Consider the following 57671-nt stretch of genomic DNA (forward strand, 5'->3'; position numbering starts at 1 on the left):
TGCTCCTCTATGCTTTCTCGGTATCGAGAGCCTTCTCCACTTTTTTGCTTTAGCAAAATTAGTGGGTCTTACACTTGAGCTTATGCTCAGGTGTTTGCTTGGTTTATTAATTTAACGACCCTCACTTACGTAAATCCTTTTAAAACCTTACAAGCTTCTCAAAGCCTCCTTTATCAACACCTCATTATTTAGAATACCTGTTAAACATGGTATGATAAGTGCAAAAGATATTTAGGAGTGAAATTTAATGGCATTGAAAAAAACATTAACGATTGCCGGTTCAGATACTAGTGCTGGAGCAGGCATGCAAGCTGATTTAAAAACCTTCCAGGAATTAAACACATACGGCATTGTAGCCCTAACTTCAATCGTAACAATGGATGAAAAAACATGGTCACATGATGTAACACCAATTCCATTTGATGTATTTGAAAAACAATTAGAAACAGCAATTTCAATTGGTCCAGATGCAGTGAAAACAGGAATGCTAGGTACACAAGAAATTATCAAACGTGCCGGCGAAGCATTCGTTGAATCTGGTGCAGACTATTTTGTTGTAGATCCAGTAATGGTATGTAAAGGAGAAAACGAGGTACTGAATCCAGGTAACACAGACGCAATGGTAGAATATTTATTACCAAAAGCTACTGTTGTAACACCAAACTTATTTGAAGCTGGTCAACTTGCCAATTTAGGTACTTTAAAATCAATAGATGATATGAAAAAAGCCGCCGAAATTATTCACCAACAAGGTGCAGCACACGTTATTATTAAAGGTGGTAAAGCATTAGACCAAGACAAATCATACGACCTTTACTTTGATGACAAACAGTTCTATCAATTAACAACAGATATGTTCCAACAAAGTTATAACCACGGTGCTGGCTGCACATTCGCAGCAGCTACTACTGCATACTTAGCAAATGGTAAATCACCTAAAGACGCTGTTATCGCTGCAAAAGCATTTGTTGCTTCAGCAATTAAAAATGGTTGGAAAATGAATGACTTCGTTGGTCCAGTTGATCACGGTGCATTTAACCGCGTTGAACACATTGATGTAGAAGTTACAGAAGTTTAAATAAATGAGAGACAGAAACACACCTCAAAAGCATGCTTACAATGAGGTGTGTTTTCTTTATATATTATGGAAAGTTTTGAAAAAATGGGTTATGAACAACTATATAATACAAACTTCAAACAACCTATAAAACTACTTTAAACACGCGCTATTATTTAAATATTCAAATAATATACGACATTAGTCTGATAAAAAGTTGATACTGTAGACTCATGTATTTACTTTGTTTTTCTATTAATATATTAAGTGTAGAGAGATAAAGGAGGGAATCACAACATGATTATTTACAAACAAGCTTTTGAAAATGGTAACCCAATATATGAAATTATCACCAAGACTTTCAAAACAATTTCTGTTAAATTCGATGAAAATTTCAACATGAATGAATTATATAAGTTACTCTCTCTACTTGAAAATGATGTTGATAACATGAAGTTAAGTTATTAAGTACATTTTCTATACATCGAAGACTTTGCAGAAAATGCAATATGAAGAATTCAGAATTTAAGATATACAATTAACTCCCCTTTAAGAAATATGAAGTTAAAAAAGCAAAGCATGTATAAGTTGTCCCCTTATACACACTTTGAACACACACAACCCTATAAACACTCACCCTAAGTGGTACATAGTTAGGCAAAGATTGTCCCCTTTGTTTGCTTGGAGAGCAACCTCGAAGCAGTTCTAACTTATGTACCACTATTTTTATACATATAGCAATTTAAATTCTTCACATACTACGACCATTGATTCATTAAACTCCAATCCTAAAGACTCATAATACGGCTTAAAGAAATCTACATGTGCTTTACGCCAGTATGCTAGCGACTTGTCACCTTCGCCTTCTAAGTACGCATGATGTTCAGTTACTTCATTAAAAGTAGTTTGATAAACGCGTGTTGTTTGAATTACACATTGAGGATGACCTTTTTCATTTAAGATGACACTAACCTCTCCTACTTTAGGGAGTGGTTCCTCTTCAACTTTATAAGATTCATAACCGCTTGTCGTTGCAGTTTTCTCACCTTGTTTTACTAATTTAGCTAATTCATCTTCATCAACACCAAAAGACCATGCTTCAAATTTCACACCTTTATATTCTGGAAATGCTTCAATAAATTTTTTCCAATACTGTTCTACTGTAACAGCCATATTCATCCTCCTAAGTTTTCTCAATTAACCTTAAGATAACATAAAAAAACAGTCCTGGACATTGAATGTCTGGAACTGTTTAATCATATAGACAGTAAATGCCTGACATGAACGTAAGTATTTTTAGCCCTTGCAATCCGTTTATTGAATTAATGATGCTTGCACATAAGAATTAACTCGAGTGTTTCTCTCATCAAAAACTATTTCATTCCTCGTCATAGTTCATAGAAAGGACAGAAATTATTTTGTAAAAAATTGATTTCTGTCCCTCTTTTAAATATATTTGAAATTTTTAATTACACGCGCTTATCTTTCGTCCACCACAATGCTTTATCAGGGTTATCCTTATAATATTCATATTCTTCGTCACTTTCGACATTAGGGTAAGAACCTTTAAGTGATTTCCCTGCTGTACTCACATGTAATAACGAAATAACGATAATACCCACAATACTCACGGCTGTTAAATAATAAGCCGGTGATAATGGATCCCCTGTTTTCGCTACAAGTGAAGACGCGATTAATGGTGTCGTCCCACCAAATAAAGATACTGATACATTAAACGTGACAGCTAAAGTTCTGTATCTAATATGTGTATAGAACATAGTTGGTAACGAACCTGGCATAGTTCCTTCATATGTTGATAAGAAGAAACCTAGGATAAAGATACCAACGATAATGAAAATAATTGACGTTGTTTGGAAAAGTGAAAAAGCAGCAATACTAAACACTGCAGTACCAATCAATCCAATTAAAAATACATTTTTCTCACCAATTCTATCAGCAAGTCGACCAAACATTAATGCTAATGGAATCATCACTGCCATAACCACTGTAATTAAAACAGATACTGTTGTACTATCTAATTTAATAATTTGTTGTAAATATGATGGCATATATGAAGTTACCATATAATTGGTACAGTTAAAGAACGCAACTGCAACAAAACATACAATAATATCTTTATAATAATATCTAATAATGGTCAAGAAACCAATGTTATCTCTTTTCGGTTTATCTGCAAGTTCATTTTCGTATACTGGAGATTCTTCTAGTTTTCTTCTTAAATAAAAACCAAAGATACCTAAGAATAAGCCTAAGATAAATGGAATTCTCCAACCCCACGAAGCCATTTGATCATCATTTAAAAAGAAGAAGAGTAATCCACTTAATACTGATGCAGCAATATAACCTGATAATGTACCAATTTCAAGTCCAGAACCAAGCGTATTTCGTTTTCTATCTGGCGAAGATTCTGCTATATATACCATTGCGCCTGCATATTCTCCACCCGTTGAAAATCCTTGTAACACTCTACCTAATAAGAGTAGTATTGGAGCCCAAACACCAATTTGATCATATGTAGGTAATATACCTATGAGTAGCGTCGAGAACGCCATCATAATAATAGTTGTTGTTAATACTACTTTCCTACCGTATTTATCTCCAATCATGCCGAAGATAATACCACCGACTGGTCTAAGTAAGAACGCGATTGCAAATGTTGCAAAGGTAAATATTGTTTTGAGTTGATCATTTTCTACCGAACTGAAGAAGTTTTGTCCGAGTATCACCGCTAAATAAGAATATAAACCAAAGTCAAACCATTCCATTGCGTTTCCGATACCTGTGGCAAACACAGTTTTTTTAGCAGTTTTGGGATCAACCTTATTTATACTACTTTTATCAAAATCCTTTTCATAATCCATGAATATGTCCACTCCCTTTAACATGTTATACAATTATACGTAGTTAATGAATATTGTCAAACTGACCTCAACCTTTTAATCACTTTTTTCTTTATTTTTATGCAAAAAATGTATACTACGCTATTTATTTTTTGCACCTATAAAACTTATAACAAAATAAAAAATGAGTTCCATTAAGTAAAGATGGAAACTCATTTTTTCGTTATGTGTATTTTTATTTCGTCATTTTTATTTAAAATAATTAATTTATTAGGTTTTTCAATTTTAACTTTAATAACTTCTGATATTTCAATAGATTCAACATACTTCACTTTGTAAGATGACCAATTCACTTTTGCTTTTGTAAGCGCTATTTGAACTACCATTTGACCAGGAACAATTTGCTTATGTACTGGATTATGATCATTAATTAATGTTAAATATTCTCTTACTTGTTCTAAATTTAGCTCAAACATTTTAAATACACTCCAAAAAAGTTTGCGTAATAGATATACATTTATATTTATTTTTATTAATTTCTAATTTGACTATATACTTCGTATATTGACGAACTTTCTTACATCCAACGATATACATATGTGCTAAATAATATTCATTTACACTGAGAGGTTGTATTTGAGTAACCTCGGTTTCTTTAAGTAAAATTTCTTTTTCTGTAAATTTTTGAAACAAAGTGAACTCTGGCCAAAGTTTTGCGCATAAAAGGGGCGGGACTGTATGAGTTAGCGCTTCTCCAAATAGTTGCTTATAAATATTCACTTCTTTATCACTAAATATAACTTCTCTAACTTCATGACCATCGTTCAAATAATGCAGCATTTCCCATGCCACCTCCAATCCCCATAGTTGCAATCGTTCTATAGTAATCTTTCATATAAAACAAACGTGTAACCAATGCTGCGCCGCTTGCACCATATGGATGCCCTGCAGCAATTGCCCCACCATATCTATTCAACTTATCTAGTGATATACCTAACTCTCTTTGACTTGCTAATACTTGAGATGCAAATGCTTCGTTTAATTCTATAGCGTCTAGTTCACCTATGGTATGTTTATTTCTCTTAAGTAATGTGTTAACCGCAGGTACTGGACCAATTCCAAGTAAAGTAGGATCAACTCCCACTGTAATACCATCTTTAAAAGTTAAACCCTCTTGTAAACCATAAGCTTCAGCCGTTGTTTTATTCATAACTAATAATACTACTGCGCCGTCGTTCTTCATACAACAATTTCCTGCAGTGATAGTTCCATCAGCTAATAATGGTTTCAAACGATTTAACGTGCGTTCATCCATTCTTTCTTTAATGCTTTCGTCTCTGTCAAAAATTTCACCTTTCACTTCTAACGATACAATTTCTTGATTAATTTGCTTTTGTTTATATGCCATAATTGTCTTTTTATGACTTTCACACGCAAATGCATCCTGATCATTTCTTGATATATGATATGTTTGCGCTACATTTTCAGCAGCTTCAATCATCGATGGATCTTGGCTATCTGGTGCAAAAGACGCACGTTCAAAAAATTCTGGTAACTGCGTGTCATAGACGGATTGCGGCCTTTTAATCTTCCATGGTGCTCGGCTTGTACTTTCTACACCACCAGCAATATATATGGATCCCGCACCTACTTGAACCATTCGACATGCATGTATCACTGCTTCTAATCCAGAACCACATTGCCTATCTAATGTAAGACCAGGAATATTTTGATTCAATCCAGCTTCAAGTAAAGCTTTTCTAGCAATATTGCCACCATTTCCGACCACATTACCCAAAATAACATCATCAATTTCTGTCATTATATCTGCATATTGTGCATTAAAATGCTCAAATAATGGTTTTAATAATACTTCTGGTTCTAAATGCTTTAATTTCCCACCATATTTACCAAATGGCGTTCGTTTCGCTGCGACTATAACCGCTTCATTCATTATTTTAACTCACCCTTTAAATAAAGATTTCTCATATATTTACGTGCAATTTTAGCACTTTGTGTATAATGCATTTCACTTACTTTCACTAACTTTGATGGCACCTGATAACGAGCCAAATATTGAGTTAAAAAACATTTAAACTCACGATACTTCACTTGACGCTCACCCGTATAAAGCAATACAGCGATTTCGCCAAATTTTGAATGAGGCTCACTAATGACTAATACTTCATTGAATTCTTTAAAATTTTGAGCAAAATGTTCTATTTCACTTGGGTAAACATTTCGACCTCCAATAATCATTCGATCATGTTGACGTCCATGTAAATATAAGTAACCTTCTGAATTTAATGATGCAAAATCACCAATTTCTATCCAGTAATCACTTGGAAGTGGTTCCCCAATATACCCACTAAAGACCATATTACTCTTAACTTTTAATTTACCAATACCACGTTCATCAACTTGGTCGAGATTGATTGCAACATTAGGAAACAGTTTGCCTACAGAATGGCTAGGTGCATCATTATTATAGTTATAACTAATAAAACTTGCCTCCGAAGTTCCAAAGAACTCTATTAATGTAGCGTTAGGAAAATGTATTGCTACACTATCTCTTAAACGATGTTGCAACTTATCTCCAGTCGTAAATATATATATCATTTGTTGCACAGAACTCTTCCAGGTAACACAAGTATCTAACATTGTAGGAACTACAAATAAAGCGCAATGCTGTATTGTTTTGTCTGTTTGCATTCTATTCATTAATATTTTTGCATTAAATTGTTGCTGCCCAATAAATTTGCGACCACTATACAAAGCAAAGATGCACACAAATAAAGATAAAGAATGTGATAGCGGCCCTGGTGCAATCATAGTATCTATTTCATCTTCCATTAATTTTTCAGTTTCTTCATATGAATATAGCCATGACAACTCATTTCTATAATATGCTTTAGGCAGACCTGTCGTTCCAGAAGTAAAACCAATATGTAATATATCATCTATCTCTGTAGTATTTTTTTCTACTTGTTTAAATAATATGACCTTTAAATCATTATTTATAAGATATGCAATATCGTATTTTTCTATGAGCTTGTTTACTTGCTCTTGAGTCCATCGAAAATCCATAACACAAGGTATGCACCCTTTTTTGATTAAAGCCAAATAATACAATACTGTAGACATCGGATTGTTCATCGTAAGTGCAACACATTGATTTTCAGGAATATCATGTAATTGTTCTACAATCGCTACTATGCGTGCTTGCAACGCCTTATAACTTATAAGTTCTGCATCAAATTGAAGTGCACAATCGTATGGTTGATATTGCGCGTACCTTTCAATATTTTTTAATATTTGCATTTTCATCACCTTATTGTTAACTATAATACCTTTAATGTTAACATTTATTATGTAGATTTCATATTGTTCGGTGTAGCTATATATTGTTTCTTTTGCAAATGCTTTTCTATTTTATTATTATGATTTCTATAACAATTAGCCCATTTTAAATAAAAAAGTCGACATGATTTCAGGACAGAAACACTATCCTCGACTCATATCGACCTCATTTATTATACGATTTAGAATGCTCTCAACAGCATTTATAAGAAATAGAATTTTTAATATCGGTAACTTTGATAGGTTTAAAAATCAGTTACAGTTATTGACTCTATCAATCATCCACTTCATTTAAATCAATTTATTTATAGACTGTTTCCAAAGCTGATTTTTCCACTGCATTGGCTACCGTTGTTACCACTTCTGAATTTAATGCATGTGGAATTACATAGTCTTTACTTAATTCACTTTCAGAAATAACATTTGCAATACCCTGTGCAGCAGCTACTTTCATTTCAGTCGTAATATGCTGCTTACGCGCATTTAAAATGCCTCTAAAGATACCAGGGAACGCTAGTAAATTATTGATTTGATTTGGATAATCAGAACGTCCAGTTCCTACAACAGCAGCGCCCGCAGCAATAGCTTCCTCTGGAAAAATTTCAGGTATTGGATTGGCTAATGCAAAGATAATTGGCTGATCGCTCATTTCTTTAACGTGATTTTCATTTAAAACATTAGGTGCTGAAACACCTATGAACACATCTGCCTCTTGGATCACATCCTCTAAACCACCGCGTTTTTGCGTTAAATTAGTCACTTCAGCAATGGCTTTTTGTGCATCATTCATCCATGTCTCGCCTTGACAAACTACGCCTTCAATACTTAATAATACGATATCTTTATATCCAGCACTTAATAATAATTGTGCAATGGCAATACCTGCTGACCCTGCTCCATTAATCACTATTTGTACTTCATAATCTTCTTTCTCAACTACTTTTAAGGCATTAATTAATGCAGCAAGTACAACAATAGCTGTTCCATGTTGATCGTCATGAAAAACAGGGATATCTAGTGATTCTTTTAATCTTTTTTCAATTTCAAAACAGCGAGGTGCTGCAATATCTTCTAAATTTATTCCTGCAAAATTAGGTTGCAGTGCTTTTATAATATTAACAATTTCTTCAGTATCTTTAGTATCTAAACAAATAGGAAATGCATCTAAATCTGCAAACTTTTTGAATAATATACTCTTTCCTTCCATGACCGGTATCGCAGCTTTAGGTCCAATATCACCTAACCCCAAAACTGCTGTCCCATCTGAAACAATACCAATCATATTACCTCTAGACGTCAATGTATTTACCTTTTCTTCATCTTCAGCAATTACATTACATACTTCAGAAACACCAGGTGTGTATACTGTGCTTAAATCTTCTTGCGTATTCACATCTACTTTACTATTAATTTCCAATTTCCCTGCATGTTTTTTATGAAGCTCTATAGATTCAGCTTTATAGTTTTTTATAGTCATGTATTTCTACTCCCTTAATTAATTGTTATTTCGTCTTTTATTTACAAATAGTAGTGAGTGCATTATTACTAGCTTAATAATTTCATTAAGAATGTTGCTGCTATTACTGTTGATACACCACCTAATCTTGTTGCTACTTGTGCAAACGGCATTAATGACATACGTTTTGATGCTGATAAAATTGCAACATCACCTGTGCCACCCAAGCCACTATGACATCCTGTAACAATCGCAGCATCAACTGGATACATTTTCATCAATTTACCGACAAAAAATCCTGAGCCAATCATCGTTATAACCACTGATGCACAAATCACAATATATGCAGGTGAAACAATCTTAACAACTTCCTCTAATGGTATATACAACATGCCTAGGCCAACCATAAGTGGCCAAGTCAAACTTGTCGATATAAATTTGTATAGCTGGTGTGCACCTTGTTCCATTTTAGTTGGCATTAATTGTAAACATTTAATCAATGTAGCCAATAGAATCATAATAACGGGTCCTGGAATACCAATAAACTTGTGCGCAAGATCACCAAAAATAAAGAATGTACAGGCTATTAATAATCCTGCTCCCATAAGTGAAAAATCTACTTTCTTATTATCGTCGTTTGCATCAGCTGCCATCTCTTTATCATCAGATGCCTTTACCAATGTCCCGTTTCCAGATAATGACTTTTTCTTTTCACCTAGTCTCATCATTAATCCAGCTGTCACTACTGCTATAATATTACCGATAACGGCTGCTGGTATCATTTGTGCAACAAAGGATTCAGCAGATTCCCCTAAAATTGATGAATATGCTATTGATAAAGGTAAAATGCCTTCTCCAATTCCTCCCCCAATAATAGGTACAATAATATAAAATAATGTATGTTTAATTTCATAACCAAATAACATACCTACAAGTAATCCAACAATAACTGCTGTTAAAGTACCTACAATTAACGGAATAAACATACGGGCAAATCCCTGTATTAAAACTTTACTCTTCATTCCTAAAATACTACCGACAACGAGACATGAAATATAAAAATATAAGAAGTTTGATGTTTTCATTAACGTTGTAACGGCGTTCATCGAAGCTGTATTAAACACACCTAAAAATACTAAAGTAGATGGAAGTAATAAAGCTAAAATTGCAGGACCCCCTATATCTTTTAAAATAGGAATTTTCATTCCTAAATCACCAAACAGTACCCCTAAAATCATAATGATCGCAAAACCACCGATCATATCAGCCGGTAACGCATTGTAAACAGAGGCAATAAATATGATTACTGCTAATGTTATATAGAGAGGTAAAGGTATAACCCCTACCTTCATATGTGTTAATTTCGACCAGATTCGGCCATCTTTTTCTACCTCATCTATAGTAAGCGCTTTCATTTCACTTTTAGATATCATTGACATCCCCCTTAAATAATGAATATTTTCATAATATTGCTTAACGAGGAGGAATGATAGATTATGTAAATTTTTAAATCTTTTTGTAATTAAAAAAAACAAAAATATGTAACATTATTAAATAATAACGGGTAGACAGAATAATATTTTGGGTTAAACATGATTATAAGTAGAGTTATTTTAATAATCATTTTTTACCTAGGTTATAAACTTTGATAAATTAGATGTAACATCAAATGAGTTTATCAACAACATTAAGTATGAGTTTGTTACATATAGGAGTGATTCAATGACAAAATCTATACAAGTCTATCACTATGACGCTTTTAGCACTAAAGCAAATAGAGGTAATCCAGCGGGTGTCGTATTATGTGGTGATGACTTAAAAGTTGAAGAAATGCAGGCAATTGCCTTAAAAGTTGGATTCAATGAAACTGCTTTTCCACTTAAATCTAATAAAGCTGATTTAAGCATACGATTTTTTACGCCAGGTCATGAAATGAACCTGTGTGGTCATGCAACTATTGCAACGCTTTACGCATTAAAAACTAGAGGTTTATTACAGAATAAAACAGACTTTACAATCGAAACAAACGCTGGTGTATTACCAATAAAAATTGATAATTCAAGTGATGATGTATATATTACTATGCAACAAGCCTCACCTCAGTTTAAAACATTCTCTGGTTCTAAGGTTGATTTAGCTAATGCTTTGGGTATAGAAACAAGCGATTTCGACGATAAATTACCTATTGTTTATGGAAGCACAGGTGTTTGGACACTTATTACCCCGGTTAAAAACCTTAAAGTTTGTGAAAAATTGAATCCAGATAATGAACTATTTCCTTCATTATTGAAAGAAATGCCACACATTTCGATTCATCCATTCTGTATGGAAACGCATCATTTCAACACTGATATGCATGCAAGACATTTTTCCTCACCCTTTTCAGGTACTAAAGAAGACCCAGTCACAGGTACCGCATCCGGTGTAATGGGCGCATATTACATTAAATATATAAAACAGAGGCAGAGGGTATCTAACCCATTAACGCTACTCATCGAACAAGGTCAAGAAATAGAAAGGGATGGTAAAGTGAAGGTTGAAGTGACAACTCATACTGATGATTATGATATAAAAATTTCTGGAAATGCTGTGTATGTCAAAACCTTTAGCATTACTTTAGATGACATTTAAAACAATAAAAGCATGTGGATCATATATTTATGCCACATGCTTTATTTTAAATTGTTTTTGAAAATATAAAATGTGTCTTAGTATGACCATACTTTTGTATACTATCGACAAAACTTTCTACACCTATCATGCTTTTAAATCTTACTTTAAAAATAAAACAACTTTCCCCGGAAATCCTATAACAAAATGCCACATTATCTTGTTCTGCTATATACAGCTTAAAATCTTTATATAAATTATTTTTAATCACTATCTCTATTATGACTTCAATGTCATATCCTAACGTTTTATAATCAATTTCAATTGTATATTTGTTTATAACACCTACATCTTTCAATTTATTTATTCTTTCTCGCACCGAAGGCGTTGAAAGGTTAACTTCATTACTAATATAATTTAGAGAAACTTTACTATCTTCTTTTAAAGTTTTTAAGATTTTTCTATCTGTTAAGTCCATTTATATAATCCCCTTCAATTTAGTAATAATATTTACATTATACCTAATTTTTAATATGCAATTAAATTTATAAGTATCATAAAATTAACTAAGTTAAAGGAGGAATATCTATGTCTATAATTGAATTGTCTGCTTGCGGTGAAACACCTTTCCAAAAATTATTAGGTTATAACAAGGAAATTATGTATAACTGGAATAACCTTAGTAAATCATTAGAAAAGGAAGGTTTATTATCTCAAGCCTTAAAAGAAGAATTACGCAGAATGCTAGCTCAAAAGAATGGTTGCAAATACTGTAAAGCCAAAGGAAAACCAAACCATGAATTAACTGATGAAAAATCAGCCATTTGTATTGGTTTTGTAGAAGTATATCTCACTTTAGGAAATGCAATCCCTGATTATGCTATTAAAATATTGAAAGATCATCTAACTCCTTCAGAAATAAGTGAATTGATAGCATTTGTATCTTTTACTACTTGCCAACAACACTTTGGAGCAATTATGCAGTTAGAACCATAACCAAATCAGATATTAATTTCAATAATTTAATCTAAAAATAAACATTAGTAGTACGAAAGGGAACGATTTGCACTAAAATATATTTATAGAACTGACCTAACTTCAGTAAAGACACTCAGAAAATTAAAAAACTTGATATAAAATATTCAGCTTAACTGAAATGCATAATAACTATTCATTTCCATTTCGGTCATCTACTAGCTTTGTAAATAAAATAGAAACCTATATTTATATATAAAAGTTCTAGAATAACAAACTAGAATTTAAATCTTTTACAAAATTGAAGTATTAACAAGAAAGTCTCTTAACTGTTAATACTTCAAAATTAAATTTCACATGTATTCATTCGATTGATTAGTAGTTATAGTGACACCTATTAATGTAATAACGCCACCTATGATAGCTACAATATTAGGAACCTCTCCAAGTATAAAAAACGCCAAAATAAGAGAAACTGCTGGAGTTAAGTAAAGAGCCATTGTAGCATCGGAAACCCCCACTTTATTTATGGTATATGCTAAAGCAATGTATGGGATAACTGTTGGAAATGCACCTAGATAGAAAACAGATAAGATTGATACCACACTCGCATTTTGCAATTCAGTAAATGCATCAGGTAAAAATATCACAGTGAACAATGTACCAGCGATAATAGTGTAAATAGTAAATGGTATAAATCCATATCTTTCTAAATAACTAGATTGAAAAGTAAAATATATACTTTCTCCTATGGAAGCTACTAATACTAAAATAATACCTACAATCATAGCATGTAATGTCACATCATTCCCCAACGATATAAATGCTACTCCAACGAATGCAATAATTGAACCTAACCATGCTATTTTAGAAAATTTTTCTCTTAAGAAATAAGTAGCTAAAAGTGTCGCAAATATTGGTGTAGTCGAGACAATTAGACTCGCAACACCAGCACTTACGTAATATTCTCCATAACTTAATGCTGTATGATATACAGTAAACCCACAAAAGCCTAAAACCAATATGATAGGAATATCTTTAAATACTGGTAATGAGACTTTTTTAATTATTGCTATAACTAGAAGGATTATACTCGCAAGCATTAGTCTTAATGCAGATAAATTTTCTGCTTTAAAATCATATAATGCTACTTTTATCATAGGAAATGCTGAAGCCCACAAAAATATAGTAATCATGAAAGCAAAAAAGACTTTTATTCTTGTTTTTTTGTTATTCATAAATTACCCACACTTAATATAAAAGTAATATATACTTTATCTCTTTTCATCTCTGAACGCCTACCTTCAATTTAATATGTGTTCAGAATACAAAATAAACGTTACACTAAGTACAACCAATTCGACGAAAATTAACCCAACCAATTTTAAAAGGAAGGTATTTATGAAATATAAAGATATTGCTTCATATATAAGAGAGAAAATCATTAATGGGGACTGGTTTTATGGAATGCGTATTCCATCACAAAGAAAATTAGCAGACCAATTTAATGTAAACAGAGTTACAATCATCAAAAGTATCGAGTTATTGGAATCTGAAGGATTTATATACACTTCAAGAGGAAGCGGTACTTATGTTAATGATTATTTAAACAAAACATATATTATAAATAAATGGGAAGAAATGATGGAATGGAGCTCAAGTACCCGTAGCCAATACACTGTACAACTTATTAATAAATTAGAAACAAATCAATCATATATACATGTAAGCAAAGGCGAATTAGGAGACGAAATTCTACCACATGAAGACTTAAAAAAAGCTATGCATCGTGTTTCAAACTACATAGGCGATCTGTCATTTGGCTATAATAATGGCTATGGTTATATTAAATTGAGGGAACTTATTGCCAAAAGACTACAAAGACACAATATTTCCGTATCAAGTAAAAATATATTAATAACTTCTGGTGCGCTGCACGCTATTCAATTACTTTCAATAGGTTTTTTGAGCCAAAATACAATTATATTTCGAAACACACCTTCTTATGTCGACTCTACAAATGTCTTCGATCTATTAAATATGCGTAGTATCAATATAAATTACAATCAACCTAAAGAATCAAAGGCACTATTAAACAGTCACCCAAATGTTTACATTAAAGCATTTTATGTAGAATCAACATTTAATAATCCTACAGGCGCAGTACTTTCATCAAAAGCACGAGAAAATATATTAAACTATAGTAAAGTACACAATATCCCAATAATTGAAGACGATATTTACAGAGATTTATGGTTTGAAAATAAACCAAATATACCAATCAAAGCATTTGATACGAATGGCAATGTTATTTACATTAATAGCTTTTCAAAAACAATTGCCCCAGCCATGCGTATTGGTTGGATAGCTGCTTCTGAGAAAATTGTAGAACAACTTGGAGATATTAGAATGCAAATTGATTATGGATCTAGTATATTATCTCAAATGGTTGTTTATGAAATGTTGAATAGTGGTGAATATGATGACCACATTAAATTTGTACGTAAAGCATTAAAACAAAAAAGAGATTATATGTTAAAAATATTGAATGAAAACTTTTCAACAATTGCGACGTGGAATGTTCCTGAAGGTGGATTTTTCATATGGATGACATTAAAAGATAGTATTAATATTAAAAAAATTTTTATTGAACTTGCAGATAAAGAACAAATTCTTATTAACCCAGGATATATTTATGGAAGTACAGAAAATACTATTAGATTATCTTATTCCTATGAAAATGATACAAATATTAAATATGCATTAGATAAACTTCGTTATTATATTGATCAATTTTAGTATAAAATCTAAATTTTTTCTTTTCGATATTCATCAAATATGTAAAGTTATTTTCGCATACAAAATTCCCCCTAAATGACGGAATTTCGAATCCTAGTTTAGGGGGATTTTCATTGCAAAACATTCAACTTTATTTAATTAAACACATTTTTTTCACTTACAATTTTTTCTACAAATTCATCAATATTATATATTTTATTTTTATTTTCATTATACTTTCGTACTGATAAAGTTTGATTATTCAATTCATCGTCACCTATAACAATAGTGTAAGGTATTTTACTAATTTGAGCATTTCTAATTTTATATCCCATTTTTTCTTCTGTATTATCAACATTTACTCTTATCCCTTTAGACTTTAACAATTTTTTGATTCGACTTACATGATGTAAATGTAATTTGTTATTAACAGGTATAATATTAACTTGATTAGGAGATAACCATAATGGTAATTTCCCACTATAGTGCTCTAGTAAGATACCTAAAAACCTATCTATAGATCCATAAATCGCTCTATGAATAACTACTGGTCTTTCTTTTTCATTATTTTCATTAATATAATTTAAATCAAATTTTTCTGGCATTTGGAAATCGAGTTGTATTGTGCCACATTGGTGACTTCTACCTAATGCATCTTTAATATGAATATCTATTTTCGGCCCATAAAATGCACCGTCTTTTTCATTAAGTGTATACTTTAAATTATTATATTTTAAAACATTTTCAAGAGAAGTTTCAGCAAAATTCCATAAGTTGATATCTCCCATGTAATCATCTGGTCGTGTAGATAATTCAATTTCATAATCAAATCCAAAGATTGTATATACTTTATCTATTAAATTTATTACATTAAGAATTTCATTTTCTATTTGCTTTTTATTTATATAGATATGAGCATCGTCTTGGTTAAATGTCCTTACTCTAAACAGACCATTTAAAGATCCACTCAGTTCATGTCTGTGTACTTGACCAAATTCAGCCATGCGAATAGGTAAATCTCTATAGGAGTGATGTTCATTCTTATAAATCAGCATATGACCAGGACAATTCATAGGCTTTAATGAATACTTCAAATCATCTACATCTGTAAAATACATATTATCTTTATAGTGATCCCAGTGCCCACTATCTTTCCACAATGATTCGTTCATAATGAAAGGAGTATAAACTTCTTCGTAATCTTCTTCAAATTGTAATTTCCTTAAAAGATTTTGGAGTTCTAATCTTATAATTTGACCGTTATGCTTATAGAAAGGCATACCTGGAGCATAATCAGAAAATGTAAATAAATTCAGCTCTTTACCTAATTTTCTATGATTTATATTTTCATATTTTTCAAGAAATAACTCATGATCCTCTAAGGCTTCTCTGCTAGAAAAGGCTATACCTGATATACGTTGTAGAGGTTCATTATTTACATCTCTTAACCAATTTGTAGACGAAATATTTTTCAACTTATAATTTTTAAGTTTTGTTAAATTACTTATAATAGGATAAGTAATTAATGATATATAATCTCCAATTTTAGCAATTTTAATATTTTCTTCATTATTATGTTCAATATGGTACTTCATATATGCTTTGTCTGCTAAAACTACTTTAGCTTTTTCTTTAGACATTTCCGATATCTCTATTGTTGGATTAGATTCAATAAGTTTATACAATGCTTTATTTATATCTTTCAAGTCATTTTTATTAATGTTCTTGATTGGATTTTGAAAATCACAATAAAAAGAATTATTATCTACGCCTAAATCTGCAATTTTAATATTTTCAAATTGTTTTTGTATAACATAACTAATTAAAAAAGCTAATGTGTATTTTATTGATTCCTCAGCTTCTTTATCTTCATAAGTTATAAAATCTACTTTACTATTTTCTTTAATCACATAAGTTATTTCTTTTAACTCACCATTAACATATCCTAGGGCAGCCTTTTTTGAGAAAGAGTTACCAATACTTTTAGCAATATGAAATAATGTTGTTTCCTGTGGCACCTCCAATTCATTATTATTTGATAATTCAATCTTCATATTATCTTCAAACATTGATAACACTCCTTTATTTTATATTAAAAAAACTGCGCTTATCCCTATAGATATAGGGACGAGCGCAGTCTCGTGGTACCACCCAATTTCCTCTAATTAGTCAATTAACTAATTAGAGCTCATTGAATAACGTAACATGTTATTAAACGATGTACTTTCATACATATCTCCAAAGTAGTAAAGTATTTATAAATTATAGAAGCTTCCAGCCGATGGCCTCTATTCCCTGTTTTTATGCTGTATACTTTTTCTTTTTCTCTGATTTTAATTTTAAATTATTTATAATCATATATCATTCCAACAATAATTTCAATATTCATTTATTTTCGATTTCGAAACAAATTAAATATAATTACACATATTAAGTCGTACTTGCTAGCTTACTTAAAATTCAATTTCTTTGAAGTGTTCAACTACTGGAAAGGGTTCATAAAAATGGTGTAATAAATCTTTCCATTGTTTATATTCTGAAGAATTACGAAAGCCTTTTGTATGGTCTTCTACCTTTTCCCATTTTACTAACAATAAATATTTGTTACTTTCCTCAAAACATTTGTTCAATGAATGACTTATATAACCGTCCATAGAGCTAATAATTCTTGATGCTTCCTCAAATGATTTTTCAAAATCAAATTCCATGTTTTTCTTAACTTGTAACATAGCAGCTTCTAATATCATGAATTACCCCCTCACTTGCTTTTTCTACTAAACATTTTAAATTGATATAACTTTTTCTTAACGTTCTAACTGTTTCTTATAATTATTAACTACTACATTTTTTTATAATTATCTGAGTCGAGTTTTTTAGTCAATTCATCCAATTTTTCTTTTGAGCTTGTCATAGAAAGTTCTTCAGTAGTATCGTCTTTAACAAGTCTATTACCTTCTAGCTTATAATTTTCATAGCCTTCATAGCTATATTTAACTTCTGAATCAGTAAATTCACCTGTTTCAGTAATTTTAGCCGTTGTAATAAGCGTTAGATTTGTTGGTTCAATATCTGAAACAGGCGTTACTTTTTCACTTTGTTTATCTTCGTCTTCATATGAATAAATACTTCCAGAATTTCCATTTTGAACTTTATAATAATTACCTATATTTTCTGTATTATATTTTCTGTATTCGCTACTTTCATACGCTTTATTAATTAACTTATTATTTTTTTCTAGCACCTCAGTGATGTTATCAATATTATTAATATCTTTTAAATCTTTAACCTTCACTTTGTAAGATTTACTACCGCTAAAAGTGTTGGAACCACTGTTATTTATATCATCTACTAAATCTTGAGGAATTTTTAGATTAAGTTCTTCACCGTTTTTTAAATTTCCGTTATTAGGTACTGTAAACTCATAATTAGAAAGTGACAAATCTTTTAATGCTTTTGGTGCATCTTTACTTATTAAATTAAATGAACCTGCGCCATTTACACCAGTAAATTTTGGTTTTAAACCTTCAAATAAATCTTTGGCTGTTAAATTTTTAGGTTCTTCTAGCCCTTTCACTTTAAATTCTTTTGTGAATTCCTTGGCTTTCAATTTATAATCTTTTGAGATACCTTTTTTGATTTCTAATTTAACTTTGACTTTGTCTCCGTTTTTCAAATCGGTATCGTTATGTATATCAAAATCTACATTTTCCATGATTTTTGATGCTTGTCTAGCTTGTTGTTGTTCTTCATAATTTAAATTTTCTTCTTCAATTTCTTCTGTGTTATTATCCTCAATCATCTTAATTACTTCTTTGTTTTTGAAGTTAGATTGTTTTAATGCACGTACATAAAGCTTATTCATAACTTTTTCATAGGAGTCATCTGTGATTTCTGCTGACCCTGATTTATTGTAACCACTAAAATCAACTTTCACATCATCCTCAACATTTACTTTATGGTTTTTCACTATCAATGTTGCGATAACAGTGATAATAATCACAAAAATTAATGCTCCAATCAAAATCCATTTAAATCTGTTTAAAAAATCTTTTATCTTCCCCATAATAAACCTCCAATTTATTTTCATAATAAGTTTATCTTTTATCAATACAATAATAAATAGTTTTTTTGATTTTTATCAATAAATTTTACGATTAATTATATTATAAATGTTTATTTCAAAACATAATCATTTATCTTAACAAAAAGAATTCCTTAATAATCATTAAGCTACTCAATATAATTTGAATGTTTAAATTTAGCAATTGCTATAAAAACTTAAAAATCATTACCTTTAAGTAATATTTATTGCGAACAAACATTATGTTAAACTTATTTAGTGTTTATTTTTAGAAATATCAATTCCCAATTTTATTTTTAAAAATTTATAAATAGTTATACGTAATTTTTTTCATTAAACATAGTAAAGAGGATTATTTGCATGAAAAAACATATTATTGAATGGGTACTTTCTATACTTATAGGTATTGCTGTAGCTTTACTTATTAATACTTTTATTTTTACTAGATACACTGTTAGCGGGAGCTCAATGTTCCCCACGTTCCATGACCACGACGAATTAATCGTGAGTAAACTTTCAGTTCCTTTAAATAAAATACATAGAGGAGATGTAATTGTTTTTCACGCAACTAAAGATAAAGACTATATTAAAAGGTTAATTGGGGTTCCTGGAGATAAGGTGGAATACAAGGAAAATAACTTATACATCAATGACAAGTATATTAATGAACCCTATTTGGATACTAATAAAAATAATAAGTCTACCAAATATCTTACTAAAAACTTTAATGTATCTGATTTGAAACATGCTAAAAGTCATCAAACAATCCCTAAAGGGAAGTATTTGGTACTAGGAGATAATAGATACATAAGTAATGATAGTAGAAGGGCTTTAGGATTAGTTCCAAATGATAAAGTTATTGGCAAAGTAAGTTTTAGGTTTTTACCTTTAAAAGATATACAAATTAATTTTTATCCTACTAGTTTTAATAGTATAAATGATTAATTAGCCTTTGTATCTTTTGTTGAATTAGAGTTCATAACAATAAAAGTATTTATCATCAAAATTGTCACAGATGGTCTTATTTTTAAATTTAGAACTATTAATTTTCATCACTTATTTCATACTGAAACTCATCAAAAAGTTATTTTTATTTTTACATAAGACCTTTTAGGTTTCTATATCAACATTCTAAAATTTATTTTGCGAAAGAAGTGACGTACAGTGGAAGGTGAAAAAACATTCACTAAATTTATTTTACTTTTCGTATATGCAACTTTATTTACACTTAATGATTGGTATGACAAATTAAATATTTTTACGCTTATACTGTTATCCATTATTTTAGGAGTTGTAACCCATTACGTAGTAGAATTAGTTTTTGACAAAATAGAAAAGCATCAAAATAACTAACAACAATTAGATTTTTATATTAATTTACTGCTTAATAACTACTTATAATCCCTATGAAAAGAGGTGTATAAAAGTGTCGCCCAAAATTTTAGTCGTTTTATTAATTTTGCTATATCCAACATTTATTAAATTAAAAAATAAGAATAAACAACATACTTATAATGATCTAAAAGGAAATAAGTTCGGTAACTAAATGAACCTATTTAAACAGTTAACCCCCTCACTACATATATACAGCAGTGAGGGGATTAACATTACTAATCAATATACTTCTCTTTTATTTTAATCAAACGCCTTAGTTTTAATATCATGTTTATTTAGAAATTGTTCTACTTTTTCCTGTTTTTTTCCATTAACTCTATCTTTATATTTAGCATTCAGATCTTCAATTTCTCCTACAGCTTTTAATTTTGCTTTATCTGAATGTGACTCATTTTTCGTTTCATTTACTTTATCATTAATTTTACTCATTAATTCATTCACAGAAGTTACATAATCACTAACTTCAAAACTTCCTTTTTCATATTGTTCAGGTATTTGATTTGATTCTATAAAATGCTTAAAGTTTTCATCATTCTTGTGAGCCATTTTTGTTAATCTATTTAATTTTACTTGATCCTTCTCACTTAACTCATCTTTCTCACTCATTTTTGAAGTATTTTCTTCCAACGCGTTAAACGTATCTAAATATTGCTTAATACTTGAATCCATTTCTTCTTCACTAATAGTTTCATCTATTTTCTGGCTTGAAAATATTTCAGTTGGTGTTTCTGTCGCTTGTGCTTCTTTATCAGGCGTTTCATATTCTGATTTAGCATTATTACAAGCTGTTAATAGTAATGTTAACGCGATGAGTAATGCATATTTTATAGCCTTCATTATCAAACCCTCTTTCCCTAAAATATATTTGTGACAATTATAACATATTAATAAACTATGTTATTATGTATATAGTATTTATCACAAAATATTATGTATTTTATAATTATGATTAACATTTAAAGTTTAAGGAAAAATGAATTGCTAATTCTTTGATGATAAGTGTAGTATTCTTCCTATAAAAAATTTGTTTGATTTATCTATTATTTATTTCTTTACTTTAAGTACAAACAACTAGTATTTTCCATAAACCAAATTTAAAGAAAGCGGTGAAGATATGACTGCTAGAAATATCAAGTACCCTTACGCTAAATTAATGATTGATATTATAGGTATACTTTCCTTTATTGGCGTGGTAATTACTATAATTATAAATTTCTATATGCATCATAGTAATACTGCTTTTGAAATGGGCTTTAATGTCACTGGCAGTAGCTTTATACTTTTATGTGTCTTACTTGGTATTACCATTTTTTGTGCTGTTACTTCAACTATATTTAAAAGAATAAAATAATTTTCTTGTTAAAAAGCTCCCCGAAATCGACTATATAGATTCCGGGGAGCTTTTCTATTCATATTATGTCATATAATGACTAAAGTTTATAAATTTTAACTCGATCACTTTTAAAACCAATTAGTATGATGTTCAACTTTCTAACTAGTCAAAGAAATTCATTAATGTCATTACTAAAGTCAAAGCACAAGCAATTAGAATGACTATCTTACCTTTTTCTGTTTTCTCATTTCCTTGTTTGTACTCTTTTAGTACAAACAACCAAGAAAGTATCACTAAAACACCTAAAATAATACTGATAAATTTCATTTTCAACCCTCCAGTTATAAAGCATAACGCTTAAAAACTAGTTTTTATGCACATTGACCCTATATCTTTATTTTTAAGCCCTCTCTTGTAATCTGCTTATTGAGTTTGTGAGATTATACATGAGCATTTGACCATTTTTATCTTTTATAAATACAAATGGTCAAAATAAAAATTAAATACAGTTTAATCGCTATCCTATTGTTGCTTATTTCTAATTTTTTAGGCTTAAAAATGCTTAGGTAATGTTTTAACAACTGTAAATAGTACAATTGTTTGGATGAGCAGCATTATTACCAAACCTAGTCTGATTAATGAATGATCTATCATAATAATCGAAAATCCAACAACAATATAAACACTAATCAATAACTTAAATTTATTTTTCAAAGTATAGCCTTTGTTGTTTTTAAAACTCTCTACATAAGTTATATAAATTTTAGTATTTACTAACCAGTTTTCAAATCTCTCCGAACTCTTGGAAAAACAAATAACAGCAACTAGCAAAAATGGCGTTGTAGGTAATAGCGGTAATACAGCTCCTACAAAACCAATAATTGTAAATAATACACCCATAGTAATTAAAAAGTATTTCAAAAAAACACTCCTAAAGTTAATTAATTCCAATTATAAACTAATTTTATGCCTTTTTGAACTTTAGACTTCAATCATAGTCCAAATTCAACAGTAGATATTCAATCAGCAGTTATAGACACTACAAAGATTTACTTGAAGCACTATTACATAATTTCTAAGTAATTGATATATATCTTTGTAGAAAATCGATGTTTTTCTTTTTAAATTTATATAAATAAACTGGTCTACCAATGCCATAAGTGAGCGATTCTTCAAGCATATCTATTTCTACTAGAAACTTTAAATATTTACGTACAGAAACTCTAGATATATGGGCCGCTTCTGCAATTTCTGCCGTAGAAAACTCACTCTTTTCTGATTGATTTACATTATTAACAATTGCTTGCAATGTACTCTGCGTTAACCCTTTAGGGAGTGTCGCTTTAGTTTCATGAGTGGTATTGCGCTTATTAAGTAGCGCCTCATCTAACGCGGTTTGATCTACTACTTCACGTTGATTAAATATTTGAAACTTATGCTTATATTTAACTAATGCTTGTTCAAATCTTTCAAATTCAAATGGTTTAATTAAGTAATCAACCACTCCATAGTGTAGTGCAGTTTGAACTTTTTCTATGTCTGAAGCTGCAGTAATGAGGATCGCGTCTGTTTTCAACTGATGTTGACGTATATAATTTAGCAACGTTAACCCACTTTCATCTGGTAAATAGACATCTAATAACACTAAATCAACCTTCTTACATTGAAGTATTGCTGTGGCATCTTTAATGTTATGTGCGATATCATTTACATTAAATCCTTCTATTTTCTCTAAAAATTGCTTGTTTAATTGAGCAACCATCGGATCATCTTCAACAATTAATACATCAATCATCTTTACCCCTTCTTTCATTCGTATGGGATTTCAACTATAAATTTAGTATATCCATCCGAATCTTTATCGACGTTAATTGAGCCGTTTAGCTTCTTAACACTTTCATTTATTAAATACAGTCCATATCCCCTATTGTCGCCTTTTGTAGAATAACCTTTTTCAAATATCTTTTGTTGCATATGAGGTGTTAGGCCTTCCCCAGAATCTGTAATATCAATTTTCAAATTTTGTTGAGAGTAATTTAACTTAACTTCGATTATTTTGCTTTTCTGATTTGCTAAAGCATCTATACTATTATCAATTAAGTTACCAATCACAGTAATAATTTCATGTGTTAATTGACTGTCGTGAGGTTCTGGCACTATTTCATTTATATGAATCGTTAATTCTATATTTTTCTCTCTAGCCAAACTCAGTTTCCCAATTAAAAAACCTGCCAATGCTGCATCTTTAATTTGCGTAGCAATATTAACATTTTCTTGCGCACTATAACGCACGACTTCTCGAATATATTGTTTTACTTCCTCATAATTCTCCATTTGTAACATGCCCATGATAACATGTAACCTATTACTAAATTCATGAGATTGCGCACGTAATGTTTCAGCGTATGTTTTTACTCCTACTAACTGCTCAGATAATCTACTCATCTCTGTCTTATCTCTAAAAGTTGAAATTGCTCCAACGATTTGGTTATTAACATATAGTGGCACTCTATTCACCAATATTTTTACGCCGTTTATATTTTGTTCTTCATCAACTTCAGGTTGTCCAATCTCTACTACTTTATGCAATTGAGTTGAATCCAAATATTCATTTATTTTCATTCCTATCGGATACTCTGTTAAACCTGCTCGTTTAAATATTTGTGCAGCTGATTTATTTACTAAATTAATTTTACCTTCTCTATCTACTGCAACGATACCCTCATGTACAGACTGCAACATCGTATTTCTTTCTTCTAATCGTTTCGCAATAATTGCAGGCTCTAAACCATGTAGTATCTTTTTAATATATCTCGCCAATAAATACGCACCGATGATACCGAAAAACATACCTATAATCAGACCAATAAAAATATCTCTCAATCCTGATGCAAATGCTTCATTTACAGTTTCAATTGGGATGCCGACTGCGACTAAACCAATCTGTTCACCATTGTCATAAATTGGGGTAAATGATCTTAACGATTTTCCTAAAGTTCCTTTAGATTCAGTTATGATTTCTTTACCTTTTAAGGCTGGGGATTCATCTCCCCCTTGAAACTTTTTACCTATTAAATCAGAATTGGGATGTGATTTTCTTGTACTATTCATATCCATGACAACAATAAAACTGACATCTGTAGCTGATTTAATTTCTGAAGCATAACGCTGTATTTGTTGCTCCTTACTTTTATCTTTCAAACCTCTTTTGACAATATTTGATTGCGCCGTGGTTCTAGACACAGCTTCCGCCTTCTCTTCAGCGGTTTTATGAATAGAGTTTTTAACTGTATTACCTATCAAAATACTAGTAATAACTAAAGAAATTAGTACAACCATACACACAAAAATAATAATTATTGTACTTAATTTCCATTGTCGTTTCTTCAAACATCTCACCTTCATCTCATTAGATGCTAAAACATCAATATACCTTAGCTTTATATGATTAATCATGCCTAATTTTTAGAAAAATTATTTTTATTCCTTTTTAACCAAATTTATTTATTTTTACCTATTTGATTAATATTAAAATAGATGAGCCTTTTTTGAAAGCCCTTACTTTAACAAATAACAAAACACTAATAATTACATTATATATTTATAATATAAATTTTAACAACATGATTAATATAAAAAACATTATTTTAGCTATATCTTATTTCTAAATATAAATAAGATATACTTTAATAAGAGCGCAATGTTCGTAGAAATATTATTAGCTATAGTGTACAATCTAAAATTTTATTTATTCACGAAAATTACGCACAAAAAAACTGCCAACAAAGTCAGAGACCTTGTCGACAGTTAAACGATGTTAGTGAATTATGTGCTAACCTCTTGAATGCCTTTATTATTCTAAATTTGCGTGGTTTTGTTGCATGGTTTCTTCATCTATATTCAGTTCTGACATTAAATCTAAAACGATGCTGTCCAAGAATATTTGTGACGCTTGTTCGAATAAACTACCCAATGGTTGAGCCGAACCTTCTGCATCGTATTTAGTACCAGCTGGCAACTCAATGATTGCATTCGTCAATTGACCTATTGGTGAATTTGGGCTTGTCGTCAATAAAACCACTTCAGCGCCAACACCTTTAGCTTTATCAGCTAAAAGTTTCAAGTGTTCCATTTTTCCTGAGCCAGAAATAATTACAAATAAATCTTCTGAACTGATGGAAGGTGTCGTTGACTCTCCAACAACATATGCATATTTGCCTAATTGGTTTAAACGCATGGCAAAACTGTTTGCTACAAAACCAGAGCGACCCTTTCCAGCAACAAAAACTTGTTTCGCTTTAACGACCTGTGCTAAAAAAACTTCAGCTTCATTATCTTTCACATGTGAAAGGGTGTGATCTAGTTCGTCTAAGATTAAACGATAGTTTGTAATTTCAGTCATATTATCTGCCTTCAATCGCATCTTTACATTGTTTTGCAGCTTCTACTGGATCTTCTGCATTAGCAATACCGCCACCAACTACAACTAAATCTGGGTCTTCTGCTACCACTTCTTTAATCGTATCCGGTTTAATACCACCGATTACCGCAACTTTAGAACTTTTAATTACTGATTTCACCTGACGTAAACTTTCTAATGGTGATTCGCCCTCAGCCTGTAAATCATAACCTGTGTGAACGGCAATATAGTCCGCTCCTAGTTCATCTAATGCTTTCGCACGCTTTTGTAAATCTTGTACGGCTATCATATCGACTAATAATTCTTTACCATGTTTATGTGCTTCTTCTACTGCAGCCTTGATAGAAGCATCTTCTGCAACACCTAAAATAGTTACGACATCTGCACCAAACTTCACTGCTTGGCTCACTTCATAATCTGCTGCGTCCATAATTTTAAGGTCAGCTAAAACTTTAACGCCTTCAATATTATCATTTAAATGTTGTACTGCTGGTAACCCTTCATTTATCACAATCGGTGTACCAATTTCTACAATATCTACATAGTCTTTAACTTTATTTGCAAGCTCTGCCGCTTCCTCTTTGTTTAATAAATCAATTGCTAGTTGTAATTCCAAATTGATCATCCCTTCTTGAATTAGATTATCAAAGCCTCACTGGACTAAGCTTACGCTTTAAAATCTTACGCTTTAAAATCTTACGCTTAAAATGTTTACCCTTTTCTGTATGATTAAAACTCAGTCACTATAATCTAGGTGCTGCATCATCATCAACATAAATTTCTACATTAGGATGTGCATGTAATATCGTAGCTGGCACATCACTATTCACTTCATTTTCAGCTAATTTCTCAATAGCCGCTCTTTTCTTCTCTCCAAATGCGAGTAAAATGATTCTCTGTGCTTTTAAAATTGTAGAAAGTCCCATAGAAATAGCCTGATTGGGTACTTCATCTTCATTTTCAAAATAGCGGCTATTTGCATTAATCGTACTTTCTGTTAAATTTACAACATGTGTGGCACTATTCACATCTGTACCAGGCTCATTAAAACCAATATGCCCATTTTCACCGATGCCTAATATTTGAATATCTACTGGGCCTTGTTGGTTAATCAAATTTTCATAACGCTTTGTTTCTTCATCTAAATTCTCCACATTTCCATCTGGAATATGAACTAATGACGGATTAAAGTGAGGATAACGTTTGAATAATACCTCGTTCATATATGTGTGATAACTTTGTGCGTGTGTAACATCAAGTCCTACATATTCGTCTAAATTAAATGTTTCTATTTGAGATACGTCTAATTTGTTTTTATTTAATAACTCGACTAAAAATTTATAGACTTCAACCATGGTACCACCTGTAGCTAAACCTAATTTACTATGACATTGTTGACTCATCTGCTTGTATAATTCACAAGCTACATAAAAAGAAGCATAACTTCTCGTTCCAAGATTTGTTATTTTCATAAACCAATGCCCTCCTATTTAGATGATCAAACTATTTTATATTACATATGATTACAACATATATTATACGTTTTTCTGATGGTTTTAACAGAATTTGAATTTTAGAACTTATATTATGTTATAGAATATAAATTATTTACATTAAAATGAGCAGAGTTATACATTTCTATTGCTGTTTTTAGTAGAATAGATAGATAATCAAAATTACAGTACAATTCTGGTATATAAAATTTACTTTTCAGGTAGCAAATGTACAAAAGTCGGTTTAAACTAGACTGGAGATATATTTTAGAGTACATTATTTGTACTAAATTTAAATCAAATGAATTTTGTAATGTTGGGTTTTGAAAGCAAGGAGGCAAAATTTTGGAAGAAATCAATCATGAAAAAGTACAATCTTTACTTTCTTCATATGAGCATAAACCTGTATACTTACACGTCGAAACAACAAATGGTGCTTACGCTGCACACTTTGACCAACGTGTATTTAATGCAGGAACCTTTTTAAGAAATATTCAAGTGACTTATGAACATGCGCAACTTAAAGGCGGAAACAAAGATCCTTTCCGTGTTGGACTCAAATTAAAAGATAACGGTTGGGTTTATGTTCAAGGGTTAACACATTACGAAGTAAATGAAAATGGCGAGTTTCTATTAGCAGGCTTTAACTATGAAGGTCAATTAGCTGCTGCGTTAGAAATAAGTACTCAACCATTTAAAGCTTAAGGAGGCATATTATGTTAGAGGAAAGCCAAGTATTAGTAATTTTTCCACACCCAGATGATGAATCGTTCTCATCTGCAGGCACACTCGCACGTTATATCGACAATGGCGTTCCGGTCACTTATGCATGTTTAACGCTTGGGCAAATGGGGCGTAATTTAGGTAACCCACCTTTTGCAACACGTGAAACATTACCGGACATTAGAGAAAAAGAATTAGAAAATGCCATGGAAGCAATAGGCATAACTGATTTACGTAAAATGGGATTAAGAGATAAAACGGTTGAATTTGAACCCCATGATGAAATGGATGCTATGGTTAAATCTTTAATTGATGAATTACAACCATCTGTGATTATTTCGTTCTATCCTCAGTTCGCTGTACACCCAGATCATGAAGCTACTGCTGAAGCAGTCGTAAGAACTGTTGGTCGTATGGCAGCATCTGAAAGACCACGTTTACAACTTGTAGCATTTAGTAATGACGCACCTGAAAAATTAGGTGAACCCGACATTCTAAATGAGATCAGTGATTATAAAGAGGTAAAACTTCGCGCATTTGAAGCACATGCATCACAAACAGGACCATTTTTAGAACAATTAGCAACACCTGATGTCCCTGGAGAAGTGCACAGTTTCTTAGAAGTAGAACCTTATTGGACTTATAACTTTGAATCTTAAGTGGAGGCAATAGCATGACAGAATTTGACTTATCTACTCGAGAAGGTCGTTGGAAACATTTCGGTTCCGTCGACCCTATTGAAGGCACTAAACCAACTGTAAAAGAAAACATGAAAGACTTGCAAAGCACGCATAAAGACTTCTTATTTGAAATAGAAGAAGTCGGCATTAAAAACCTTGTATACCCTGTACTTGTTGATCGTTTCCAAACTGCTGGAAACTTTAGTTTTTCAACAAGCCTTAATCAAGATGAAAAAGGTATCAATATGAGCCGCATTTTAGAAAGTGTTGAAAAACACTATCATAATGGTATCGAATTAGACTTTGACTCACTTTATCAACTGCTACGTAGTTTACAAGAAAGCATGAACCAAAATGCTGCTGGCTTAGATGTATCAGCAAAGTGGTTTTTTGATCGACACAGCCCAGTAACCCAAATTAAAGCTGTGGGTCATGCAGATGTTACTTATGGTCTAGCAATAGATAAAAAAGATGTAACGCGCAAGGAAATCACAATTCAAGCTGCAGTAACGACACTCTGCCCTTGTTCTAAAGAAATCAGCGAATACTCTGCGCATAACCAACGCGGTATTGTAACTGTCAAAGCATACATCAACAAAGATGTTGAGCTAGTAGACGATTACAAAGGGAAAATACTTGATGCCATGGAAGCGAACGCAAGCTCTATATTATACCCTATCCTTAAACGTCCAGATGAAAAAAGCGTTACAGAACGCGCTTATGAAAATCCAAGATTTGTAGAAGATTTAATTCGTTTAATCGCTGCAGACTTAGTCGGTTTTGAATGGCTAGATGGATTCGACATAGAATGTCGTAATGAAGAATCCATACATCAACATGATGCCTTTGCAAAATTAAAATATAGAAAATAAAATATAGCGATTTTTTAAAAAGTGTACAAAATGTCTGATTAACATCGACAATTTGTACACTTTTTTATTTGCATATATAACTTAAATTTTATGTACCTGTATTGTAAGATGTGCTTGATTAAAATTTTAGTATGTTAGATTAAAATTTTAACATTCACCTAGAATCAACTTCTCTATTTTTAAAACAATAAATACTAACATTTATTTTTAACTAATGTTCTATATACGATTTCCATATTAAAATAATTATGATAGTAACTTTAAATCAATTTTTATTCGATAAGTGTGGGGTAATTGTAAAGATGGACTATAAAATTAAACTTCATAAACTTATAAAAAGCACAGATTATAATCTAAGTACACCGCACTTTTTAAATATTTACTGGGTCTCCAAAGGCAATGTCACATTATTAAAAAATGACATATTTGAACAATATATTTCTGGTGATATTTTTTACGTTCATGACTATGAATATATCGAGCTTATATCTATCGATGCTGACTTACTTTGTTTATCAATAAACAACTATCATTACATAAATGATATTGATCAAACAATGGCTAATGGAATAGATTCATATCTTGGAGATGGACAACATCATATATTAAAATCACAATTCACAAATATATTTTCATCTTTGGCGGAAGAATGTCATGTACCTAAAAAAGCGTTCTTATCACTTTTAACAACGATATATACATTAAGCGTGTGTAGCAATCAACTTGGCTATGAATCAAATAATTATAAATATACGCTAATTAAAAACGTAATAATTTACATCCACAACCATATAGAAGATAAGTTAAATTGTCAGCAAATTGCCGAAGTATTTTTTGTAAATTCTAGTTTTTTATCTCGAACTTTTACAATGATCGTGGGTAGTACATTATCACAGTACATGGTTGCTGCGAAAATTCATTTTTCAAATTGCGCATTAATGAATGGAGATACATTAGATAACGTATGGAAAACATATAAATTCCGTACGTTTCAAAATTATTTACAACAATTTGAAAAGGTTAAAGGCTATGCTCCCTATCAATCTTGAAATAAATAAAACTTATTAAAGGCATAGTCAATATGGATGTGCACGATAAAGTGAACCAATAAGACAAATCTTTATACAAAGTTTAAAAAGAATTGAGAGGGAAATCATGAATACAATTTATTATGAAGAAAATAGAAATACAATTAAACGAGCACTAAAGAAAAATTTAGACATGTCGTTTTTAGAAATTGTCATTTTAGAAAAACTGAATTATCTCAACAAAGAAAAAATTGACGCTGTGGAACTTAAAAAGCACCTAAACATTGAAAACACACCTATTTCAGTGCAAATTAATCATTTAAGCAACTTAGGTTTGTTTAAAAAATCAAGAGACGTTTATGATGAAAGACGCATCTTCTTACATGATATAGATTTTCCGAAAATAGAATCTATTATTAAGCAATACCATTTAATCGTCGATACAATATTAAATAGTAAAGGCTAATCAACCAAGTTTATTATATAACTAATGGGCTGGAACGTATAAATGTTCCAGCCCATTATTGTGATGTAGTGTATTATATCGGGCCTTTGCACCCTTTTATAACTATTTTACGCTAATTAATACCACCATTTTAATTCATAAATAAAAATGGCACGTTCACCCTATTTTAAATGTTCGTAAGGACTATTTTTAACGAATGAGATTATTTGATCTACAAATAAACGTGCACGTAATTGGAACTCTTCATTATCTAAGTATAATGTACCATCTTCAAGTTTTTTATAATCTGTGTCATGCGTAGCGATTTGCGTTGGCACCGCAATACCTAATAACGTTCTAACAATCAGTCGTAAGTGTGATAATGGTTCAGAACTAACAATACCACCACTATTACCAATCAAGCCAACTGGTTTCATTTTAAAATCATCCATTGTTAAATGATCTAATGCATTTTTTAAAATACCAGAATATGAACCATGGTAATTCGGACTACCTAACACAAAGAAGTCTGCTGCTCTCGCTTTTTCTTTTAATATGTTTAAATTGTTTTTATAATCTTCACTTGGTTGTGAAGCGCCAGATACATCAAGTTGATGGATTGGGTGCTCTGCCAAATCGAAGATATCAACTTCAAAGTCATGCGCTTCAAAATGTCCTTTTAAATATTTTGATAATGCAGTAGTATGCGAACCTAATTTCGCGCTACCTACTATAATTAAACCTTTCATTTATTACTTCACCTCATACTATTTTTCGTTATTTTCCTTAAGTAGCTTCATAATCGCCTTACCAACGCCACTTTCTTCATTAGAGTCTGTTGCGTATGTTGCTACTACTTTTACTTCTGGCGCAGCATTATCCATCGCTACAGAATAACCTACACGTTCAAGCATTGAAATGTCATTCATGTTATCACCGATTGCCATAACATTTTTCATGTCAATATTTAGTCGTTCAGCAATTGTTTCTAAAGCTATACCTTTTTGTGCATCTGAATGAGTAATTTCAATATTACCTCTAGATGATGATGATATTGCAAGACTTTCTGATTGAGCTAACTTTTCACTAACGCGGTCAATTTTTGACAAATCACTATCAAACGCCAAAATTTTCATTACAATTTCACCTGTCGTATCTTCAATTTTGTCATAATTATCTACCACTTTTAAAGTACCGTTATCAATACGTTTTTGAATACCGGCTTTAATCTTTTCTACATCCGCATGTTGTCCTGCACGTTCCGCAATATCTATATAAATTTCTAAGTCACGTTGCGGATTTTCTGTATAGATACCTAAGTTTGTATACACTTGATAATAGATATCTTCATTCTTAAGTTCATGCGTAATTCTATTGATTAATTCGCGGTTCAAATTAGAAGTGCTCATGATATTAAATGATTCATCTCTCACTTCTGCACCATTCAAACAAATATAGGGCATTTTTAAATCTGTTTGATTCACGGGTGCGTTCGCCTCATAAAAAGCACGGCCTGTTGCTATAACAACAGTAATACCTTGTGACTGGGCGTATTTAATGGCTTTAACATTTTCCTCGGATATTTCATGCGCGGCATTAAGTAACGTACCATCCATATCTGTAGCAATTAAGTTTATCATTCGTTTACCTCGTTCCCTTCTTAGATCGATTACACAAATTTAATTACATCTCATTCTCATTTGCCATAATTTTGTAACATATTCTTATTCTACCAAAAGTTTAGTTATTTGTATTATCGGCTGTTTGTATGATTTTTTTCTTCTTTCTAATATGCCTAAAAAATTCAGTCAATAATTGACTACATGCTTCTTCCATTACACCTATTTCTACTTGTGCACGGTGATTAAATCTAGGTTCTTGTAAGAGGTCCATCAGACTCCCCGCACATCCTCCTTTGGGATCTTTTGCACCATATATCACATGCGGAATACGGCTCATTACAATCGCACCCGCACACATAACACAAGGTTCTAAGGTCACATAGAGTTGGCACGCTTCCAATCGCCAACTATTTAAGTGCTTAGATGCTTTTTGAATAGCAAGATATTCTGCATGTGCGGTTGGATCTTTTTTTGATTCTCTTAAATTGTGTGCTCTTGCAATAATTTCATCATTCTTAACAATCACAGCGCCAATAGGTACTTCACCTATATCGCCAGCTTTTTTAGCTTCTTCAATCGCCATTTTCATATAAAATTGGTGATTTGTCATGTGTCTCACACACCTCACATATGGTACAATATTTATTGTCTATTTTAACATTGGAGCGGAAAATATGAAAAAACATTTTATCGCAATTGAAGGTCCGATTGGAGTCGGAAAATCTTCTTTAGCACATAAACTCAGTCAAACTTATAAATATTACGAAGAAAAAGAAATTATTACAGAAAATCCTTTTTTATCAGATTTCTATGATGACATTTCAAAATGGAGTTTCCAAACAGAAATGTTCTTCTTATGTAATCGATATAAGCAATTTCAAGATCTTGCTTTAATTGATAATGGAATTGTTAGCGATTATCACATATATAAAAATAAGATATTTGCAAATAATACCTTAACCACATCAGAATATAATAAATTCTCAAGAATCTACGATATTTTAACCGAAGATTTAGAAATGCCGAACATTATCATCTTTTTAGATGCTGATTTAGCAATGCTAAAAACACGTATTGCACATCGTAATCGTAGCTTCGAACATCAAATTGCAGATGATTATTTATTAAATCTAAAGCGTGACTATAATGCATATTATGAATCACTTAAATCAGAGGGCGCACGTGTTATACGAATCGACACGACTCAACTTGACTTTGTTAAGTATGATGAAGATTATAATTATATTTTAGAATTAGTGAAACCACTTATTGGAGGACATGAGCATGAATAAATATGGTATTCCACAAGATGCTGTAATTACTATCGCTGGTACAGTAGGCGTTGGTAAATCAACATTAACAAAGGCTTTAGCAGAACGCTTTAACTTTAAAACTTCATTTGAAAACGTCGATAATAATCCATATCTCGATAAATTTTATAATGACTTTGAACGTTGGAGCTTCCATTTACAAATTTATTTTTTAGCAGAACGCTTTAAAGAACAAAAACGTATGTTTGAATACGGAGGCGGTTTCATTCAAGATCGTTCTATTTATGAAGATGTTGATATTTTTGCCAAAATGCATGAAGAACAAGGAACGATGAGTCCTGAAGACTTCCAAACTTATTCTGAGCTTTTCAACGCTATGGTAATGACACCATACTTCCCCAAACCAGACGTTTTAATTTATTTAGAATGTGACTATGAAGATGTGATTCAACGAATTAAACAACGCGGTCGTCAAATGGAAATTGAGACGGATGTAGCATATTGGCAAAAGTTATTCCAACGCTATGAAGATTGGATTTCCGAATTTAATGCGTGCCCTGTAGTTCGTGTTAACATTAATGAATATGACTTACACGAAGATCCCGAGTCTTTAAATCCAGTTATTGATAAAATACGCCATGTCATTGACACATACCGTAAAGTTGATCAACGCTAGACGCTAACTTTGCATAAAAAGTCACTCCCACTAAACTTATTTAGTCGGAGTGACTTTTTTATTCGGGTATCGTCCTTTATTCAATATGACGTCGATAAATGATTTTTTCAATTTCATCTTCTGTCACATATTTACTATAGTAATATTCATCTGTTTGTACTAAACCAAAGGTGCTAGCCTTATCTTGATCTTCGGTACCAATATATAATTGTCCCTCAGTATCTTGATAAAGATCAAAAACAGCGCCACCGTATCTCGCTTCTTGGTACAGTGCATACAGTTCATCTATATCATCGCGCGCAACATGTTTAAAATACAACGTGTGCGCTGTATGATTTGTTGTATTTGCTTCAAAACCATGCGCTAAAGCTCGCTCGTCTTCAGTGACCAATACAACTTCATTACTAATAATTTCCACTACTTTATAAGTTTCACCTTGATAATCGGCGTATTTACCATCAATCATCTAATCACCTCGACACTTATATTAAATATAAAAAAATCATAATATACGTTACGTATATTATGACATAATTTAGAAGTTAAGCCTATTGATTTATTATTTCCACAACATCATTTGCAGTTTCTATTATGTAATCTGCATTTGTAAATTCTTGTTCTAAACCGACACCTGTTAACACTGCGATTTTCAAGCCTAATTTTGCATTAACACCTGTTTGCATATCATTTGCAGTATCACCTACAATAACTACATCTTGAGGCGCTACATCATAATGATCAAATAACGGGTTAAGTACTTCTGGATTTGGTTTTTCGACTGCGTTTGCTTCTGTTGAAATAACCACATCAAAGAAATGATCAAATTTCGTAATTTCTAGAAACTGCTCCACACCTTTTTTAGAATCGCTGGTTACAATTCCCATCTTATAACCTTGGCGTTTTAAGGTTTCGAGTGTCTCCTCAATACCCTCTACTAAGACATTTTCTGGAACACGATTATCTACAAGTGTTTGGCTCCTACTTTGTGCCCATTTAGTTACATCTTGACCTGCAATATCACAGAACGCTCGAACCATTTCATCTAAAGCACCTGAAGCCATAATCGTACCTGGTTGAATTTCTCCATCTACTACACCTAAATACGCGTATGCTGCCTCTCTATCAGCAATTTCATCTTCGTAAACTTCCATAAAATCATCTACAAGTTGTAACCCAATCTTCATCCAACTACGGTCGAAATATATGATTGTGCCATCTTTATCAAATAAAATCCATTTCATCGCTAGAACAGCTCCTATAGTTTCACACTATCTTTGTTTTTAAAACCTATTTTATTTTAATATAAAACGAACGCTGTATACAAATAATGAAGCTGCATTTGTTATATCATTTTCGTTTGTTCTTATAGTCGTTCACTACCAACCATATTAAGGTCACTCCAATAACTATTGCAAATGTCACAAACTGAGAAATGCCTAAATGTATCGATCCACCTTTGATATTATAGATATCCATTGCTCCCTTTAACGAAATAAATAAAATAATTTCAAAGTTCAAGATAGCAACAAAAGTTATATGCGTTTTAATCGCCTTTTTTGTCGGTTGTTTTCCTGTTAAATTAATATCTAGATTTACCAATTTCGGATAATATTTATATAGTTCATACATTAAAAACCATATCATTAAACCTATAAATGGTATGAAAATCAATGCATTTTTATCCCCCCATCCGTCTGGATAATTATATAAATCATAGTGAATAGGTACCGTTTTAGGCAAAGTATTATAATTTATCCACGTATATACCATTAACAAAATAAGCATAATAAAACTAGCAATGTTCAATATTTTATTCATGTCTATGTTCCTTTCAAAAAGCAACTTATACTTCTCTAATACTTGTGTTTAACACTATTTTTTCAAATATTTAATGCTATAAAAAGTTGTGTTAGTATTTAAATGTAAATGTATTTTCTTAAAAATTTAGTTTTGTTTAGTTTTAAACATTTCAAAAAGGAGGTTTGTTTTATGGGTTACGCAATTACTTTTATTGTTGTTGCAGGATTAATCGGGTTATATTTTGCTAAAAGAGAAAAACAAATGTCTCCATTTAGTTGGTTTAAAGGCATTGGTGTCATTATAGTTTCATTGGTTATTGTTGATGGATTTTATCATGTTGATGATATACAAAAAGGTGCTAAAGATGGTATGAAAGAAGCAAATCTTGAAGCAATTACTTCAAAATAACAATTCTATTTGAATACATTTTATCAAATTATACATAAAGCGAGGCTGGGACATACATTGGTATGTCTCAGCCTCAAGTATTATATTAGTTATTACAATTTACTCTCATAATTTAGCTTATTGTTCAATCATCATTATATTTTTGTGTGGTTTAGTATCTTGGTACAACGACTCTCCAGCCTTGTGGGTCTTCAAGTTTACCACTTTGGATACCAGTATAATTATCGTATAAGTTTTGAGTAACTTCCCCAGTTTCATTATTATTAATAACGATCTCAGTTTCACCATATTTCAACTGACCTACAGGAGAGATAACTGCTGCTGTACCTGTACCAAATACTTCTGTTAATTCACCTTTATTGTGTGCTTCAATAAGTTCGTCGATAGATACTCGACGTTCTTCTACTTCATAGCCTAAATTTTGCGCTAATTCAATCACAGTTTTACGTGTAATACCAGGTAAAATACTACCATTTAATTCTGGCGTTACAAGTTTACCATTTTCTACGAAGAAGATGTTCATACTACCAACTTCTTCTACATATTTTTGTTCAACACCATCTAACCACAATACTTGATCATAACCTTGTGCTGATGCATTCGTTTGTGCTAATAGGCTAGCAGCATAATTACCTGCGACTTTTGCATGACCTACGCCACCACGAACAGCACGCACATATTCATCTTCCACATAAATTTTAGTTGGTCTTAACGACTCTCCGCCATAATATGAACCTGATGGCGACAAAATAATTAATAATTTATATGAATAAGAAGGGCGTACGCCTAAAATACCTTCTGTGGCGAAAACATATGGTCGTATGTATAACGATTGACCTTCACCTTCTGGTACCCAATCACGTTCTATATCTACTAATTGCTTCAACCCTTCTAACACTGCCTCTTCATCAACTTTCGGCATATCTAATCGTGACAATGAATTATTAATACGTTTAAAGTTCTCAGAGGGACGGAATAAATCTACCTCACCGTCATGCTTGTAAGCTTTCAAGCCTTCAAATACTGCTTGGCCGTAGTGTAAGGCTTGTGCTGCCGGAGAAAGTTCAATTGGTCCATAAGGCACAATCTTTAAATCATGCCATCCTTGATCAATATCGTAGTCGAAACTTAACATATAATCTGTGAAATATTTCCCAAAACCTAAATCACTTGGATCCGGCTTTTCTTTAAGTATTTCTCGTTGTACAAATTCAATTTTTTCTGACATGATTTTTCCTCCTAATGGTATTTCTTTGAGTATTACATTAAATTATATCAATCCAACGAGTGCTGTTCAATAATTTTCAAAAAATTTAAAATAAAGAAATAATAAGGGAGAGGAACAGAAATCAATTTGCATACGCTGTTTCCGTTGTATTTAACCTCTAGTTATGACAACGGAAAATTAAAAACTTCAAATAATAAATATAATCGATACTTAGCTTTAATTTTCATTATTGAAAAGAGTACTTTAAAAAATTGTTCTTTTAGAATGGATTCATTTCCATTGATCTTAATATAATTATTAATAAAAATAGCGTAGGCATGTTATCAAATTCAAAATTTTGACAACATATCCACGCCGCATTAGACTTTCTATACAATTAACAGACGAAAATACATAGTATTTAGTTTTAATTTATAATAGCAAATGCTCCATTTTTAATTTTCATCACTGCTATTTGATTTTTTAAATCCTATTGATGAGTAACTTATCTTACTTCAGCTGTTTCTTTACCTTCAATAGCATCTAACATCACTTTAGTCATTTTGTTTAAATCGTATTGTGGATCAAAGCCCCATTCTGCTCTAGCACAACTTACATCAATACTATCTGGCCAACTATTAGCAATTGATTGTCTCACTGGGTCTACATCATAGTCTAATTTAAAGTCTGGATAATATTCTTGAATTGCTACTTTAACCATTTCTGGTTCAATACTCATCGCACTTAAATTATAAGCATTACGGTTTATCAATTTAACACCGTCTGCTTCCATAAGTTGGATAATGGCGTCAATCGCGTCTTCCATATACATCATATCCATAAATGTACCTTTTTCAATAAAGCTTGAATAATGTCCTTCTCTTACAGCTTTAAAATAAATATCGACTGCATAGTCAGTTGTACCACCACCAGGTTCTTTAATATGTGAAATTAAACCTGGGAATCTTACACTACGTGTATCAACACCAAACTTTTCAAAGTAATACTGACATAACAATTCACCTGCAACTTTATTCACGCCATACATTGAAGTTGGACGCTGAATTGTTACTTGTGGGGTATTAACTTTAGGTGTTGATGGGCCGAATGCACCAATAGAACTTGGTGTGAAGAATAGTAAATCATGTTCACGTGCAACCTCTAAAGCATTCATTAATCCGCCCATATTTAAATCCCATGCAAACAAAGGATTTTTTTCAGCAGTAGCTGATAATAAAGCAGCCATATGCATAATCGTGTCCGGCTTAAACGATTCAACAAGTTCATTCATACGTGCTTTATCAGTTACATCCAATATTTCAAATGGACCATTTGCAATTGCAGAATCCGCTTCTGGCTCTTTAATATCAGTAGCTAAAACATTATCATTGCCATATAATGTTCTACACTTCACTACTAACTCAGTTCCTATTTGTCCTAATGCACCAGTAATAATAATTTTTTTCATATTTATATCTCCCTTGTATATTACAGAAATCGTAATGTTTTTTCCCAGTGGACAATACCCGTATTTTCAACAATATTATACTATAAAAACGCTTTTTTGTATACTTTGAGTGAACATTTGCTTTGAATTTTAGCAGTGTAAATCGCTAATGTCTACTATTTAGCCATTACATACTTCACTATTTCTAGTTGCTATATCTCTATTTACTATAAAATTCATCTAGTAAATGGTGAGCATTTCCAACATTTGACACACCTGTCATATGTTGGTATAAGTTATTTATTAAGTATTTATGGAGAGGATCATATGTTGCATACAAATGCTACATTGTTAATACAAAGTTTTCGATTAAAATAGTCGATGCTTTGTAGAACTTTTTCTTTTCACAGGGCATCTATCTTATGCATGCAGTTATTAAAATGTGAGAGGAATATCAAATTATGGAAAAACAACTATACCCTTATCAGTTTAATTATATAAAAGAACGGATCGCACATTTAATCAATGTGTATAATTCAGTTAATGACCTTAATACTATCGCTTCTATCCAAGAGACTACACGTGAACAAATGCTCAATACGTTTCAAAGTGTTGATTCATCTATTCAATTAGAAATTGAAAAGTTGATGAATTATCAATTATCAAAAATGCAAGCTGAAAAAATCTTAAGTACACTTCAGGATTATGTGTTGCCTTTCGAACATCCTTCAAAAAAACAAGTAGATAAAGTTTTTAGAAAAGTAAAGAAATTGAAAACACCACTAATCAGTAATGAAGTGCTATTAGAAAGTACATTTATTGGTTGGAACGATGTGGCTTCCAATAGAAAATATATAATCTATTATAATGATTTTGGAAAATTAGATGGCTTTTACGGGGATATTTCAAACCAAACAGTTAAAGGCTTTTGTTCAATTTGTAATAAGGAGTCTCGTGTCACCTTATTCATGAGGAAAACACGCACCACGAGTGACGGGCAATACACTAAAAAAGGTGATTATATTTGCTTCGATAGTACAGTTTGTAATCAACAAATCTCTGATTTGTCCTACTTCTATCGTTTTCTAAATAAAATACAATAATTAAAAAGCAGAACCTATAAGGACTTCAACGTCACCCTATAGGTTCTGCTTTATTTTGTGATTGTTCATTTTCTTAAATATTCTATAAATGTCTTTATTGTTTGTGCATTAGTTCTATCTGATTGTGTAAGTGCCGTAAAATAAATATAATAATCGAACGGTGAACCAATAGGCAACATTTCTATCAAGCCATTCAATATAAACGGATCATCTTCCAACATCAAACTTGACACAATACTTATCCCCAAACCCTCTGACACAGTTTTAATTAACACACTTGGATTATTGGTACGGAACACAATTTTCAATGGGCCGTTGTCATCTTCAAATTGCTTGAAATTGTGATGGTAGAAATTGCGATCGTACAAAACAAAAGGGTATTCACGAATCGCTTTCATATCTATCGTGTTTTGCAATGATAATTTTGATTTTTTAGGCACAATTAACCTAAAATCTGTAGCAATATTCAATGAGTGCGCTACAATGTGCTGCCCAAACTGTTCATTTTCAGCTTTGCCAATCAATCCTATATCAACTACCTGAGCTTCAACCATTTTTAAAATTTCATCTCTATCACTTTCGATTACTTCCACTTCAATATGTGGATAATCTCTCTTGAACGCAGATAATGCTTTAGGAATCATTTTATTGAATAGTGTAGGAATCGTTGCAATTGTTAATGAACCCTCGATATTTGAATGCAGCGCGTCTACCTCAGATAATAATTCACTACGCGCTTCAATAATATCAATCATTAACGGAATCAATTTCTTCCCAACTTCAGTTGGCAAAGTCCCTTTACGTGATCGATTAAATATTTTATATCCTACTTCTGATTCTAGGTTTGCGATGGACTGACTCATCGCAGATTGACTGATATGCATAATATCTGCTGCTTTAACGATTGATTCCGTTTCATATATTTTTTGAATATAAGTTAATTGTTCAAAGTTCATTATCTCACCCCTTTACATAAGCAATACTTATACAAATATCATAAATTCTAATTTTACATTAGCGTATATTAATCATTATAATATATAGTGCATGAAAAATTAATTAAAGGACGGTCTTCGTATGTATGATAAACTCTGGTCAAAAGATTTTATCTCCGTTACAATTGTAAATTTTTTAATGTATTTGATTCATTATACATTAATCGTTACAGTCACGATATTTACTATTGATAAATATCACGCTTCAGAAAGTATGGGAGGATTAGCGGCAGGCATATTTATTATCGGCATGCTATTCGGGCGTTTGGCTTCTGGACGTGTGATTGACAATTTACAACCCAAAAAAGTGCTGCTCTTTGGGATCATCTTTTCTATCATAACAGTTAGCTTGTATTTCGCAATTCATAGCCTGTTAATTTTAATGGTGGTACGACTATTACATGGCATTGCCTTTGGATTATCTTCAACTGCAACCGGTACGATTTCATCAAGAATTATTCCAGAAAAACGCAAAGGTGAAGGTATTGGTTATTATGCACTTAGTGTAACAACCGCATCCGCTATTGGCCCTTTTTGTGGTATCATATTAAATCAACAATTTGGTTTTCAATCTATCTTTATAGTTAGTCTTATCGTTATTGTCGCCGCTTTAATTGTGGCATTATTGATCAAAGGATTACCAAAAGTATCTGTCCAAACATCTAATACTGAGAAAGTCACTGGCGTTGCTGCATATATTCAAAAAGAAGCCCTACCAATTTCGTTTGTTATTATTTTCGTAGGTATTGCTTATTCAAGCGTTTTATCATTCTTAACGGTTTACACAGAACAAATCAACCTTGCTACAGCCTCAAGTTTCTTTTTTGTTGTTTATGCAGTGAGCACCTTTGTCACTCGTCCATTTACAGGTAAGATTTACGATAACTATGGTGAAAATAAGGTCATGTACCCTGTTCTAATCAGCTTTATCATCGGTCTAACACTATTAAGTTTAACGCACACAAGTATTTCATTACTCATTGCTGCAGTGTTTATTGGAATCGGCTATGGTACGATAGTACCCACTGCCCAAGCCATTGCTATTCAACAATCACCTACTGATAAAATCGGCTTAGCTACATCTACGTTTTATATGTTTGCAGATTTCGGTGCAGGCATTGGGCCATTTGTGCTAGGCGTTGTCATTCCTTTGATGGGGTACCGAAATCTATACTTAACTATGGCAGTTTTAGTAATTGTTTCGATAGTACTTTATTACTTTATGCATGGTAAACAACGTGCTCGTCAGCCATATTAATACGTTCTAAATTGTATAAAAAGAAAGAAAGTAATCATTTTATTACCTCCCTTCCACAAAATAGACAAGCCTTAGGTGATAGTTCGCCTAAGGTTTATTTAATGTTTGTATCGTTATTTTTTAAAATAGCAACGGCCATTTAGATCGAAGATCCCCCTTTTATCAATTGATTTATTCAACATAATAAACACCGCCACCGTTTAATTTATCTATTATGGTCTTTTCAATGTAATATTAGCAGTGATTCGGGCCGAGTCATGCGGGAAGCGCACTAGCAGAAGACTACAGGCTGAGTCAGTTATCGCGGAAAGCGTGCACAAAAAACAGCTAACAAAGTTGGAACATTTATCGACAGTTTGGCAGCGAGGTAATAATTTCATCACCTCACTTCTTCTTCATACCTAACAGCAAGTTATCATCACTGTTTCTTCTATTACTTATGCGAGCTATCTTAATAACCTACACATTTTATCATTCATATTTCTTTAAAATATTATTCAACTTAGTGATATAATTTCGTTTGAGTTGGTCTGGATAAACAATCTCCACATGTTCCCCCAGTGAAATTAAGTAGTCAGTCATATAACCCAATTCTTCTTTATTGTATCCCCCTACAATATAAGGACAATTTTCAATATATTCCAATTCCATATTCGGGTATTTTTTCTTCAAAAATAGTTCTACCCCAAAAGGCGTTAATTTGCATTTGAACGGTATATCATTAAATGTTTCTTCGTGATGGTGCTTAATGTCCTCTAATGTTTGTCTAGAAAGCGTCTCTCCATCTTCATTAATCTTTAAATCCAGAATGTAATCGCAACGATATATACCCCAAACATGTTTATTTAAGTCATAAGCACTACAGAACCATATTCCATTTCTATAAAACAAATCATAAATTTGAAGTTCTGTTTCTTCGTATTTGTATTGCGTATAAGTAATAGAGACGCTATGCTCATTCATAATCGATGTTAATATTTGATCCAAATAAACTGAATTATTAATTGGTGCTACATTGTAATAATGAATATATTTTAATACTTTGGCAATATCATTTTGTTTTTGATCAGGTAGACTGGCAAATAATTTTTCTTTTATTTGATCATAAGATTTTTCAAAGGGCGTCGTAGATAATATATCTAAAGCTTTAAGTGCAAAAAATATCGCCAAAATTTCATTATTATTAAAATAAATAGGCGTTAATAAATTTTGAGAAATTAACTTATAACCACCATATCGGCCATTTTCTACATAAAGTGCCAAACCCATAGCTTCAAGTTCTTGAATATCTCTAAGTGCAGTTCTTTTAGAAATATTAAAAGCCTGCATAATATCTTTTAAATGAAAAGTAGATTTATTACTTAAGAAAATAAGTTCTTGATTAAGTCTTTCAGATTTTTTCATAATATCTCCTTCAATGGTGCCGTATTTAGGCACCTTTAAGCTTTATACTTATCTTATCAAATAACTAAGGAGTATGTACTATGAAAACTTTAATAATTAACGCTCATCCTAATTTCGAAAATAAAGATAGTTTTTCTTACAAACTACAAAACATGTTTTTAACAAAATATAAAGAGACTTTCCCAAATGAGAAACCAGAAATATTAAATCTATATGAAATTAATTTACCTCGTATAGAATCAGCACAGTTATTAAACATTTGGAACAAGCAACGTGAACACGAATCACTGACATTAGAAGAACAACAAATATCTGATATGACATCATCTTTACTTTCACAATTTAAGTCACATCATAGAATAGTGATTATTTCCCCGCTTCACAATTTTAATATAACGTCTCGTTTGAAAGATTATATAGACAACATTATGATTGCACGCCAAACATTTAAATATACTTCTGATGGTTCAGTCGGTTTGATGACTGATGACTATAAAGCTCTATATTTACAAGCTAGTGGCTCAATTTATACAAACGACGATCGCTATAAACCTTTAGAATTTTCTTATCAATATCTACATGCCATGTTTACAGATATTATGGCATTTGATGCTTTTTATATTGCACGTGCTCAAGGAACTGCAATATTGCCGGAATCGACTGTTTTACAAAATGCTGAAATAGACTTAAATCAAAATTTTACAGCTTTTTATGATTTATAATAAAAAAGCACAAATACACTCAGTTTTATTATGAAGCAATAATAGACTCCATTTAAAGTTTTTACTTTAAAATGGAGTCTATTAAAATCTTTCATCTTATCTTATTTTATTCATTTAATTTATTCCCTTTATTTGGTAATGGTGTTTTTCTCAACATTGTAGCCATGTGCATTGTATTATAAGCCAGCCATTTGATATGTCTTTTAGTGAATTCATTTTCATGCTTTATATCCATATAAGAAGGACCGGGACCAGCTTCTCCTACCCAATACGCATCAACGTTTGGAGGAATCGTAAAACCAATATGTGATAAACCATAAATAATAGAAGCAGAAGCATGTTTAGCGCCATCCTCGTTGCCAGTTACAATAACGCCTGCCACTTTATTATAAAAAATAGATTGTCCTTTACTATTCTCTAATTTACTAGAACCATAAAGTCTTTCTATAACTATAGTTGCTACACTACTTTTTTCGCCAAGCCACAGAGGCGTACCAATAATTACAATATCAGCATCTATTACTTTTTCTAATATTTGGGGCCACTCATCATCTCCCCCCATATCATCATCTATACCATAAGATATACTATAGTCATTGACTCTAAGCATCTCTACGTCTACGCCTTCTGATTCAAAAATACTTGCTGCCTCACCTGCCAAAGCTTCAGTATGCGATAATTCAGTTCCATTTTTTAATGTAGTATTTAAAATGATTACTTTCATAAAAGCACTCTCTTTATATAGTCATTATATTTATACTTACCACTATATAACATGCATAAACTAGTCACTAAAACCATAAATTAATTTATGGTTTTTTGTCTCTAGAATTAAAAATTTGGTACAATATTCAATGACATTATTCTAAAAATAATTATGAAAAGAAGAGTTGAATATGAAAATACAAAAGAATCGTTATTTTGATGTAAAAAAAGTAGAATTTATAGAATTATTTTTTGACTTAATTTTTGTCTATGCAATCTCACAAATGTCTCACACAATATTGCACTTAGAACATGCCATAATGCCTGGTATTTTATTTTTCAAATATGGCGTAATGCTATTTGTATTTGTATCTGTTTGGAGTTATCAAACCCTTTATACTAATAGATTTGGTTTAAATAATACTAGGGATCTTATGTTCCTTATGTTTAACATGTTTATTACAATTTATTTATCTAATAGTATAAACACAAACTTCGATAAAACTTATGAAGCATTTTTTCTATGTACTGCTATTTTGTTTTTAAGTATTGGACTCCAATATTTACTTACGTTTTCTGAAAATATTCTTCAAGAAGAGAAAAAACTTTGTTTAGTTTACGGTTTAACTTCAATATTTTCTAGTACCCTTATTTTTATAGGTTATTTTATTCCTGGAAATACACATTATAATATGCTTTATATTGCTATAATATGTTGTTTACTCTTCCCTTTGTTTGGAATTAAAATATTGCAAAGATCACCGGTTAATATGCCACATCTCATAGAACGCTATAGCTTATTTACAATTATTATGTTTGGAGAAAGTATGGTCGGTTTAGGTTCATTGTTCAATATTCATCATTTTGAAATCATATCTATTTTCCAATTTTTAATTATTTTAGGCCTATTTGGAAGCTATTGGATTAAATTAGAGTCCTTTATGAATCCAAAACAAAAGTCTACGGGACTTAAACTATGTTACACACATATCATTATATTTTTTGCTTTAGGTTTAATTAATGCTAGCGAGATATTTTCTGAAGAGGTAAGCATTAATCCTACATTTGAAATTACGCTTACATTTGTAGCAATATCACTATTTTATCTTGGGATGTTGTTGAATATGACATACTTTCATCAAGCGTACAAAACTAAAAAACTGTATATTTATATAGCACTCATCCTTATCTTGTTCTATATCATTAATCTATTAATTCCTTTTCATAGTTTAACATTTACAATTCTAGTATTTTTAACTGTAGCAACTGTACTCGGTATATTTATGAAACTGCGTTATAACAATAAAACTTGAGACATCACTATCTCTGATTAACAAATAAACGTCAAATGCTATAACTCCATAGCATTTGACGTTTATTTGTTGTCATGAAATTTTAAAGCTTGTTTTGCTATTATATGTTGCATTAACATGCTATTCCACTACGCATTGTAAATTTTCTCTCAAAGTTGTTCCCGTATACGCTTTTCTAAATAAGCCACGCTCTTGCAATATAGGAATTACTTTATCAATAAAAGCTTCAAACATATCTGGATAAGTTGGCGGCATAAGTGTAAAACCATCACAACATTCCTCTTCAAACCATTCTTGCATCATATCTGCAACTGTTATTGGGTCTCCAACAATTGTCTTATGCCCCATCCATGTACTCACACGCTGTGCTAGTTCTCTTAATGTAAGCGACTCTGTTTCTATAGTACTTCGTATCGCTTCATAGCGCGCTTTCGACACAACTTTTGTTGTTAAGTTATCATAAGACGGTAAAGATGGGACTACAGCATCTAAATCCCATCCTTCAACACTTTGTCCGATACTTTGTTCAATCTGCTTAATTTTTTCATTCACATCTATGAAACAATCTAGTGTCGCTCTTTTTTCTTCAGCTTCTTCCATCGTATCTGCAACATAAACAGTCAAACCTGGTAAAATCAACGGTCTATCTTCAGACTTATTAAGCTGCTCTGTTCGTTTCTCAATATCTTTCAAAAATCTCTTAGCGTCTGCCTTATTCCAAGCTACTGAAAAAATCATATCTACAGCTTTCGAAGCAAAATCACGACCAGGAATCGACGTACCAGCTTGACACAAAACCGGATATATTTGAGGGCTAGATGGTAAATTTATAGGGCCTTTTACCTTAAAATAGTCTCCTTCATGATTAATTTCATTTACTAGGGACCACTCTATGCCTCTGCCAGACTTTCTATCATTAATTAATGCATGACTATCAAACGATTGCCACAATTGTTTCAATACATGTACAAATTCTTCTGCTTTTTTATACCTTTCATTTAAAGGAGGAAGTTGCGTCATTGAATGATTACCTGCTTCATTGTCAAATTGTGAGGTAACAATATTAATACCGGCCCTTCCATGACTAATATGATCTAAACTACCTATTAAACGTGCTGTATTGTATGGATCATAAAATGTAGAAGATAACGTTGCTATTAACCCAATATGTTTCGTTATTTGTGAAATAGCAGTCAAGGTAGTGATAGGTTCTAAGAAATATGATAAATGCCCTGTATTTTCTTGAGAAATATATTGCCCATCTGCTAAAAATATAGCATCTAAACAACCACGTTCTGCAATTTTAGCAATTTCTTGTTGGTATGTAATTTGGCCTATTTCATCAATCCTAGAGTGTTCTAGTCTCCATGAAGCAGGATGTAAACCTGTACTATAAATAAGTGAAACAATATGCATCTTATTCTTCATAATATTGTCTTCTAATCCCCTTATTACTATGAAATTTTTATCACTATAATCTAACAAAGTAAGATATTACGAAAAATTTCACAATATTTTAATTACACATAGTATATAAAAACAATTACTTTCATGCACCTAATTTAAATATTTTTTACACATAAAGATTATCACGTTCAAATAATTAGTACATTAAAAATAGCCACTAAATTCTTTAAGGAAATTGAAGTTAGTAGCTTAGGCTTATTAATTTATTCATTTCACTTCAGACATACAACACACTTTTGATACTTTAACTTTAATTTTTATCTTTATATTTTGGGAAGTAACCTAATATAAATGCTACTCCTGAAAATATTGCGGCTAAAATAATAGCGGGTGTTAACAACATATCATTAACTTTTATAATAAATGCTCCGTTAAGCATAATTAATCCAAGTAGTTGTGCACTTACCATAATAAGTGCCGTTACAATTGAGAGTAATAAGAAAATTCCGAAAACTTTTTCCAGTAATTTTTCCATAAATTTTATCCTCCCCATATTGGCAATATACCCATACCTATAAGCCAACCTATAATAATTACAGGCAGTGCATAAAGTACAATCAACATGCCAAATGTTTTTTCAGGTTTAGCATCAACAATCCCTGAAGCAATGTAAATAGATCCTGAGGCAGGTGGCATTTGTGCCGATGTAGAAGCAAACGTCATCACTACTACTGCAGAAATTAATGGCGAGAAGCCACTTGAAATTAAAATTTGATAGGAAACTAGCCCTACTGCCGTAAGCGTCCCAGTAGATGTTAAAGGTCCAGCAATAATTGTAATACCTACACCTATGAGTAATAGCGTTAACCAAGCTGGTGCATTCGCCGTTTCTATAAGAAAGGCAATATTATTTGATAAACCTAATTTAGTTAAAACTTCACTAGCTGCAACAGCAAAGAATATTAAAGCACCAATTGTAGTAAATCTCGGTATTGAAGCTTGAATAAACTTCATAAACTCCGGTACTGTTTTTGGTAAATTTTTTCTTTCTAATATAAAGGCGATAGTAATCATTAAAGTTGGTATCCATACAACGATATCTATACTATCTAATGATTTTTCTCCTATTGATGGTATACTTACTAGTTTTTCCCCTAATGGTCCAATTGTTATAGCTAAAGGGATGATAGCACCAATATATAATAACATCGAAGTCCACCCTCTTTTAAATGAACTACTTAATGGCTCTAATTCTTCAATAGAGAATGCTTTTATATTCTGTTTCTTTACAAAGAACCAAATCATTATTAATCTGTGGGCAAGTTGATATAATGATGCAACAAATAATGCTATAAAAAACTCGCCAACGCCTACCGCCGCAGCAACTGGAGCGAAGCCAAGTATGATAAACATTGAAGTAGTTGGTGGAAATACGGATGCCATACCACCATTCCCAACCATGACTGATGCGGCAATCTCTTTCTTCCATTTATTTTTCAACATCCAAGGTCCTGTTATCGATCCTGTAGCAGCTGTATTACCAGAATCACCACCTGATAATGTCCCTAATGCAACTGAGCCCATCGCGTCCATATAAGCTGGCGCTCCTGGAATCTTTCCTACCATAGAATTTAAAATTGCTAATAGTTTTTCAACAATCCCTAATCTATCAATAATATAGGCCATAAATACAAATGCTAGTGCAGCATAAAGTACTGAAAATGTTGCTGCAAATGAAAAACCATTTGCCAGTAATCCTAAAGCTTCTTTGCCACCTAAAAGACTTGACGCAATAAACCCAATTAATGATGCTTCACCTAAATTTCTTTTTAAGAAAACGCTCCATATAATTAAAATAGATATAAAAATTAATAAAGCCAATATCCCCATATACATGCCTCCTATTTATTTTTGATTGTAAGCCTTTATTACGTTAGACCAATCATCAACTTCATCTCGTAATTTACTTTCTAAATTTGCTTGAGTTATATTTTTCAATTTTTGAATCGTAGCTTTAGTCATTACAGGTTCGATACGATGGTGTTCTAAAAATTCACTTACATTTTTCATTTCTTTCTCACGACGCTGTGAATGTTTTACGTTACTTTTTATATATCTATTTATAATTTCTCCAAAATCATCTTTATCCATCGTACTGGTGATAGATTCATATATTTCCTCTGTAATATTAAGATGTTCTGCAGATGCCATAACTTCAAATAATAATGCAGACAATCCTTTTGTAAATATACTCCTCACAAATTTAAAATTAGTAGCATCGCCGACTTTTTCATTTAATTTAGTAATATTCATCCCAATTTGATTACCTAACTCTATAAACTTATTTGTTTGTGTTCCAGATGCTAATATCGGCACTTCATTTTGATATACTTTTAATGCACCAAGTATTGCAGCATCTATGATTGTCATGCCTTTGTTGTACATCATTTCATTTATCTTATTTTTCTCTTCAGAACTAGCAGTTGTTAAATCTACTAGTACGGTTTCATTCGCAACGACATCACTTATTTCTGACCAAGCTTCTACAGTTTTTGTCGCAGGAACAGCAACAAATAATATAGATAACGTTTGTTTTGCTACAATTTCTGCCTTTTCAACATAGTTAATCTCTGTTCTTTCAGATAACTTTTTAGAATCTGCGCCTATCCGTAATGGATCATAAGCATATATACGATTTACTTCATGTTTACTAAATCCTTTAGACAATTCTTTTCCAACTTCTCCAAATCCTATAAATCCTATATCCATGTTATCCACCCCTATTGATTTTCAATGTTTTCTCTTAACCAGGACGGCTCTATTGTGCTTTTGTCATCCCCCTGATCCAAGTTAAATGACATGATTGTCTTTAACCTTTTTTCTTCATATATTAATTTTTCTTCTGCTTTTACTATAAACGCTTCTGCTTTTTTATAAGGGATGATTGCAATGCCATCCTCATCTGCAACTACAAAATCATATGGATTTACTAATACGCCTCCACATTGAATTGGTATATCAAATGCACCTGGTCCATTTTTTCTCGGCCCTTTAGGTATAAATCCATTTGCGTAGATTTGTATATCCATATTTTCTAATTCTTTTTTATCTCTGATTAAACCATCAATAATTATTCCTTTTATACCAAGTTTTTCTGCTGCTGCTGCCATCAAGTTCCCCATATAAGCAGAAGTTGTAGAATCTTTTCCTTCAACAATCAATATTTCTCCTGGTTTTGCCTCATATATTCCAAGGTGCAAATAGAGATTATCTCCTGGATAAAGTGATACCGTTCTTGCTTGCCCGACAAGAGGTTTCTGAAAATTAACTGGCTTTAATTTATGATTCATAACATTTTCAAATTTCATGCTATCTGCAATTAACGTTGAACTTAGCTTCTCTAAACGCTTTAAAATCTCATCATTATTACCATTCATTGAACCACCACCCATTTGTAAGATTTATTACAAAATAATTATTGTTTGTAATATTATTTACAAAGTTACCACTTGCCCAAATAAATGTAAATCCTTACATATAAAATTACATAAAAAAACAAACCATTATATTTTTAAAACGGTTTGTTTTTCTTAGTTATTCGTATGATATTTTATTTGTTTTAATATTTCATTTATATCATCTAAGCGACTTGAATTCTTCTTAGTTTCTTTAACTGCCAAAGCATTAATCAAGTAATCAATGACTACAAGTGACAATACCGGTGAATTGTGAAAAGCTAAACTGTTAGAATCACAAGGTAGAATTACATCTGCGTAATCAACCAATGGAGACGAAAATGTATCTGTTATTACAATAATCTTCACACCTTTATTTTTAGCGATTTTCACGAAATCATTAATACGCTTAGCATATCTAGGATAACTAATCGCCACTAACACATCTTGAGCATTCATTGACACAACTTCATCTACCCAATCTGAAGTATCCGCTACTATAAGGTTACAGTTGCCTTTTATTCTATTTATATTTTGTGAAAAATAATGACCTGCAGGCAATCCACTTCTCACACATGTACAACAAATATTGTTAGCATTTTCAATTAAATTTATAGCTTTATCCAAAGTTTGCTCATCGAGCTGGTTTGAAAATTGTTGTAATTGTGTAGTATGAAAATTAACCGTTTCTGTCCACAAATTATCTTGCTCTATATTTTGTAAATTAGAAGCTAACCTGGATTGAGGTGCTTTACCATCTTTTATAAAATTTTGAATGTCTCGTTGCAACTCTGTATAACCAGAGTAACCTAATTTACTTGCAAGACGCATAATTGTTGTAGTACTGGTACCAACTTTCTCAGATAATTCGTTTATAGTATCAAACATGATATCTGTTGGTTCTTTAGTTATAAAATTGGCTACCTTTCTTTCTGATTGAGATAAGTTTTTTATATTTTCTTTAATTTTTATAAAAATGTTATCTTTTGACATATACTCAATCTCCTCGTAATCAGTAATTAAATTCGTATTTGTTATCCGAGAAAATTATAGTTAAATTTCATATCTACCATAATTAACGAATGTACAATAGTTAGATTTATAATAACATATAGAAATATACACAACATATTGTTTTAGTATGTCATATCATATTTATTATGCAGTAATTACATTTGCTCATATATTAGCGTAATCTATCCGTTATTTATCTTTACTAAATATAAATAACAAAAAAAGGGTGAGACAACGAATTCCCATTTAAATCAAATCCGTATCCCATCCCTCAGTGTTATTATTTTATGCTTAATTTTGCTCTAGCCTTTTAATTTCTTTACAAGTGAAGATTTTAATCCCACTAGTCCAATTTTATCAACTTTCGCATCGATGTCATGTCCGTCGTCAGGTTCAACTATTTTTATACTTTTTACTTTCGTACCTTGTTTAATTACAAATGATGTACCTTTTACTTTTAAGTCTTTAATTACTGTAACAGCATCCCCATCAACTAGTTCCTGCCCGTTCACATCTCTTGTAATTTGAGCTTCTTTATTCTCATTATTTTCAGCTTCAGACCATTCGTGACCACACATAGGACAAACAAATAAATTTCCATCTTCGTATGTATAACTTGAATCACATTCTGGACAATTAGGTAAAGTATATTCCATGCTTAGACCTCCATTAAATTATTGTCTTGCTTTTAATCTACCATATTATAAAATATATACTCTATTTTCTCTACTTTTTTGTTAAAATCGTCATTTATTTTTTAACCTTATTTTTGTCTTAATTATGCTACCAAAGTCTACATGCTATATTTTTTAATAATGATAATCATATTATTTTCTTATCTTTTTCAATTAATTTAAATAAAAATGTTTATTTGCATTGATAAGTGGAAAGGTACTTGTGTCACAAATCTTAAAGGAGGTTTTTATAATGAGTAAATTTGACGAGTTTAAAGACAAAGCAAAAGATAAGGTTGACGAAGTAAAGAATGATAAAGATAAGCAAAATGAAGTGAAAGATCAAGCTTCAGATAAAGCAAAAGACTTAAAAGATAAATTTTAATTTTATAAACTAAAAATGAGCTAGGCCACTAACTATTATGGCCTAGCTCATTTTGGTATTAATCGACTATTACAACAATAAAAACTAAACTACTAAATTTAAACCTTAGCCTAAATCAAGTTTTGTTTCTACTTCATCTTTTACACTGTCAAAATCATATTCACTTTGGTCCAAGGGTTTGCCTGTTTCTGCCACACTTTTTATACTTTGCAGTTGGAACTGCCAACCCGAAAAGTCTAAAATGATGTGCGGAAAATCAAACGGTAAGAACTCATCTAATATAAGTACTGTTTCATGTCCACTATCATACAAATCAAATCTTACTGCACCGGTATCCCATGTGTAACCAATAGCTACATTATCTTCGAAAGCAGTAATTTCCATTTCTATATCGTCTTGTTCATCCATATGAAATGTCATCTTGCCACCAACTTTGCGTTCATTAAATGATAATTGAGGAAACCATTTCTGAACACCCTCAGTCGTGCTTAATAAATTAAAAATAGTTTCACTATTATTATCAATAGTTATTTTCAACGTTTGATAAGCACCTTGGTCATCCTTTGCATATACAGCTTCCATTTCAATGTAACCTCCTCTCACAAATCAAAATTTAAATGTATTATTAAATATTGTCACAACACATACGGTAATTTTCTTAAATCTAGCAGAGAACAAAAAATAATGTTTTATTAAAATAACAGCTTTGTATTAATCCAGTCTTAGAATTGATAGTCCACCATAAGATTATTGATGATGGACTCATAAGAACCATGGGGGTGTTTCACTCTAACCATCTACTATTTAAATGATTACACAGCCTAACACCCTACTTATATTCCTAGCTGTTCACTTCCAATTTACGCGCTTTTCTTGTATATCTCAAATAAATTAATGCAAGTAGGATAAACCATATTGGTGACAAGACAATACCCATTCTCGTATCAGGTACAAGGAATAAAACAATTAATATAAAAACAAAGAATAATTGAACCATTCTTGCCATGTTTACGCCACCAGGTAACTTAAATGAACTTTTTTTATGATGCTCTGGATGTGATTTTACATATTTTGCATAAGCATGCATGATAAACATCCACACAATAACTAACAATATAGTTGATATTGCTGTTACATAAAAGAATACTTGTGTTGCATTAGGTATTAAGTAATTAAGCAATACTGTTATAGATAATAATGCACAAGTCACTAAAATTGCGATATACGGTACGCCTTTTTTATTCGTTTTCATCAGTAAATGATGTGTTTGTTTTTTCTCTGATAAGCCAAATAGAATTCTACTATTCGCAAAGATACCACTATTACACGCAGAAGACGCAGCTGTTAATACTACAAAATTGATAAGTCCTGCCGCAAATGGCACACCAATTAATGCAAATAAGCTAACAAAAGGACTATTATTTGGATCAATATCTTGCCACGGAATAATAGACATCATTACCGCTAATGCTCCAACATAAAATAATAAAATTCTTATTGGTACACTATTAATTGCTTTCGGTATAGTTTTTTCTGGATTTTTGGTTTCTCCAGCTGTAATACCTAAAATTTCAATACCAGTAAACGAAAACACTACCATTTGGAAAGACATAAAAAAGCCAGATGCTCCGTGTGGAAAGAATGAACCATTATTAAAAACATTAGCTACACTCGTTTGTCCAAAAGGTGTCTGTATCGCAAATACTATCATTACAATACCTACAACAATCAAAGCGATGATTGTAACTACTTTTATAATTGCGAACCAAAATTCTAATTCACCAAACATTTTTGTACTTGTTAAATTAAATGCCATTAATATCAAAATACATGATAAAGACGTAATCCAGTTAGGTAAATCTGGTATCCAAAATTCTACATATTTTGCAACTGCTGTAATTTCAGCCATACCAGACGTAATCCAAGTTAACCAATATGTCCAACCAGTTACAAACCCCGCAAACGGACCTATTTGATCATGTGCGATGTCTGCAAATGTTTTGTACTCTGTGTTATGTAATAACATCTCTCCCATTGCACGCATAAACATAAACAATACGAAACCGACAATAATATAAGTTAGTAAAATGGATGGCCCCGTTAAACTTATGGATTGTCCTGCCCCTAAGAATAATCCTGTTCCAATAGCGCCACCAATCGCAATAAGTTGAATATGTCTATTGCTTAACTCTCTGTTTAAAGTATTCGTCATAAAACTAGCCCCACCTCAGTTGTTTTTAAGCACGCTTAACATATGCGCTATTTATTTCCCCTATGTCTTACTATAAATAAACTAATTTAAATATTGCATGCATATATCTCACAATGCTTGGTTGTATAATATTCTTTTTTTCTGAAAATTACAACTATTGGTATAAAATTTTTTAAATATCATTGAGTTTTTACAATTTTTTATTTTTCAACGCATTAATTGATTAAAATATAAACATTTAAATTAACTGAGAATTAAATTTTATTTTTAGATAAAGCTTTTTACTAGCCATTATTTCACTTTTCATTAAAAAGTATTCAAATAATTCAAATAAATGTTTGTAATAGGTGTCCTACTTCTATACACTGAATTAAACACTTCAGTACAAATTGATTTCTGAGTGAATAGAAAGTTTGGTGTAAATGGAAAAAGATAAAAAGAAATTGTTACGTAAGATGGTCAAACCGTTTGAAAAAACGAGCTATACAAAAAGTACAATCCAAATAATCAATACAATAATTCCCCTCCTTGCGTTGTTAGTAGCAAGTGGGTTTTTATATCAAGTACATTGGTCATTAGCAATTATTAGTAGTATATGTGCTTCAATTTTTTTAATTAGAACGTTCATTATTTTTCATGACGCATGTCATGGTTCATATCTAAAAAAACAGAAGCATAATGATTTATTAGGTAATGTGACAGGTTTTTTAACCTTCTTTCCCTATCGAAAATGGCGTAGAGAACATTTAATGCACCATGCAGGTAGTGGGAATTTGGAGAAGCGTGGCATTGGAGATATTTGGGTCATGACAGTTGAAGAATATCAAATTTCGTCTCGTTTTAAACGTTTAACTTATAGATGTTATCGCAATCCTTTTGTAATGTTTGTTTTAGGACCGTTTTTCTTAGTATTTGTATCTAATCGCTTTAACGCAAAAGGTGCTAAAACAAAAGAACGCACAAACACATGGCTCAATAATATTTTATTATTAATCATTTACGGTGGTCTTATTTATCTATTAGGAG

At 31.4% G+C, this 57671-nt stretch carries 62 protein-coding genes (1 of these 62 running past the window's edge); 21 read left to right on the forward strand and 41 right to left on the reverse strand.

Translation table 11 applies throughout. The annotated features are described in order from the left end of the window. The first annotated feature begins 247 nt into the window (after positions 1-247). A complete protein-coding gene (thiD, locus tag D9V42_RS10980; RefSeq protein WP_122064948.1) occupies positions 248-1078 on the forward strand; it encodes a bifunctional hydroxymethylpyrimidine kinase/phosphomethylpyrimidine kinase in 831 nt (276 codons plus the stop codon). Between the two features lie 276 nt (positions 1079-1354). Next, positions 1355-1525: a C1q-binding complement inhibitor VraX gene (gene vraX / locus D9V42_RS15130; protein WP_017723548.1), complete on the forward strand. Its 171-nt coding sequence runs from the start codon at positions 1355-1357 to the stop codon at positions 1523-1525. 258 nt (positions 1526-1783) lie between these two features. Here vraX and D9V42_RS10985 read toward each other — a convergent pair whose 3' ends face one another. The 8 genes from D9V42_RS10985 to D9V42_RS11020 all read right to left on the reverse strand — a co-directional run bounded on the left by D9V42_RS10985 (position 1784) and on the right by D9V42_RS11020 (position 10167). Beyond that, a complete protein-coding gene (locus D9V42_RS10985) occupies positions 1784-2230 on the reverse strand; it encodes an ASCH domain-containing protein (protein WP_122064950.1) in 447 nt (148 codons plus the stop codon). A gap of 296 nt (positions 2231-2526) precedes the next feature. Further along, on the reverse strand, positions 2527-3939 hold the full coding sequence (locus D9V42_RS10990) for an MFS transporter (RefSeq protein ID WP_107554948.1): 1413 nt from the start codon (positions 3937-3939) through the stop codon (positions 2527-2529). A gap of 191 nt (positions 3940-4130) precedes the next feature. Continuing rightward, positions 4131-4394, reverse strand: coding sequence for a hypothetical protein (locus D9V42_RS10995; RefSeq protein WP_107554947.1), 264 nt, complete (start codon positions 4392-4394; stop codon positions 4131-4133). Between the two features lies 1 nt (position 4395). Beyond that, the gene (locus D9V42_RS11000) at positions 4396-4758 is read right to left on the reverse strand and encodes a hypothetical protein (protein ID WP_107554946.1); all 363 of its coding nucleotides are present in this window, start codon (positions 4756-4758) and stop codon (positions 4396-4398) included. After that, positions 4730-5872: a thiolase family protein gene (locus tag D9V42_RS11005; RefSeq protein WP_107554945.1), complete on the reverse strand. Its 1143-nt coding sequence runs from the start codon at positions 5870-5872 to the stop codon at positions 4730-4732. The genes D9V42_RS11000 and D9V42_RS11005 overlap by 29 nt, the downstream gene beginning before the upstream one ends. Beyond that, positions 5872-7239, reverse strand: a complete 1368-nt coding sequence (locus D9V42_RS11010) for an AMP-binding protein (RefSeq protein WP_122064952.1) — start codon at positions 7237-7239, stop codon at positions 5872-5874. The genes D9V42_RS11005 and D9V42_RS11010 overlap by 1 nt, the downstream gene beginning before the upstream one ends. A 340-nt stretch (positions 7240-7579) precedes the next feature. Then, the gene (locus D9V42_RS11015; RefSeq protein WP_107554943.1) at positions 7580-8755 is read right to left on the reverse strand and encodes an NAD(P)-dependent malic enzyme; all 1176 of its coding nucleotides are present in this window, start codon (positions 8753-8755) and stop codon (positions 7580-7582) included. Between the two features lie 68 nt (positions 8756-8823). Continuing rightward, positions 8824-10167: a 2-hydroxycarboxylate transporter family protein gene (locus D9V42_RS11020; protein ID WP_107554942.1), complete on the reverse strand. Its 1344-nt coding sequence runs from the start codon at positions 10165-10167 to the stop codon at positions 8824-8826. A 289-nt stretch (positions 10168-10456) separates the two neighbouring features. On the opposite strand from D9V42_RS11020, the gene D9V42_RS11025 reads away from it, so the two are divergent. After that, a complete protein-coding gene (locus D9V42_RS11025) occupies positions 10457-11365 on the forward strand; it encodes a PhzF family phenazine biosynthesis isomerase (protein WP_107554941.1) in 909 nt (302 codons plus the stop codon). Between the two features lie 46 nt (positions 11366-11411). Here D9V42_RS11025 and D9V42_RS11030 read toward each other — a convergent pair whose 3' ends face one another. Then, positions 11412-11822, reverse strand: coding sequence for an Lrp/AsnC family transcriptional regulator (locus D9V42_RS11030; protein WP_069793979.1), 411 nt, complete (start codon positions 11820-11822; stop codon positions 11412-11414). A 110-nt stretch (positions 11823-11932) separates the two neighbouring features. On the opposite strand from D9V42_RS11030, the gene D9V42_RS11035 reads away from it, so the two are divergent. Continuing rightward, positions 11933-12340, forward strand: a complete 408-nt coding sequence (locus tag D9V42_RS11035) for a carboxymuconolactone decarboxylase family protein (RefSeq protein WP_122064954.1) — start codon at positions 11933-11935, stop codon at positions 12338-12340. A gap of 332 nt (positions 12341-12672) precedes the next feature. Here the strand turns inward: D9V42_RS11035 and D9V42_RS11040 are convergent, their stop codons facing one another. Then, on the reverse strand, positions 12673-13557 hold the full coding sequence (locus tag D9V42_RS11040; RefSeq protein WP_122064956.1) for a DMT family transporter: 885 nt from the start codon (positions 13555-13557) through the stop codon (positions 12673-12675). 163 nt (positions 13558-13720) lie between these two features. Between D9V42_RS11040 and D9V42_RS11045 the strand changes: the two genes are divergently transcribed. Further along, positions 13721-15118, forward strand: coding sequence for an aminotransferase-like domain-containing protein (locus D9V42_RS11045; protein ID WP_122064958.1), 1398 nt, complete (start codon positions 13721-13723; stop codon positions 15116-15118). 134 nt (positions 15119-15252) lie between these two features. Here D9V42_RS11045 and thrS read toward each other — a convergent pair whose 3' ends face one another. The 3 genes from thrS to D9V42_RS11060 all read right to left on the reverse strand — a co-directional run bounded on the left by thrS (position 15253) and on the right by D9V42_RS11060 (position 19160). Further along, a complete protein-coding gene (thrS, locus tag D9V42_RS11050) occupies positions 15253-17166 on the reverse strand; it encodes a threonine--tRNA ligase (RefSeq protein WP_107556352.1) in 1914 nt (637 codons plus the stop codon). 384 nt (positions 17167-17550) lie between these two features. Beyond that, entirely contained in the window at positions 17551-17844 is a 294-nt protein-coding gene (locus D9V42_RS11055) for an antibiotic biosynthesis monooxygenase family protein (RefSeq protein ID WP_122064960.1), read from the reverse strand. Between the two features lie 92 nt (positions 17845-17936). After that, on the reverse strand, positions 17937-19160 hold the full coding sequence (locus tag D9V42_RS11060; protein WP_122064962.1) for a hypothetical protein: 1224 nt from the start codon (positions 19158-19160) through the stop codon (positions 17937-17939). Positions 19161-19538: 378 nt separating this feature from the next. Between D9V42_RS11060 and lepB the strand changes: the two genes are divergently transcribed. After that, on the forward strand, positions 19539-20123 hold the full coding sequence (gene lepB / locus D9V42_RS11065; protein ID WP_122064964.1) for a signal peptidase I: 585 nt from the start codon (positions 19539-19541) through the stop codon (positions 20121-20123). Positions 20124-20813: 690 nt separating this feature from the next. Here the strand turns inward: lepB and D9V42_RS11075 are convergent. After that, positions 20814-21410 (reverse strand): NDxxF motif lipoprotein, encoded by a 597-nt coding sequence (locus D9V42_RS11075; protein ID WP_107556432.1) that lies wholly within the window; start codon positions 21408-21410, stop codon positions 20814-20816. Between the two features lie 277 nt (positions 21411-21687). Here D9V42_RS11075 and D9V42_RS15345 point away from each other — a divergent pair, with 277 nt between their 5' ends. Next, complete coding sequence (locus tag D9V42_RS15345; protein ID WP_107543198.1) at positions 21688-21924, forward strand: hypothetical protein; 237 nt, start codon at positions 21688-21690, stop codon at positions 21922-21924. Between the two features lie 144 nt (positions 21925-22068). Here D9V42_RS15345 and D9V42_RS15305 read toward each other — a convergent pair whose 3' ends face one another. The 7 genes from D9V42_RS15305 to nagB form a co-directional block, all read right to left on the reverse strand. Then, positions 22069-22233 (reverse strand): hypothetical protein, encoded by a 165-nt coding sequence (locus tag D9V42_RS15305; RefSeq protein WP_167456104.1) that lies wholly within the window; start codon positions 22231-22233, stop codon positions 22069-22071. A 225-nt stretch (positions 22234-22458) separates the two neighbouring features. Next, entirely contained in the window at positions 22459-22827 is a 369-nt protein-coding gene (locus D9V42_RS11085) for a YbaN family protein (protein ID WP_107543199.1), read from the reverse strand. A gap of 154 nt (positions 22828-22981) precedes the next feature. Continuing rightward, positions 22982-23701 (reverse strand): response regulator, encoded by a 720-nt coding sequence (locus D9V42_RS11090; RefSeq protein WP_107555189.1) that lies wholly within the window; start codon positions 23699-23701, stop codon positions 22982-22984. Positions 23702-23715: 14 nt separating this feature from the next. Further along, the gene (dcuS, locus tag D9V42_RS11095; protein WP_107555190.1) at positions 23716-25296 is read right to left on the reverse strand and encodes a DcuS/MalK family sensor histidine kinase; all 1581 of its coding nucleotides are present in this window, start codon (positions 25294-25296) and stop codon (positions 23716-23718) included. A 463-nt stretch (positions 25297-25759) separates the two neighbouring features. Continuing rightward, a complete protein-coding gene (gene hxlB, locus D9V42_RS11100; RefSeq protein WP_122064966.1) occupies positions 25760-26308 on the reverse strand; it encodes a 6-phospho-3-hexuloisomerase in 549 nt (182 codons plus the stop codon). 1 nt (position 26309) lies between these two features. Further along, entirely contained in the window at positions 26310-26942 is a 633-nt protein-coding gene (hxlA, locus tag D9V42_RS11105; RefSeq protein WP_107555192.1) for a 3-hexulose-6-phosphate synthase, read from the reverse strand. Between the two features lie 127 nt (positions 26943-27069). After that, positions 27070-27798, reverse strand: a complete 729-nt coding sequence (nagB, locus tag D9V42_RS11110; protein WP_122064968.1) for a glucosamine-6-phosphate deaminase — start codon at positions 27796-27798, stop codon at positions 27070-27072. Between the two features lie 366 nt (positions 27799-28164). On the opposite strand from nagB, the gene D9V42_RS11115 reads away from it, so the two are divergent. From D9V42_RS11115 to D9V42_RS11135, 5 genes are all read left to right on the forward strand, one after another. Beyond that, the gene (locus D9V42_RS11115; RefSeq protein WP_017723530.1) at positions 28165-28524 is read left to right on the forward strand and encodes a YojF family protein; all 360 of its coding nucleotides are present in this window, start codon (positions 28165-28167) and stop codon (positions 28522-28524) included. 11 nt (positions 28525-28535) lie between these two features. Next, positions 28536-29201 (forward strand): bacillithiol biosynthesis deacetylase BshB2, encoded by a 666-nt coding sequence (bshB2, locus tag D9V42_RS11120; RefSeq protein ID WP_107555194.1) that lies wholly within the window; start codon positions 28536-28538, stop codon positions 29199-29201. A 14-nt stretch (positions 29202-29215) separates the two neighbouring features. Then, positions 29216-30094, forward strand: a complete 879-nt coding sequence (gene folE2 / locus D9V42_RS11125; RefSeq protein ID WP_107555195.1) for a GTP cyclohydrolase FolE2 — start codon at positions 29216-29218, stop codon at positions 30092-30094. 302 nt (positions 30095-30396) lie between these two features. Further along, entirely contained in the window at positions 30397-31143 is a 747-nt protein-coding gene (locus D9V42_RS11130) for a response regulator (protein WP_107555196.1), read from the forward strand. A gap of 106 nt (positions 31144-31249) precedes the next feature. After that, positions 31250-31588, forward strand: coding sequence for a transcriptional regulator, SarA/Rot family (locus D9V42_RS11135; protein WP_107555197.1), 339 nt, complete (start codon positions 31250-31252; stop codon positions 31586-31588). A 161-nt stretch (positions 31589-31749) separates the two neighbouring features. Here the strand turns inward: D9V42_RS11135 and D9V42_RS11140 are convergent, their stop codons facing one another. The 3 genes from D9V42_RS11140 to tadA all read right to left on the reverse strand — a co-directional run bounded on the left by D9V42_RS11140 (position 31750) and on the right by tadA (position 33799). Next, positions 31750-32316: an NADPH-dependent FMN reductase gene (locus tag D9V42_RS11140; RefSeq protein ID WP_107555198.1), complete on the reverse strand. Its 567-nt coding sequence runs from the start codon at positions 32314-32316 to the stop codon at positions 31750-31752. 18 nt (positions 32317-32334) lie between these two features. Beyond that, positions 32335-33207, reverse strand: a complete 873-nt coding sequence (locus D9V42_RS11145; protein WP_122064970.1) for a Cof-type HAD-IIB family hydrolase — start codon at positions 33205-33207, stop codon at positions 32335-32337. Between the two features lie 100 nt (positions 33208-33307). Then, complete coding sequence (gene tadA / locus D9V42_RS11150; RefSeq protein ID WP_107555200.1) at positions 33308-33799, reverse strand: tRNA adenosine(34) deaminase TadA; 492 nt, start codon at positions 33797-33799, stop codon at positions 33308-33310. Positions 33800-33863: 64 nt separating this feature from the next. Here tadA and D9V42_RS11155 point away from each other — a divergent pair, with 64 nt between their 5' ends. Further along, positions 33864-34481 carry a deoxynucleoside kinase gene (locus D9V42_RS11155; protein ID WP_107531588.1) on the forward strand — a complete coding sequence of 206 codons (618 nt, stop codon included), beginning with the start codon at positions 33864-33866 and terminating at the stop codon, positions 34479-34481. Further along, positions 34474-35136 (forward strand): deoxynucleoside kinase, encoded by a 663-nt coding sequence (locus tag D9V42_RS11160; protein WP_017723521.1) that lies wholly within the window; start codon positions 34474-34476, stop codon positions 35134-35136. Before D9V42_RS11155 ends, D9V42_RS11160 begins: the two co-directional genes overlap by 8 nt. 76 nt (positions 35137-35212) lie before the next feature. Here the strand turns inward: D9V42_RS11160 and D9V42_RS11165 are convergent, their stop codons facing one another. The 3 genes from D9V42_RS11165 to D9V42_RS11175 all read right to left on the reverse strand — a co-directional run bounded on the left by D9V42_RS11165 (position 35213) and on the right by D9V42_RS11175 (position 36954). Beyond that, complete coding sequence (locus tag D9V42_RS11165) at positions 35213-35602, reverse strand: hypothetical protein (protein ID WP_017723520.1); 390 nt, start codon at positions 35600-35602, stop codon at positions 35213-35215. Positions 35603-35684: 82 nt separating this feature from the next. Further along, positions 35685-36377 carry an HAD family hydrolase gene (locus D9V42_RS11170; RefSeq protein ID WP_107555201.1) on the reverse strand — a complete coding sequence of 231 codons (693 nt, stop codon included), beginning with the start codon at positions 36375-36377 and terminating at the stop codon, positions 35685-35687. 106 nt (positions 36378-36483) lie between these two features. Further along, a complete protein-coding gene (locus D9V42_RS11175; RefSeq protein WP_122064972.1) occupies positions 36484-36954 on the reverse strand; it encodes a DUF1648 domain-containing protein in 471 nt (156 codons plus the stop codon). Between the two features lie 171 nt (positions 36955-37125). On the opposite strand from D9V42_RS11175, the gene D9V42_RS11180 reads away from it, so the two are divergent. After that, positions 37126-37344 carry a hypothetical protein gene (locus tag D9V42_RS11180; protein WP_122064974.1) on the forward strand — a complete coding sequence of 73 codons (219 nt, stop codon included), beginning with the start codon at positions 37126-37128 and terminating at the stop codon, positions 37342-37344. A gap of 151 nt (positions 37345-37495) precedes the next feature. Here the strand turns inward: D9V42_RS11180 and D9V42_RS11185 are convergent, their stop codons facing one another. Next, the gene (locus tag D9V42_RS11185; RefSeq protein WP_107555204.1) at positions 37496-38572 is read right to left on the reverse strand and encodes a branched-chain amino acid aminotransferase; all 1077 of its coding nucleotides are present in this window, start codon (positions 38570-38572) and stop codon (positions 37496-37498) included. A 484-nt stretch (positions 38573-39056) separates the two neighbouring features. Further along, complete coding sequence (locus D9V42_RS11190) at positions 39057-40019, reverse strand: NAD-dependent epimerase/dehydratase family protein (protein ID WP_107555205.1); 963 nt, start codon at positions 40017-40019, stop codon at positions 39057-39059. 440 nt (positions 40020-40459) lie between these two features. Here D9V42_RS11190 and D9V42_RS11195 point away from each other — a divergent pair, with 440 nt between their 5' ends. Beyond that, positions 40460-41101: a FusB/FusC family EF-G-binding protein gene (locus tag D9V42_RS11195; protein WP_122064976.1), complete on the forward strand. Its 642-nt coding sequence runs from the start codon at positions 40460-40462 to the stop codon at positions 41099-41101. Positions 41102-41166: 65 nt separating this feature from the next. Here the strand turns inward: D9V42_RS11195 and D9V42_RS11200 are convergent, their stop codons facing one another. After that, positions 41167-42057 (reverse strand): LysR family transcriptional regulator, encoded by an 891-nt coding sequence (locus tag D9V42_RS11200; RefSeq protein WP_107555207.1) that lies wholly within the window; start codon positions 42055-42057, stop codon positions 41167-41169. 121 nt (positions 42058-42178) lie between these two features. Here D9V42_RS11200 and D9V42_RS11205 point away from each other — a divergent pair, with 121 nt between their 5' ends. Continuing rightward, positions 42179-43354, forward strand: coding sequence for an MFS transporter (locus tag D9V42_RS11205; protein WP_122064978.1), 1176 nt, complete (start codon positions 42179-42181; stop codon positions 43352-43354). A 471-nt stretch (positions 43355-43825) separates the two neighbouring features. On the opposite strand, the gene D9V42_RS11210 is transcribed toward D9V42_RS11205, so the two are convergent. Next, positions 43826-44758 (reverse strand): helix-turn-helix transcriptional regulator, encoded by a 933-nt coding sequence (locus D9V42_RS11210; RefSeq protein ID WP_122064980.1) that lies wholly within the window; start codon positions 44756-44758, stop codon positions 43826-43828. An 80-nt stretch (positions 44759-44838) separates the two neighbouring features. Between D9V42_RS11210 and D9V42_RS11215 the strand changes: the two genes are divergently transcribed. Continuing rightward, entirely contained in the window at positions 44839-45480 is a 642-nt protein-coding gene (locus D9V42_RS11215; protein ID WP_122064982.1) for an FMN-dependent NADH-azoreductase, read from the forward strand. 106 nt (positions 45481-45586) lie between these two features. Here the strand turns inward: D9V42_RS11215 and D9V42_RS11220 are convergent, their stop codons facing one another. Next, the gene (locus tag D9V42_RS11220) at positions 45587-46204 is read right to left on the reverse strand and encodes a flavodoxin family protein (protein ID WP_122064984.1); all 618 of its coding nucleotides are present in this window, start codon (positions 46202-46204) and stop codon (positions 45587-45589) included. Positions 46205-46376: 172 nt separating this feature from the next. On the opposite strand from D9V42_RS11220, the gene D9V42_RS11225 reads away from it, so the two are divergent. After that, positions 46377-47498, forward strand: a complete 1122-nt coding sequence (locus tag D9V42_RS11225) for a low temperature requirement protein A (protein WP_122064986.1) — start codon at positions 46377-46379, stop codon at positions 47496-47498. A gap of 120 nt (positions 47499-47618) precedes the next feature. On the opposite strand, the gene D9V42_RS11230 is transcribed toward D9V42_RS11225, so the two are convergent. The 7 genes from D9V42_RS11230 to D9V42_RS11260 form a co-directional block, all read right to left on the reverse strand. Continuing rightward, entirely contained in the window at positions 47619-48926 is a 1308-nt protein-coding gene (locus D9V42_RS11230) for an NtaA/DmoA family FMN-dependent monooxygenase (protein ID WP_107555212.1), read from the reverse strand. A gap of 289 nt (positions 48927-49215) precedes the next feature. Then, a complete protein-coding gene (locus D9V42_RS11235; protein WP_107555213.1) occupies positions 49216-49440 on the reverse strand; it encodes a hypothetical protein in 225 nt (74 codons plus the stop codon). A 5-nt stretch (positions 49441-49445) separates the two neighbouring features. Next, positions 49446-50795 carry a TRAP transporter large permease subunit gene (locus D9V42_RS11240; RefSeq protein WP_122064988.1) on the reverse strand — a complete coding sequence of 450 codons (1350 nt, stop codon included), beginning with the start codon at positions 50793-50795 and terminating at the stop codon, positions 49446-49448. 15 nt (positions 50796-50810) lie between these two features. Then, the gene (locus tag D9V42_RS11245) at positions 50811-51674 is read right to left on the reverse strand and encodes an NAD(P)-binding domain-containing protein (protein ID WP_122064990.1); all 864 of its coding nucleotides are present in this window, start codon (positions 51672-51674) and stop codon (positions 50811-50813) included. 11 nt (positions 51675-51685) lie between these two features. After that, positions 51686-52342, reverse strand: a complete 657-nt coding sequence (locus D9V42_RS11250) for an RraA family protein (RefSeq protein WP_233665155.1) — start codon at positions 52340-52342, stop codon at positions 51686-51688. 153 nt (positions 52343-52495) lie between these two features. After that, complete coding sequence (locus D9V42_RS11255; RefSeq protein ID WP_107555217.1) at positions 52496-53353, reverse strand: MurR/RpiR family transcriptional regulator; 858 nt, start codon at positions 53351-53353, stop codon at positions 52496-52498. Between the two features lie 323 nt (positions 53354-53676). Then, positions 53677-54030, reverse strand: coding sequence for a zinc ribbon domain-containing protein YjdM (locus D9V42_RS11260; protein WP_017723506.1), 354 nt, complete (start codon positions 54028-54030; stop codon positions 53677-53679). Positions 54031-54301: 271 nt separating this feature from the next. On the opposite strand from D9V42_RS11260, the gene D9V42_RS15570 reads away from it, so the two are divergent. Further along, positions 54302-54433, forward strand: coding sequence for a hypothetical protein (locus tag D9V42_RS15570; RefSeq protein ID WP_267920538.1), 132 nt, complete (start codon positions 54302-54304; stop codon positions 54431-54433). 105 nt (positions 54434-54538) lie between these two features. Here D9V42_RS15570 and D9V42_RS11265 read toward each other — a convergent pair whose 3' ends face one another. Next, a complete protein-coding gene (locus D9V42_RS11265) occupies positions 54539-55015 on the reverse strand; it encodes an SRPBCC domain-containing protein (RefSeq protein WP_107555218.1) in 477 nt (158 codons plus the stop codon). Between the two features lie 259 nt (positions 55016-55274). Further along, the gene (locus tag D9V42_RS11270; protein ID WP_122064994.1) at positions 55275-56645 is read right to left on the reverse strand and encodes an amino acid permease; all 1371 of its coding nucleotides are present in this window, start codon (positions 56643-56645) and stop codon (positions 55275-55277) included. A gap of 422 nt (positions 56646-57067) precedes the next feature. On the opposite strand from D9V42_RS11270, the gene D9V42_RS11275 reads away from it, so the two are divergent. Then, positions 57068-57671, forward strand: partial view of a fatty acid desaturase gene (locus D9V42_RS11275; protein ID WP_107555064.1) — the 5' portion only. It continues 404 nt past the right edge of the window; the window shows 604 of its 1008 coding nt (coding positions 1-604); it begins with the start codon at positions 57068-57070; its stop codon lies beyond the right edge, outside the window.

The organism is Staphylococcus pseudoxylosus (assembly GCF_003697915.1).
Classification (GTDB): Bacteria; Bacillota; Bacilli; order Staphylococcales; family Staphylococcaceae; genus Staphylococcus; species Staphylococcus pseudoxylosus.

Excerpts from the sequence above, each read along its gene's own strand:
- thiD (WP_122064948.1), top strand. The coding sequence starts at position 248 with ATGGCATTGAAAAAAACATTAACGATTGCCGGTTCAGATACTAGTGCT.
- vraX (WP_017723548.1), top strand. The coding sequence starts at position 1,355 with ATGATTATTTACAAACAAGCTTTTGAAAATGGTAACCCAATATATGAA.
- D9V42_RS10985 (WP_122064950.1), bottom strand. The coding sequence starts at position 2,230 with ATGGCTGTTACAGTAGAACAGTATTGGAAAAAATTTATTGAAGCATTT.
- D9V42_RS10990 (WP_107554948.1), bottom strand. The coding sequence starts at position 3,939 with ATGGATTATGAAAAGGATTTTGATAAAAGTAGTATAAATAAGGTTGAT.
- D9V42_RS10995 (WP_107554947.1), bottom strand. The coding sequence starts at position 4,394 with ATGTTTGAGCTAAATTTAGAACAAGTAAGAGAATATTTAACATTAATT.
- D9V42_RS11000 (WP_107554946.1), bottom strand. The coding sequence starts at position 4,758 with ATGCTGCATTATTTGAACGATGGTCATGAAGTTAGAGAAGTTATATTT.
- D9V42_RS11005 (WP_107554945.1), bottom strand. The coding sequence starts at position 5,872 with ATGAATGAAGCGGTTATAGTCGCAGCGAAACGAACGCCATTTGGTAAA.
- D9V42_RS11010 (WP_122064952.1), bottom strand. The coding sequence starts at position 7,239 with ATGCAAATATTAAAAAATATTGAAAGGTACGCGCAATATCAACCATAC.
- D9V42_RS11015 (WP_107554943.1), bottom strand. The coding sequence starts at position 8,755 with ATGACTATAAAAAACTATAAAGCTGAATCTATAGAGCTTCATAAAAAA.
- D9V42_RS11020 (WP_107554942.1), bottom strand. The coding sequence starts at position 10,167 with ATGATATCTAAAAGTGAAATGAAAGCGCTTACTATAGATGAGGTAGAA.
- D9V42_RS11025 (WP_107554941.1), top strand. The coding sequence starts at position 10,457 with ATGACAAAATCTATACAAGTCTATCACTATGACGCTTTTAGCACTAAA.
- D9V42_RS11030 (WP_069793979.1), bottom strand. The coding sequence starts at position 11,822 with ATGGACTTAACAGATAGAAAAATCTTAAAAACTTTAAAAGAAGATAGT.
- D9V42_RS11035 (WP_122064954.1), top strand. The coding sequence starts at position 11,933 with ATGTCTATAATTGAATTGTCTGCTTGCGGTGAAACACCTTTCCAAAAA.
- D9V42_RS11040 (WP_122064956.1), bottom strand. The coding sequence starts at position 13,557 with ATGAATAACAAAAAAACAAGAATAAAAGTCTTTTTTGCTTTCATGATT.
- D9V42_RS11045 (WP_122064958.1), top strand. The coding sequence starts at position 13,721 with ATGAAATATAAAGATATTGCTTCATATATAAGAGAGAAAATCATTAAT.
- thrS (WP_107556352.1), bottom strand. The coding sequence starts at position 17,166 with ATGTTTGAAGATAATATGAAGATTGAATTATCAAATAATAATGAATTG.
- D9V42_RS11055 (WP_122064960.1), bottom strand. The coding sequence starts at position 17,844 with ATGATATTAGAAGCTGCTATGTTACAAGTTAAGAAAAACATGGAATTT.
- D9V42_RS11060 (WP_122064962.1), bottom strand. The coding sequence starts at position 19,160 with ATGGGGAAGATAAAAGATTTTTTAAACAGATTTAAATGGATTTTGATT.
- lepB (WP_122064964.1), top strand. The coding sequence starts at position 19,539 with ATGAAAAAACATATTATTGAATGGGTACTTTCTATACTTATAGGTATT.
- D9V42_RS11075 (WP_107556432.1), bottom strand. The coding sequence starts at position 21,410 with ATGAAGGCTATAAAATATGCATTACTCATCGCGTTAACATTACTATTA.
- D9V42_RS15345 (WP_107543198.1), top strand. The coding sequence starts at position 21,688 with ATGACTGCTAGAAATATCAAGTACCCTTACGCTAAATTAATGATTGAT.
- D9V42_RS15305 (WP_167456104.1), bottom strand. The coding sequence starts at position 22,233 with ATGAAATTTATCAGTATTATTTTAGGTGTTTTAGTGATACTTTCTTGG.
- D9V42_RS11090 (WP_107555189.1), bottom strand. The coding sequence starts at position 23,701 with ATGATTGATGTATTAATTGTTGAAGATGATCCGATGGTTGCTCAATTA.
- hxlB (WP_122064966.1), bottom strand. The coding sequence starts at position 26,308 with ATGACTGAAATTACAAACTATCGTTTAATCTTAGACGAACTAGATCAC.
- nagB (WP_122064968.1), bottom strand. The coding sequence starts at position 27,798 with ATGAAAATAACAAATCTTGGAACGAGAAGTTATGCTTCTTTTTATGTA.
- bshB2 (WP_107555194.1), top strand. The coding sequence starts at position 28,536 with ATGTTAGAGGAAAGCCAAGTATTAGTAATTTTTCCACACCCAGATGAT.
- folE2 (WP_107555195.1), top strand. The coding sequence starts at position 29,216 with ATGACAGAATTTGACTTATCTACTCGAGAAGGTCGTTGGAAACATTTC.
- D9V42_RS11130 (WP_107555196.1), top strand. The coding sequence starts at position 30,397 with ATGGACTATAAAATTAAACTTCATAAACTTATAAAAAGCACAGATTAT.
- D9V42_RS11135 (WP_107555197.1), top strand. The coding sequence starts at position 31,250 with ATGAATACAATTTATTATGAAGAAAATAGAAATACAATTAAACGAGCA.
- D9V42_RS11140 (WP_107555198.1), bottom strand. The coding sequence starts at position 32,316 with ATGAAAGGTTTAATTATAGTAGGTAGCGCGAAATTAGGTTCGCATACT.
- D9V42_RS11145 (WP_122064970.1), bottom strand. The coding sequence starts at position 33,207 with ATGATAAACTTAATTGCTACAGATATGGATGGTACGTTACTTAATGCC.
- tadA (WP_107555200.1), bottom strand. The coding sequence starts at position 33,799 with ATGACAAATCACCAATTTTATATGAAAATGGCGATTGAAGAAGCTAAA.
- D9V42_RS11155 (WP_107531588.1), top strand. The coding sequence starts at position 33,864 with ATGAAAAAACATTTTATCGCAATTGAAGGTCCGATTGGAGTCGGAAAA.
- D9V42_RS11160 (WP_017723521.1), top strand. The coding sequence starts at position 34,474 with ATGAATAAATATGGTATTCCACAAGATGCTGTAATTACTATCGCTGGT.
- D9V42_RS11165 (WP_017723520.1), bottom strand. The coding sequence starts at position 35,602 with ATGATTGATGGTAAATACGCCGATTATCAAGGTGAAACTTATAAAGTA.
- D9V42_RS11170 (WP_107555201.1), bottom strand. The coding sequence starts at position 36,377 with ATGAAATGGATTTTATTTGATAAAGATGGCACAATCATATATTTCGAC.
- D9V42_RS11175 (WP_122064972.1), bottom strand. The coding sequence starts at position 36,954 with ATGAATAAAATATTGAACATTGCTAGTTTTATTATGCTTATTTTGTTA.
- D9V42_RS11180 (WP_122064974.1), top strand. The coding sequence starts at position 37,126 with ATGGGTTACGCAATTACTTTTATTGTTGTTGCAGGATTAATCGGGTTA.
- D9V42_RS11185 (WP_107555204.1), bottom strand. The coding sequence starts at position 38,572 with ATGTCAGAAAAAATTGAATTTGTACAACGAGAAATACTTAAAGAAAAG.
- D9V42_RS11190 (WP_107555205.1), bottom strand. The coding sequence starts at position 40,019 with ATGAAAAAAATTATTATTACTGGTGCATTAGGACAAATAGGAACTGAG.
- D9V42_RS11195 (WP_122064976.1), top strand. The coding sequence starts at position 40,460 with ATGGAAAAACAACTATACCCTTATCAGTTTAATTATATAAAAGAACGG.
- D9V42_RS11200 (WP_107555207.1), bottom strand. The coding sequence starts at position 42,057 with ATGAACTTTGAACAATTAACTTATATTCAAAAAATATATGAAACGGAA.
- D9V42_RS11205 (WP_122064978.1), top strand. The coding sequence starts at position 42,179 with ATGTATGATAAACTCTGGTCAAAAGATTTTATCTCCGTTACAATTGTA.
- D9V42_RS11210 (WP_122064980.1), bottom strand. The coding sequence starts at position 44,758 with ATGAAAAAATCTGAAAGACTTAATCAAGAACTTATTTTCTTAAGTAAT.
- D9V42_RS11215 (WP_122064982.1), top strand. The coding sequence starts at position 44,839 with ATGAAAACTTTAATAATTAACGCTCATCCTAATTTCGAAAATAAAGAT.
- D9V42_RS11220 (WP_122064984.1), bottom strand. The coding sequence starts at position 46,204 with ATGAAAGTAATCATTTTAAATACTACATTAAAAAATGGAACTGAATTA.
- D9V42_RS11225 (WP_122064986.1), top strand. The coding sequence starts at position 46,377 with ATGAAAATACAAAAGAATCGTTATTTTGATGTAAAAAAAGTAGAATTT.
- D9V42_RS11230 (WP_107555212.1), bottom strand. The coding sequence starts at position 48,926 with ATGAAGAATAAGATGCATATTGTTTCACTTATTTATAGTACAGGTTTA.
- D9V42_RS11235 (WP_107555213.1), bottom strand. The coding sequence starts at position 49,440 with ATGGAAAAATTACTGGAAAAAGTTTTCGGAATTTTCTTATTACTCTCA.
- D9V42_RS11240 (WP_122064988.1), bottom strand. The coding sequence starts at position 50,795 with ATGGGGATATTGGCTTTATTAATTTTTATATCTATTTTAATTATATGG.
- D9V42_RS11245 (WP_122064990.1), bottom strand. The coding sequence starts at position 51,674 with ATGGATATAGGATTTATAGGATTTGGAGAAGTTGGAAAAGAATTGTCT.
- D9V42_RS11250 (WP_233665155.1), bottom strand. The coding sequence starts at position 52,342 with ATGAATGGTAATAATGATGAGATTTTAAAGCGTTTAGAGAAGCTAAGT.
- D9V42_RS11255 (WP_107555217.1), bottom strand. The coding sequence starts at position 53,353 with ATGTCAAAAGATAACATTTTTATAAAAATTAAAGAAAATATAAAAAAC.
- D9V42_RS11260 (WP_017723506.1), bottom strand. The coding sequence starts at position 54,030 with ATGGAATATACTTTACCTAATTGTCCAGAATGTGATTCAAGTTATACA.
- D9V42_RS15570 (WP_267920538.1), top strand. The coding sequence starts at position 54,302 with ATGAGTAAATTTGACGAGTTTAAAGACAAAGCAAAAGATAAGGTTGAC.
- D9V42_RS11265 (WP_107555218.1), bottom strand. The coding sequence starts at position 55,015 with ATGGAAGCTGTATATGCAAAGGATGACCAAGGTGCTTATCAAACGTTG.
- D9V42_RS11270 (WP_122064994.1), bottom strand. The coding sequence starts at position 56,645 with ATGACGAATACTTTAAACAGAGAGTTAAGCAATAGACATATTCAACTT.